Raw genomic sequence first — 55,195 nt, forward strand, 5'->3', positions numbered from 1 at the left:
TACAACCAACACACTCCCCGCCAGCCGGAACCAGATTCCCAGTCCAACTTCCGGGGCGCAGTTCAGACTCTGATTCCCCCAGGGTTCCCCTCACAGACGGTCGGACACGCTCGCATGGGCATCAACCGGGCAATTCGCCAGGGTTGGCGTCCTTTGTGTATGGTCCCGCATCTTAGGTCCCTGGCATTGATCCTGCCCCCGGCCGCCGGGGGGCGGCTGCGCTGCTCCGTCTATCTCGGCTAGCCCGTCGGATCTGCTCGCCGATTCCGCCCCCGGCGGCCGGATCAACTGCTCCGCCCCCGGTGCCCCGCACGCCATGCCCGATCTGCCCGCCGAACCTGCCCCCACCGGCCAGATCCAGCAGCTCTGTCCATCCTTCTCGCTCAGCTGCCCGATCTCCCGAAGTAAACCCCAAAACCTCAACTGGCCTGCGAAAACGCCGCCGAATCCCCGTCGCAGGCGACCCGCAGCCGGTCCAGCGGCATGCCCACCGCGTCGGCGATCGCCGCGACAGTGAAGAACGCGGGCGTCGGAATGCGGCCGGTCTCGATCTTGCGCAGGGTTTCGACCGAAATGCCCGCTTCGGCCGCGACATCGACCATGCTGCGGCTGGCCCGCGCGGCGCGCAGCACCAGGCCGAGCCGCTCGCCGCGGGAGCGTTCTTCGTCGGTGAGGGGCACGCGCACCATGCCGTCCAGTTTAGCCACAGAGTTGTCCACTGCCTGTGGATAACTCTGTGCACAAGCTGCCGAACCCCGTGGACAACCGCCGGTCGGCACAAGTTCTTGGGGCATTCGGGGCGGCTCGTCCCCGCCGATAGGGGTAGCGAACCGGTTGCCGAGGCCGTGCGCGGGCGGGTTGTCCCCGAGGTTGTCCACACCCTGGAACGCCTGTGGAGTGCTGATCGAATCGATATCGAAGTCGTATGACGCCGGGATGACCGCGGTCTAGGGTCAGGCGGTCGCGTGTCACGTAAGTGTTAGGTGAGGTTCGATGTCCACTGCCAAACCGGGCGGGCGGGTGCGCGGGTTCCAGTTCAGTGCCTGGAACCTGCTGTTGCTGATCCCGTTGCTGATCCTGGTCACGCCGCTGTTCAACTTCGACGAGCCGCGGCTGTTCGGCCTTCCGTTCTTCTATTGGTTCCAGCTGGCGTTCGTCGTGCTGGGCGTGCTGTGCACCGGCATCGTCTACCTGGCTACCAAGGACAAGCCGCGCAACCAGGGCCGGGACGAGTTGAGCGTCGACGACCTCGACGAGGGTGATGCCCGATGAGCAACATCCAGTGGGTTGAGCTGATCGTCTTCGCGTTCCTGTTCGTCGTCGTCACCGTGCTCGGCTTCGTCGCCTCGCGCTGGAAGGCCGGCGGCAGCCTCGACCACCTCGACGAGTGGGGCCTCGGCGGCCGCAAATTCGGTTCGTGGATCACCTGGTTCCTGCTCGGCGGGGACCTCTACACCGCCTACACCTTCGTCGCCGTGCCCGCGCTCGTGTTCAGCGCCGGCGCGCTCGGCCTGTACGCGCTGCCTTACACGATCGTCGTCTACCCGATCGTGCTGCTGCCGGCGCTGCGCATGTGGTCGGTCAGCCGTTCGCGCGGCTACGTGACCCCGGCCGACTTCGTCCGCGGCCGCTTCGGGTCGCCGACGCTGGCGTTGCTGATCGCGATCACCGGCATCGTCGCGACCATGCCGTACATCGCGTTGCAGCTGGTCGGCCTCGAAGCCGTGCTGCGCACGATGGGCATCAACGGTTCCGGCATCGTCGGGCACCTGCCGCTGCTGGTCGCGTTCGTGATCCTGGCGCTGTACACGTATCAGTCCGGCCTCCGCGCGCCGGCGCTGATCGCGTTCGTCAAGGACATCCTGATCTACATCGTGATCATCGTGGCGGTCATTTACCTGCCCTCGAAACTCGGCGGCTGGGACCACATTTTCAGCACCGCCAAGGAAACGCTCGCCAAGCCGAACCCGAACACCGGCAAGCCGGCCGGTTCGATCCTGCTGACCTCGAGCAACCAGCTGCAGTACGCGACGCTGGCCCTCGGTTCGGCGCTCGCGCTGTTCCTGTACCCGCACTCGCTCACGAGCGTGCTCGCCTCGCGCGGCCGTAACGTGATCAAGCGGAACATGGTGGCGCTGCCGGCTTACTCGTTCGTGCTTGGCCTGCTGGCCCTGCTCGGCTACGTCGCGATTTCGGCCGGTGTCAAGCCGCTGAAGAACGCCGCCACCGGAAAGCCGGACGGCAACACGATCGTCCCGCTGCTGTTCGACTCGCAGTTCACGAGCTGGTTCGCCGGCATCGCCTTCGCCGCGATCGGCATCGGCGCGCTGGTGCCCGCCGCGATCATGTCGATCGCCGCGGCGAACCTGTGGACGCGCAACATTTACAAGGAGTACATCCGCAAGGACGCGACTCCGAAGCAGGAGGCGAAGCAGGCCAAACTGGCGTCGTTGATCGTGAAGCTCGGCGCGGTGCTGGTGATCATCCTGATCGACCCGCAGTTCTCCATTGACCTGCAGCTCATCGGCGGCGTGCTGATCCTGCAAACGCTGCCCGCCGTGGCGATCGCCCTGTACACGCGCTGGTTCCACAAGGCGGGGCTGATCGCCGGCTGGATCGTCGGCATGGCGTGGGGCCTGATCATGCTCTACGGCATTCCCAACCCGGCCAGCGGAAAACTGCACTTCGGCGGCTCCGCGCTCGCGATGGGCAACCTGTCGATCTTCGGCTGGCACCCCTTCAGCGGCACCGGCCTCGCGGCAGTCCAGATCTACCCCGGTTTCGTGGCACTGATCGCGAACATCGTGGTGGCCGCAGTAGTTTCGGTGATTGCGCGGGCGCTGAAGTGGAGCCCGGGCAACGACGAAACCGCCCCCGAGGACTACCACGCCGACGAACACGACAAGGACCTGCGCCCGATCGGCGCACACTGAGTCCTTTTTAGACAGAGGCCCCCGTGTCGTTTTCCGGCGCGGGGGCCTCTCGCGTTTTGCCGATCATCGCCTTCGCGACGACGTACAGCACCACTGCGTTCAGCAAATGCCACAAGAAGTGCGTGCCGGTAGGGAAGTCTCCGCAGATCACTCCATCGATGCTCCGGAACGCCAGCGACAACGCGAACACCGCGGCAGCCATGGTGAAATGCAGCCAGTACGGATCGCGCTTTACTCCCAACGCGATGGCGAACCCGGCAAGCCCGACGAGCGCGGGCAGATACAGCCCACCACCGAGCGCCGCCGACGCGCCGGTGAGGATGAGGAACGCCGGTGCTCCCAGCCAGGCCCACTTCGCTTTCGCTCGAAAGAAAACCCGCGGGAAGACCGCGGCGTAGAAGAGAATGAAGATCAAGATGGCGGTGGAGTCGGCGACCGCACCCCAGCGCGTCGCGACCAGGTGGAACACACTGCTGGCAACGAAGATCAACCCGATCAGGGCAGCGAGGACCCGGCCGGTCCGCTGCCCGTCGGCGCGCCACCAGACCATCCCGGCGGCAGCGAGAAAGGCCAGGTTGGCCAGGTCGTTGAGCGGCTCTCCCCAGAGTCCGGGCGCGGTGCGCTCGCAGTAACCGTCCACGTACGCGGTCCAGTTCACGGGGTAAGCAAACTCCTTCCGGGTGAACGGGGTGCATCCGGGGTCAGTCGGTTCGAATCAGGGGCGCCCAGTCGTCCTCGGGGTCGCCGAGGGTCCATCCGTCCGGCCAGTTGCGCAGCACCGCCCCCTCCCGATCGGTCCGGACTCGGGCACCGGTCAGTCCGGGCGCGACGGTGAACTCCGAATCGCCGAAGTCGAAGTCGCCGCCGAACCGGGCCTCGCCGAAGCTCGCCATGGCCTCGAACCGGACCGAGCGCAGCCCCGCATAACGCTGGAAGGACACGCTGGAAAAGGAGGCGCTGTGGGCGAAACGCGCTTTGTGCAGGGAAACATCGTGCCGGAACCTCGCGTGGTCGAACGACGTGTGCCCGTCGAACTTGGCGCTCTGGAACGTGGCGCGTTCGGAGAACACTGAGCTGTCGAAGGAGGTTCTGCCGCGAAACTTCGCCTCAATGAAATGTGCGTCGGCGAAGCTCGCCATGTCGAACTGAGCGTCGGCGAAGCGGGCTCTTGAGAACTGCGCGGTGGCGGCGAACTCCGCACCGCGGAAGTCGGCCTCCACGGGGAACCTCGCGTTCTCGAAGTCCGCCACCCCGCTGAAACTTGTGCCGATAAAGCCAGCGCGGACGGTGAACACCGCGCCCGCGAAGTTGGCGATGCCGCTGAAGGTGGTGCTGGTGAAGAGGATGCTGTCGAACCGGCATTGCCCGAAGTCGGCCTGGTCGAGGTTTGCCCCGGAGAAGTCGAGGTGCAGCCCCGGCCAATGCCGCTCGTCGGCTGGCCGGGAGTGGTTCGCGATGATCTTCTGCGCGGTCCGCCGAACCTGTGCCTCCTCCGCCGTGTCATCCGACGGCATCCGCAGATACGCACACAACACATCAGCGATCATCTGCCGGAGCGGACCGTCCGCATAGTCCTGCCCTAGCCGTTCCAGCGCGTACAACCCACCCAACCGCACGGGCGCGCGCTCCGACCCAAGCTGGTCAACAGCCTTCCCGTACTGCTCAGTCACCCGCCGAGCCAGCGCGTCCTCCCGTGCATCCGCAGCCGTACGCAGCTGATGTTCCCGGGTATCCGCAGCCACCTGCTCCGCAAGCCGATGCGCCTCCCGCTTCTGCAGCAAGTCCAGCTCCGTAGACCGCTGCCGCCGCACCGCCAGCCACAACACGACCGCCCCGCCGAGCCCGACCCCGAGCGTCCCACCAGTCCGAATCGCATCCAGCTGCGCCGAGTCCGGCGCGAAAGCGAGCAACACCCACACCGCCACCCCGGCGAGCACCACCATCGCCGGGAGCCCAGCCCAGATCACCCACCGCGGTATCGGCCGCAACGCCAATCGCTCATCCACCCGCTCACCTTGGCGCATCCGACCCCCTGCCGTCCGCGAACTGCGCGGGTTAGCGTGGAAACCATGACCAACCCCGTGAGCCGGTTCCCCGTGACGGAACTCGAAGACCTTCCCGACGATCTGCGCGAGCGCATCGGTGCCATCGCGGAGAAATCCGGCTTCACGCCGAACATCTTCCGCGCGCTAGGCCACCGGCCCGCCGAACTCCGGGCCTTCCTCGACTACCACGACGCGCTCATGGAACGCGAAGGCGGACTCACCAAGGCCGAGCGCGAGCTCGTCGTCGTCGCCACGTCCGGCGCGAACCACTGCACCTACTGCATCGTCGCGCACGGGGCGATCCTGCGGATCCGCGCGAAGGATCCCGAGCTGTCCGACCAGGTCGCGACGAATCCGTGGCAGGTCGAACTCGACGAGCGCGGCCGGGCGATCGTCGATCTCGCGCTCGCGTTGTCCCGCGATTCCGCGTTGTTCGGCGAGGGCGACCTTGCGATGGCCCGCGAGGCGGGGCTGACCGAGGACGAGATCTGGGACGTCGGCGCGATCACCGCGTTGTTCGCGATGTCGAACCGGCTCGCGCATCTGACCGCGCTCAAGCCGAATCCGGAGTTTTACCTGATGGGGCGTCAAAAACGGTAGAACGGGCCCGGCAGATCGCGGCTCATCTCGAATCGATGACGCAGCCAGCCGCGCAGGCGGTGCATCGGTTTCGTCCACACCCGCGGCGCGGGCCCGAAATAACGCGGGTCCGCGTGCGGGGTGAACGCGTCGCCGGTGAGGACGACCGCGTCGTGGCCGAGCGGGCAGTGGCCGGATACCGAGATCACCCCGCGCGTCAGGTTCTCGACCCAGTCGATCTCGTCGACGCCCAGCAGCGTCCGGCGATCGCACACCGCGCAGTACAGAACGAACATCTATAACTCCCGCCGCCAGGTTTCGCCGGTCACTAGGGGGCCGAACCCGTCCGTCTCCTCCTTGTCGACCAGTTCGAATCCGGCGCCGCGGTAGATCCCGCGTGCGGCGGAGAGCTGCGACAGCGTCCACAGTTCCATCGCCCGATATCCCTGTGCGCTGGCGAAGTCGACGCATTCGCGCACCAGGCGTTTGCCGACGCCGTGCCCGCGCGCGGCTGGTTCCAGCAGGAGCAGCCGGAGCTTCGCGACGCCGTCTTCGTCGCCGGGGGTGCAGAAGATGCTGCCGACCCGTTCGCCGTCGAGTTCGGCGATCCAGCCGGCTTGGCGCGGGTCGTCGCGGTGTTCGGCGAAGTCGGCGATCACGCGGGCGACGAGGGCTTCGAAGCGTTCGTCGAGGCCGTACTCCTCGGCGTACAGCGCGCCGTGCCGGTGCACCACCCAGCCGAGGTCGCCCGGTCGTGGGGCGCGCACGGTGACCGCCGGTTCCGGTGCTGGTTCGCCGACGAGTGCGGTGATGGTCCCCATCGCGCCGAGCAGACGGCGCTGGTCGGCGTCGGCGAACTGGTCGAGGAGGCCGCCGATCTGGCTGGCCGACCGGTGGTCAAGGTCGGCGAAGGCGGCATGCCCCTCGGCGGTGAGCGTGACGAGCTGGCGGCGTGCGTCGTCCGCGCAGCGTTCCCGGGTGACGAGGCCGCGGCTTTCGAGCCTGCCGAGCAGCCTGCTCGCGTAACCGCCGTCGAGCGCCAGCCGTTTGCGCAGATCACTGACCTGCAGCTGGTCTTGTTGGGCGAGTTCGAACAGCACGCGTGCTTCGCTCAGCGAGTATTCGGCGTCGGCCGGTCCTTCGTCGAGGACGCCGATTACGCCGGTGTAGAGCCGGTTGAACGCGCGAACCGTGGCGACGCGTTCGGCGAGGACGGAATCCGGCACGAGGACCACCTTGACTCGATCGTTGACTGAGTCAAGCATCGCCTCCTCGCCCGTCCGGGGCAAGGGAATTCCCCCGGTGGTGAAGTGGTCCAGACATATGGAAACCCCGTGATGCTGCCAGGTCGGGGGTCCGCCAGCATCACGGGGTCGTAGTGGGTATCGACGCGGCTCTCCGCGGCGTTACACCCAGGAATCGCTGTGGTCTAGATCACTCACGTGAGTGACCCACCAACAGGTTGGTTGTGCAGGTCAGCGCATGAACGGCTGACGCGCCTGGGCGAGCGCGATCAGCTCCTGTCGGACCGTGGACGTGGCCGCGGTGTCGATCGCCCGGTTCAGCGCCCGGCGAGTGCGAGCCTCGGCGCGGCGGGCACGGAGCTTGGCGGCGATGTTGCTCATGGTCTTCTGCATCCCCTTCGGAGGTCTTCGGTGGCTGTGTCTCTAGTATGCACCTTTTTTCACAAGGAAGCCAACGAATCTACGGTGACATGGGGCACTTGCCGAAGAATCATCGGCAGCGACCTGAAGATCGCCGGACAGATCGCGTGTTGGCGGTCACAAGTCGCTAACGCGCTACCTTCATCTACCAAGATCTAGCAAAATCACTAGAGACAGCTAGGCAGCCGCATAGACCGGTATCGAGCGCGAGACTCCCGGTCAGTCGCGGCCGAGCAGGTAGTGCCCGAAGTGCGGCACGGTGAAGGCGATCTGCCCGCGTTCGGCGGAGTAGACCAGGCCTTTCTTCATCAGGCTGTCGCGCGCCGGCGACAGCGACGAGGGCTTGCGGCCCAGGTAGACGGCCACATCGGCGGTGCCGGCGGCCTCGTCGCGGCCTTGGGTCAGCTCGGCCATCGCGAGCAGGTACTCGCGTTCGGCGGGCGTCGCGCGTTCGTAGCGCGACCCGAAGAATCCGACCGCCAGCTCGGACTCCGCCTCGGGCGCGGCGACCTGCACGTCCTTGACCGTGATCGGGTCAGCGGGCGCGGCGTCCCAGGCGGCCTTGCCGTAGGCCTGGATGAAATACGGGTAGCCGCCGGACGCGTCGAAGAGCGCGTCGAGCGCTTCCGGTTCGATGCCGGCGTCCTCGCGTTCGATCGGAGCCATCACCGCGTAGTCGGCGTCCTCGCGGCTGAGCCGGTCGATGCGCGAGTAGCGGAAGAGCCGCTCGGAATACGACTTCGACGCCGACAGCACCGCCGGCACATGCGGCAGCCCGGCCCCGACCACGACCAGCGGCGCGCCGGACTGTGACAGCTCATGGCACGCCGCACACAGCGCCGAAACGTCGTCCGGCTGAAGGTCTTGGATCTCGTCGATCAGCAGCGCGACGCCGGTGCCGACGTCCGCGGCCAGCTCGGCGACATCGGTGAACAGCTCGACCAGATCGATTTCGATGTCGCCGGAATCCGCGCGGCCTTGTGCGGCGGGTACGTCGATGCCGGGTTGCCAGCGGTCACGCAGCTTCGCGTCCGGTTTGTTCGCCTTGAGCGCGAACGCTTTCAGTACCCCGAGCACTTCCTCGACCCGGTCCGGCGCGCGATGCCGCACAGCGAGGTCGCGGATCGCCCGATGCAGTGCCGCCGACAGCGGACGCCGCAGTTCCGCCTCCGGGCGCGCCTCGATCTTGCCCGCTCCCCAGCGGTGCCGGACGGCCATCGACCGCAACTCCCCCAGCAGCACCGTCTTGCCGACGCCGCGCAGGCCGGTCAGCACGAGGCTGCGCTCCGGCCGTCCGCGGGCGACCCGTTCGAGCACGACCTCGAACGCCTTCAGCTCCCGTTCCCGGCCTGCCAGCTCCGGCGGCCGCTGCCCGGCGCCGGGCGCGAAGGGGTTGCGGATGGGGTCCACTCTGTCACCGTATCGAGGTATCTAGAGCTGGCCCGATATTCAGCCATATACAGCTAGTGCGTGTCGTAGAAAGATGGCCGGGTCTGCAGCCCCGTCCATCCTTACCCCCAGCGCAGCCTCTGACGGAGCGTTAGTCCGTCAGGTTCCGCTCCGCGTAGATCTTCATCGCGTCGCGGATGTACTCGGCCGTGCCGGGGCCGTGCTTCTCGTCGTACGCGCCGTACCGCGGGTCGGCGACATACATCTCCCCGAGACCGGCGAAGTAGCCCTTCGAGATCTCCATCCCGGTGGGCTTCAGCCACTCGTGCAGCCGCGCGGTGACCGCCTGGGTCTCGGCAGAACCGGCATCGTGGCCAGCGTCACGAGCCGCGCCGAACGCGAAGCCGATGTCGACCTGTTCCTGCTGGTGGGCCTTCTTCTCGGCCGCAGACAGCGAACTCCACCACTGGTCGCCCTTGCGGTAGGCCTCGGCTCCCCAGCGCTGGGTGACCTCTTCCTCGTACTGGGTGTGGTCGAAGCCGTCGAACATTTCCTCTGCCATCAGTTGTTCACCTCCCTTCAGTTTCCGCAGCGTGGTCCGCACGGAAGCGATCTGCCGCCCGACCCGTCGTTGCTCTTGCTTCAGCAGCTCCAGGTGCGTTTCGAGGGCCGCGATGCCGTCGGATTGGCCGTCGAGCACCTCGGCGATCGCGGGCAGACCCAGTCCGAGTTCGCGCAGCAGCAGGATCCGCTGTAGCCGGACGAGTGAGTTCTCGTCGTAGTAGCGGTAACCGTTGCCGCCGATCCGCGTCGGCGGCAGGAGCCCGACGGCGTCGTAATGCCGCAGGGTCCGGCTCGTCGTGCCCGCGGACCGGGCGATGTCCTGGATCGACCATTCCTTCCTGACCACGGCTTCGACGGTAGAGGTTGACGTAGCGTCAAGGTCAAGCCTGAGGTCCGCTAGAACTGTCTAGCGGTATCTAGCACCTGAGCAATATTCTGCTAGGTATCGCTAGCCCGGTTCGGCGGGGAGCGTGCCGGGCAATTCCGGTTGTAGGTTCTTTCTCAGGGATTCCAGACCAGAGAGGCGAGACCGTGATACTGCGCCGGGTGGCACGTCCACTGCTCGCGTCGATCTTCGTGTTCGGCGGCATCGGTGCCCTGCGTGACACCCAGGGCCACGCGAAGGCGGCCGAACCGTTCCTCACCGAGACCTTCGACAAGGTCGAGGGCCTGGTTCCGGACCAGGTCCCGCGCGATCCGGCCACGCTGGTGCGGATCGACGCGGCGGTCAAGATCGGGGCCGGGCTCGCGCTGGCGAGCGGCAAGGCGCCGCGGCTGGCGGCGGTGGCGCTGCTCGGGTCGCTGGTGCCGACGACGCTGGCCACGCACCGGTTCTGGGAGCTGACCGATCCGGGCGAGAAGCAGGCCCAGCAGATCCAGTTCATCAAGAACGCGTCGCTGGCCGGCGGTCTGCTGCTGGCCGCGGGCGACACGGCGGGCAAGCCGTCGCTGGGCTGGCGGGCCCGGCGCGCGGGCAAGAAGGCGGGCAAGCGCGCCGACAAACTGGCCAAGCGCGCGGAGAAGTCGCTTACCGACTGAGCGCACGAAAAAGGCCGCCGCCCGAGTGTTCGGGCGGCGGCCTTTCGCGCTTACTTCTCCAGAATCGCGGTGACGCCCTGGCCGCCCGCCGCGCAGATGGAGATCAGGCCCCGGCCGGAACCCTTCTCGTGCAACAGTTTCGCGAGCGTCGCGACGATCCGGCCGCCGGTCGCGGCGAACGGGTGCCCGGCCGCGAGCGAGGAGCCGTTCACGTTCAGCTTGGCGCGGTCGATCGAGCCGAGCGGCGCGTCGAGGCCGAGCTTCTCCTTGGCGAACGCCGGGTCCTCCCACGCCTTGAGCGTGGCGAGCACCTGCGACGCGAAGGCCTCGTGGATCTCGTAGAAGTCGAAGTCCTGCAACGTCAATCCGGCGCGCTCCAGCATCCGCGGGACCGCGTATGCCGGTGCCATCAGCAAGCCCTCGTCGCCGTGCACGTAGTCGACGGCGGCGGTCTGGCTGAACGTCAGGTACGCCAGCACCGGCAGCTTGTGCGCCTTCGCCCACTGCTCGGTCGCGAGCAAGACCGTCGACGCGCCGTCGGTGAGCGGCGTCGAGTTGCCCGCCGTCATGGTGCCGTCCGGGCCGCCGTAGACCGGCTTGAGCTTGGCCAGCTTCTCGACCGACGAGTCCGGGCGGAGGTTCTGGTCGCGGGCGAGCTTGAGATACGGCGTGACCAGGTCGTCGAAGAAGCCGCGGTCGTAGGCGGCGGCGAGGTTGCGGTGGCTGGTCGCGGCCAGTTCGTCCTGCGCCTCGCGGGTGACGTCCCAGACCTGCGCGGTGAGCGCGGCGTGCTCCCCCATCGACAGCCCGGTGCGCGGTTCGGCGTTGCGCGGGATCTCCGGCACGATGTGGCCCGGCCGGAGCTTCGCGACCAGCTTGAGCCGGTCGGCGAGCGTCTTCGCCGCGTTGAGCTGCACGAGGATCTGGCGCAGATTGGCGTTCACCGCCAGCGGCGCGTCACTCGTCGTGTCGACCCCGCCCGCGATCGCCGAATCGATTTCGCCGAGTGCGATCTTGTGGGCGACGTTGATGACCGCCTGCAATCCGGTGCCGCACGCCATCTGGACGTCCGAAGCCGCCGTCGCGGGCGAGAGCTTGCTGCCGAGCACGCTTTCGCGGGCGAGGTTGAAGTCCTTGGAGTGCTTGAGCACCGCACCGGCGGCGACCTCGCCGATCACCTCGCCCTGCAGCGAAAACCGGCTGACCAGACCGTCCAGCGCGGCGGTGAACATGTCCTGGTTCGAGGCCCGTGAGTAGGGGCCGTTCGACCGCGCGAAGGGGATCCGGTTCCCGCCGACGATCGCGACCTTGCGTACCGCCGGCGCTTTCCTGGTCGCCATGCCGTCCACCTCTCTGGAGTCATCCCTTTCACACTGTAACCTACTAGCGAGTAGGTTAGACTGCGACGTGACGCAGACTGCACGGGAGGCACGTGATGGCGGACAGGTACCAGCAGTTCACGAAGACCCCGCTGGGGAAGTTCGTGGTGCCGAAGCTCGGCCTGCCCAACCCCGCGACGTTGCGCCGGTACCGTCCCGGCCAGCCCGCACTCGAGGGTCCCGCACTTCTCGGCACCGCGCCTGGCGGACGGCTGGAGAAGACGGTCCGGGCGCAGCTCACCGAGGCGGGCATCGAGGTGATCAGCGCGCCCGCCGACCGGCACGCGGCGCTGGTTTTCGACGCCACCGGCGTGAAGGACCCGGGACAGCTGCGTGAGGTCTACCGGTTCTTCCACCCGGTGATCCGCAAGGTGGGTTCATCCGGCCGGGTGGTCGTGCTCGGCACGCCGCCGGAGCTGGCCGAGGGTCGCGAGCGGATCGCGCAGCGCGCGCTGGAGGGTTTCGTCCGCTCGGTCGGCAAGGAACTGAAGCGCGGCGCGACGGCGCAGCTGGTTTACGTGGCCGAAGGGGCCGAGGACGCGGCCGAATCGACGCTGCGGTTCCTGCTGTCGGCGAAGTCGGCGTTCGTGGATGGCCAGGTCATCCGTGTCGGCACGCACGCGAAGACCGCGTCCGCGCCCGAGAACTGGGACAAGCCGCTGGACGGGAAGGTCGCGCTGGTCACCGGTGCGTCGCGAGGCATCGGCGAGGCGATCGCCGAAACGCTCGCCCGCGATGGTGCGCACGTGGTCGCGCTGGACATCCCGGCGCAGGGCGGCGATCTGTCCACTGTGGCCAATCGGATCGGCGGATCGGCGCTGCAGCTGGACATCACCGCCGCGGACGCCCCGGCCAAGCTCGCCGAGTACCTGACCTCGCGGCACGGCGGCGTGGATGTCGTCGTGCACAACGCCGGCATCACCCGCGACAAGACGCTCGGCAACCTGACCGAGGGTGGCTGGGACTCGGTGATCGCGGTGAACCTCGCCGCGCAGCTCGCGGTGAACGACAAGCTCCTCGGCGACAAGATCCTGCGCGAAAACGGCCGCGTCATCGGGGTTTCGTCCATCGCCGGCATCGCGGGCAACGTCGGCCAGACGAACTACGCGACGTCGAAGGCGGGCGTGATCGGGATGGTGAACGTCGGCGCGCCGCAGCTCGCGGAGTACGGCGGCACGATCAACGCGGTCGCACCCGGGTTTATCGAGACCAAGATGACCGCCGCGGTCCCGCTGTTCATCCGCGAGGCCGGACGGCGGCTGTCCAGCCTAGGCCAGGGCGGGCTGCCGGTGGACGTCGCGGAAACCATTGCCTGGTATGCCAATCCGGCGTCGGCGGCGGTCAACGGGAACCTGGTTCGCGTGTGCGGCCAGGCGCTGCTGGGGGCGTGAGGCATGGCCGTCCGTGAACTGACGAGCGCGCCAAGCCTGGCGACGCTGTACCCGAAAGCCCTGCTGCGCCGCGGCGGCGGCTCCACCCTCCCGTCGACGGAGTTGGTGCGCCCGGAGGTCGTCGTAGACCCGGCACATGTGGCGGCCTACAACGAAGTCTGCGGATTCCGCTTCTCGGACGAGCTACCGGCGACGTATCCGCACATGCTGGTGTTCGGGCTGCAGATGGCGTTGATGACCGAGCCCGGGTTTCCGTTCCCGCTGCTGGGCTTGGTGCACGTCGAGAACCAGATCACGCAGCACCGTCCGCTGCTGCTCGGCGAGACGTTCCGGGTGAGCGTCCGCGCGGAAAACCTGCGGCCGCACGAAAAAGGCAGCCAGTTCGACATGATCAGCGAAGCCCACTCCGGCGGGGACCTCGTGTGGAGCGAGGTGTCGACTTATCTCCGCCGCACCGGGGCTGGTTCGGGTTCTGGTCCGCGGACTCAGCTGACGCCCCCGAAGCCGTCCGCGTTGTGGCACGTCCCCGGCGACATCGGCCGCCGTTATGCCGAGGTTTCCGGCGACCGCAACCCGATCCACCTGCACCCGCTGACCGCGCGTCTGTTCGGCTTCCCGAAGGCGATCGCACACGGAATGTGGACGAAGGCGCACGCGCTGGCGTCCTTCGAGGGCCGGCTGCCGGACGCGTTCAGCGTGGCGGTGCGGTTCAAGCAGCCGGTGCTGCTGCCCGGCCGCGCGGCGTTCACGACCTGGCAGACCGACGACGGGTGGGCCTTCGAGTTGTGGCACGCGCGGAAGCCGAAACCGCATCTGGACGGGGTGGTCTCAGCCCTCTGAGGGCTTCCAGACCTGCCCCTCCACGAGGTCGTTGAACCCAAGCCACACCAGGTTCATCAGCCACGACGCGAGCACGCCGTCGGAGATCTCCGGGTGGTCCAGTGCCCAGTCGGCCAGCGATTCCGCCGCGCCGACCAGCGCCGCGGCCAGGCCGGGCCCGGAGAACTCCGTCTGCTCGCCGAGGCCTTTGCGGGTGCCCGCGGCCACCACGAGCGCCGCGACCAGTTCGATCGCGCGCGTGCGCATCGCGGTGATTTCCGCCGCGAACCCGCCGCCGACCGTCAATGCCTGGCGGTGCAGCACCGTCCAGGACTCGCGGTACTCGGCGACGAAGCGGTAGAACGAGCGCAGGCCGTGCCACAGCTGCATGTCCGGCGGGAGGTCGGGCTGTACGCCGGCCTGGATGGCTTCCAGCAGACGGGTCGCCTCGCGCTGGATGCTCTTGCCGAAGAGGTCTTCCTTCGAGCCGAGATAGGTGTAGATCATCGGCTTGGAGACGCCCGCGACCTCGGAGATCTCGTCCATCGACGCCGAGTGGTAGCCGTGCTTCGAGAACACCTGCACCGCGGCGTCCAGGATCTGCCGTTCACGGACCGCCCTCGGGAGCCGTCTCGCTCGCTCTGGTGGGCGCTGCTCTTCGTCGGGCACAGTCCTCTTTCCTCCCTCTCGCTGGCACGGACGGTACCCGTCCCCAGGTCGGCGGCGTTGCTTGCCGCGCTACCTACTCGCCGGTAGCCTTACGGCGGAAAGTTCCGGAAGGGGTGGAAGATGGCCGACAACCCGGAGGCGACCAGCACTGACCTGGCCGGCCTGCGCGGGGTCGCGCTGCTGGACGCGCTGGACCGCACCGACGCCGTCGACGCGAGCGCACTCGACGTCAACGCGGTCGCCGACGCGATCGACCCCCGCGAGCTGGGCCGCAGCGACATGAACCGCCTGCTGGCGGCGCTGGTCCGGCTGTCGGAGCAGGTGCCGGCGTTCTCGCTGGACAAGGTCGACCCGACGAAGTTCGCCACGCTGGTCGCGCGCGCGTCGCGGGCGCAGCTGGAAGCGGTGGTCGCCGAACGCGCGCTGCGCGAGCGGGTGCTGGACGAGATCTTCGCGCGCATGGGAGCGCACATCCGGGCGAAGTCGCTGCACGCGGTGGTGCACTGGCGGCTGTCCGGAGGTACCGGCGAGGGCGGCTACGACCGCTACGAGACGGTGCTTTCCGACGGAACCTGCACTGTGTCCCGCGAAATGCGCGAGAAAGCCCGCGTGACGATTACGCTTTCGCCCGTGGACTTCTTCCGCATCATCACCCACCAGGCAACGCCCGCGGTCCTGTTCGTCACCGGAAAACTGAAGGTCAAGGGCGACCTGGCCTTCGCAGCCGGGTTGGTCGGCCACTTCGACCTCCCCCGACCGGCCTGAGCCGCTCCGGTGTCCCGCTGGCGCTCGCGCATGCGTGCCGCGCACTCACCCGGTGAGCACGCGGTGAACGGTTTCGCCCGCACTCTCGAGGTGGGCAAACTGACGCCGGAGCAGTTCGTGCAGGTCCTGGAGACGCTGCACATGCTCGGCACGGCCGGAGCCGGCATCGACATCGGCTCGCTGACCACCCAGGCCTTGGTGGATGTCGTCGCGGCGGCTTCGAGGGAGCAGCTGAAAGGCATCGCCGACCACGACGAGCTGCGCGCGGTGTTCCTGGACGAGATCTTCCGCCGGATGTCGGAGCACTTCCGCCCCGAGCGGGCCCGGCACGTGGACATCGTGGTCTCTTGGCGCTTCCCGGCGGGGGAAGATTTCGACCGCTACCAGACGGTGATCGAGGACGGGTTGTGCGTGTCGAGCACGGATCTGGCCCGTACACCGGACACGACGATCACGGTGGCGGTGGAGGACTTCATCCGCATGGCGACCGGGAACGCGGCGGTGGCGGCGATGTTCGTGACCGGGAAGGTGAAGGTCAAGGGCGAGTACGCGCCGGCGGTGCGGTTGTCGGGGTATTTCGACATTCCTAAGCCGACTGGGGCGGACTAGCCAGCCGCTTCGAGGATCATCTCCCCACGCGCCAACGGCATCAGGTAATTCTCCGACAGCCACCGCACCACCGGCACGCACACCGCGTCCCCGAAGCCGAACAGGGCCTGGTTGTTCCGCAGCCCCGCCAGCTCGTACTTCCCCGCCCCCATCAGCCGGGCGTACTCGCGTGGCGTCATCCACCGGACCCGCACGCTTCCCCGCCCGGCTTGTACGACGGCCTGTTTGGACGACCCGCCTCGAGCGGTGCGCAGGCAGCCGGAGATGTCGTCCGGGCGGACCTCCCACACCGGCTTTCCGTTGCGGGTGCGGCGGTAGGCCGTGCGGTACACCAGCTTCTTGCCTGTCTTGAGCTGCGTCAGGCGTTCCAGCTGGAGCGGCGACAGCGACTCGATAAACGCCTCCGAGCGCAGGGGATTCCACCAGCGCTCGTCGTCGGCGGAGAGGCGTTCGACGGCGGCGGACAGGCCGGTGACCAGCAGTGGCGGCGGCGCGGGCAGGGCGGCGCGATGTGTCCGCAACAGCGGGTCGAGCGTGAGCCAGGAGGGGCGGAGCGGCGACGGGGTCGGCGAGTCCGGCGGCGGGTTTTGCGCGCCGACGATGAACAGCCTCGGACGCGACTGTGGGACGAACCGGCGGGCGTCCAGGGTCAGGACATCCGCGGAGTAGCCGAGGCGGTTGAGTTCCCGGATCGCGGCTCGGAGGTCGTCGCCGCCGTGGCTGGTCGCTAGGCCTACTACGTTTTCCAGCGCTACGACGGGTGGGCGGTCGGGGCCCAGTTCGTCGAGGATGCGGGTGAATTCCCAGAACGTCGACGAGTGCGAGCCGGCCAGGCCGCGGCGCCAGCCGGCTAGCGAGAGGTCCGTGCAGGGGAACGAAGCCCAGGCCAGGCTGAGGCCGGGGGGCAGGTCAGCGCCGCGCAGGGCGGCGACGTCGCCTAGGACGTACTCGTGCGCGCCCTGGTCGTTGAAATGTGCCTCGTACATGGCTTGCTTCGCCGGTTCGATGTCGTTGGACCACGCGACGTCGAAGCCGGCCGGTTCGAGGCCTAGACGCACGAGACCGATGCCCGCGAAAAACTCCGCGGCGGTGGGCTGACCCGGTTGAGGCATGGCGCCAACATTAATGGGGCCGGCGTTCCTTCACGGTCTCGATCACCCGCGACGCGGCGACATCGGTCGCTTCGTGTTCCCAGATTCGCACCGACAGCCAGCCTGCTTCGCGCAGCAACTGATCAGTATTCGCGTCTCGGCGGCGGTTGGTTTCGATCTTGGTGCGCCAGTAATCCGCGTTGTTCTTCGGCCAGGTGCCGTGTTCCGGGCAGCCGTGCCAGAAGCAGCCGTCCACGAAAACCGCGACTCGGGCGGGGCCGAACACCAGGTCAGCCTCGCGGCGGACGCCCTTGACCGGACGGCGGTGCACTCGGTAGCGGTAGCCGGCGGCGTGCAGGATTTTGCGCAGCGCCATTTCGATCCCGGTGTTGCGGGACTTCTGTTTGCTCATCCGGGCGCTCACCGCGGAGGTCGTTTCCAGCCGCTCCACGGGAGTCATTGTGGCAAAGGCTCAGCCTTCGACGATCCGGCCTTCGATCACCGGGTGGTTCGACGGCCGCGGCTCCTCGGCGACGACCTCGCTGTCCACCACCATCACCGGACCCCGGCGCTGGTTGGCGTACCGGACGGCGCGCTTCTCCGCGCGGCGCAGCCAGAACCGCCGGGCGACCGAGCGGGTCGGCGGCAGCAGGAACAGCAGGCCGAGCACGTCGCTGACGAAACCGGGGACCATGATCAGCACGCCGCCGAGCGCGACGAGCATGCCGTCGGTCAGCTCTTTCTCCGGATTGCGGCCCGACTGCGCGGTGGCCATGAACGCGCGCATCGCCTTGCCACCCTCGCGGCGGGCCAGCCACGAGCCCACGAACGCGCCGGCGATCAGCAGACCGATCGTGCCGAGCACACCGACGACCGAGCCGACCGCCCAGATGGCGGCGACTTCAGCGATGACGTAGAGCAGGAACACGACAGCCATGTCTAGTGAACGAACGAGTGCCGGGTTTTGCTCCCGGACCCGGATCAGTGCAGGTCAGCTGGGTTCCGTGCGGCGGTCAGGAGAGGCTGGGACGGCCGCAGCATTTCTTGTACTTCGCGCCCGAACCGCACCAGCAGGGCTCGTTGCGCGCGGGTGGCCAGCTCAGCGCGCCGCCTTCCTCGAAAATCTCGTTCAGGCAGGCCAGCCGGGTGTCTTCCTCGGCTGGGTCAAGACCGGTGCGGGTCGCGAACTCCTGGAGTTTCGCGGTGGTCAACGGGACCATCAGGATCCGGGCGACGCCCGTCTCGGACAGTTCCCGGTTGGCCTTCTCGCGGTCGGCCATGATGGCGTCCGCCTCGGTGTGTTCGACCAGGTGCGGCCAGGCCTCGTGCGCGCGGGGAATCTCGGCACGGGGCCAGAACAACACGCGCACTTCCCCCGGCGGCTGGGCGGAGGCACCGACCAGATCCTCGGCCCACTGGGGCGCGCTTTGGACCGACTCGTCCAGCTCGTCCGGAGTCAGCCCCAGCGCTTGGCGCACCCGTCGGCGGCCAGTCACGATGTTGCTCGCATGGGTGAGGAACCCGAACTCCGCGTTCCGGTCGGCCAGTTCCTGCTTGGTCAGCCGGGCCGCGGCCAGGTCGAACCAGGCCGCTGCCTCCGGAAGCTCTCCACGGTATTCCATCAGCTCAGCGGCCAGGTGATACGGCACTGGTGTGGACAGCGGCTGGCTTCGCAACTCTTCCAGCTGAGCCTGGGCTTGCTCGGTCCGGCCGAGGTCGAAGAGCACCTCGGCGAGTTCTACCCGGGCGTTGCCGCCTTCCTCGCCGTCCAAGGCGACAGCCTGGGTCAGCAGTGCGACGGCGCGGTCATCGTCACCGGCCTGACGCCATGCCTGGGCTGCCTCGACCAGGATCTCCCCGCGCTCCTCGGGGTACTGCTCCAGCTCGGCTTCCAGTTGTGCGGCGGTCTCCGCGGCCGTTCCCGTCCTCATAGGCAGCACTGTATTACCGCAGGCGCTGGAGGAACGCGGACACCTCGCGCGGCGAACGCAGCAGCACCTGCCGCGCGGACGGGGCCCCGGCGGCGATCCGCTGCAGCATCAGCGGGCGGCGGCCCGGCCATTGCCAGATCCACTTGACCAGCTCCGCGTCGATCTTCGACACGCACCCGGCGGCCTGCGTTTCCTGGCCCCATTCGCGCAGCTGCCGACGGACGGCGCGGAACAGGCAGACGTAGCGCGAGGCGTCGAGGAGCACGACGGTGTCGGCGAAGGGCAAGCGCAGGTCGAAGGTCTTGCTGTAGTTGCCGTCGATCACCCAGCTGTCCGTGCTCGCGGCCTCGGCGACCGCGGCGCGGAATTCCTCCGGTGGGGCGGGGACCCAGCCGGGGCGCCAGTACAGCCGGTCCAGATGGGTGACCGGGATGTTCAGGGCTGCGCCGATCTGCCTGGCCAGGGTGGATTTTCCGGCCCCGGAGCATCCGGTGACCATGATGCGTCGGCCCATGGCACGGGAGCCTAGGGCTAGACCGGGATGAAACTCGCGGCAATTAAGCCGAGCACCAGCAGATCCGGGCCTCGTACGAGCTGCCGTACCAGTCCGGCCGGGATCAGGACGCCTTCGTACAGCACCATCCCCATCGAGCTGAAATCCAGCGGGCCGCGGGTCACCGAGCGCACGGCGGCCAACGCGGCGATCAGCACCGCCACTACCGCGCTCACCGAAGCCGGGATGCCCAGCAGCAGGACCACGCCCGCCCAGACCAGGGCGAGCAGGCACAGAAAAGCGCAGGTCACCGCGTGCAGGCGCAGGTTTGACGCGGCTAGCCAGCGGCGCAGCCCGGGTACTCGATGCAGTTGCGCGACGGGAGCGGTGAAGGGCAGGAGACCGAGGTAACCGCCGATGCCGAGCAGCCAGACCGATGTCACGGCGGGGAACGTCGCGTGGGTGGCGAGTACGGCGAGGGCCAGGAAAACCGGCAGGCCGAGCGTGTGCCGGCGCGCGAGAGTCCCCGTGACGACATATCGGGTGACGATGAAACGCCCGGCCAGCGCGGTGCGCCACGGAACGGGACGTCCGGCCGGGAGCAGCGCCCAGACGTCGAGGAAGGCGGCGGACGTCCGGCGCACCATGCGTTCGGTGTAGTGCCGGATCAAGGTGTCACGGGAAGCGTTGTGCGGTAAGGAAGAGGACCGGGACAAGGCGAGCGCGGCGAGTCCGGCGGCGACCGCGTATGTCCACAGTGGAACGACTAAAGCCACGGCGAGGGTAAGGGGCAGAAGGGATTCGCCGGGGAACGTCCGGCGGCGGCCCATTGCCAGCGCCAGCCCGGCGACGGTGATGAAGAGTGCGATCGGACCGGCCAATGAAGCGGGGAAGCCGATGAGCATGCCGGACACCGCGAAGAAGTAAGCCGCTACGCCGAACCGGGCGGCCCAGTCCAGTACGAGCCGCTGGGTGAGCACGGCAGGGCGGCGACCGTCGAAATCGTCCCAGGTCAGGGTGGCTGGATGGGTCCATGCATAGCCGCGCCGCAGCGTCGCGCGCCAGGCCAGTGCGAGGCCGATGCACAGCACGAGCACGCTGCCGAGCGCGCCCACCGGGGCGCTGCCGATGAGCTGGCTCCGCACCAGGTCGGTGTTGTAGAACGGCGATCCTAAAAGCCCGGCGGCGATGACCAGCGCCAAGACCAGGTCTGGGCGTTTCACAGGTCCACCACGTAGTCCGCGACCTCGTCCGCGAGCGGCGGATGGTGGCTCGCCACGACGACCGCCGCGCCGCGGCCGGTGCTGGTGGTGACCAGGGTGGACAGCCAGGCCCGGCCGTCGGCGTCCAGTGCGCGTTCCGGTTCGTCCAGTAGCAGCACCTCGTGCGGACGCGCGACCGCGGCGTGCAGCAGGAGCCGGCGGCGTTGCCCTGCGGAGAGTTCCGCCGCGGGCACATCGGGGGCGGGGACCGGGCCGTCGGCCAGTTCGCCGCCGAAGGAATTGCGGAGCAGGTCGAGATGCTGGCGCGGCGTGAGTTCGTCGAAGAGCGCCGAATCGTCGAAAAGCACCGAAACCCGGCGGCGGAATGCGGCGGACCGCTCGTCCGGCGGTCCGCCGCAGACGGACACGGAACCCGACGTCGGCGTCTGGTTCCCGTACAGGCACCGCAGCAACGTCGACTTGCCCGCTCCGTTGGCACCGCGGACGACCAGGCATTCGCCGGCGTCGACGGCCAGGTCGAGACCGCTGAACAGCACAGTCTCGCCCGCGGTGACCCCCAGGTCTTGAGTGGTGATGAGCACGAAACCCCCTCGGCTGATCACCCCAAGATAATCACTTCAAGTACGCCTCCGCTTGCAGCGTGAACAATTCCGCGTATCCGGCGTCCGCCGCCATCAGCGCTTCGTGCGTTCCGTACTCCGCGACCTTCCCGTGGTCCAGCAGCAGAATGCGCTCGGCCTGGCGGACCGTGGAGAACCGGTGCGAGATGTACAGCGTCGTCCGTCCGCGCGACAGCGTGTGCAGCCGGTCGAACAGGTCGTGCTCGGCCTGCGCGTCCAGTGCCGAGGTCGGCTCGTCCAGGATCAGGATCGGGGCCTCGCGCTGGAATGCCCTGGCCAGCGCGATTTTCTGCCATTCGCCACCGGACAGCGACACGCCCTGGTCGAACCAGCGGCCGAGCGGGCTGTCGTAGCCGGTCGGCAGCCGGGCGATGCGCTCGTCGGCTCCGGCGCGGCGGGCGGAGTCCTCGATGTGCTCGCGATCGGTGAGCCGGTTCAGGTCGCCGAGGCCGATGTTCTCCGCCGCGGTGCCCTGATAGGTCACGTAATCCTGGAACATCGCGCTGATTTTGGTGCGCAGCTGGACCGGGTCGTACTCGCGGAGGTCCACGCCGTCCAGCAGGATCCGGCCCGCCGTCGGGTCGTACAGCCGGCACAGCAGCTTGAACAGCGTCGATTTGCCCGCGCCGTTGCGGCCGACCACGGCGACAGTCTCGCCGGGACGGATTTCGAAACTCACCCCGTGCAGGGCCGGTTCGTCCGCGCCGGGGTAACTGAAGCTCACCGACTCGAACTGGATGTGTCCATCCACAGTGGACGGAAGTGGCCGCGGCTTGGCGGGAGCGGTGATTTCCGGCTTGGTGTCGAGGAATTTGTAGAGCGTGTCCAGGTAGAGATTGTTCTCGTACATCCCGGAAAACGCGGTGAACAACCCGGTCACCGAGCTTTGCACGGACGTCGCGGCAGCGGTGTACAGCGCGAGGTCGCCCAGTGTGAGCCGTCCGCCCACCGCTTCCAGTGCGATGTACAGCGCGATCGCCGAGCCGACCAGCGTGCTCAGCAATCCCCACGACGTCGAGCTGACATTCCGTTTCACGGTCAGCTTTCGCTGCCGTTCGTAGGCCACCACGCCCAGCTTCCGGAACCGTTCCACGAAGTACGGGCCGAGGCCGAACAGCTTGGTCTCCTTGGCATACGTGTCCGTAGTGACCAAAGAGGACAGATAGTCCATCCGCCGTTTGATCGGCGACATCATGAAGGTGAGCCAGAACGCCCGCGAACCGTACTTCGACTGCGAGATGAACGCCGGAATCGGTGCCAGCAAAGCGACCAGCGCGAGCAGCGGACTGATCGACACCAGCAACGCGATCATGCTGGCGAAGGTGATCAGCGTCCGGATCAGGCCGAGCGCGGAGGTCATCATCGACAACGGCCGTGTCGGCGCTTCCTGCGCGGCCTGGCGCAGCATGTCGTACGACGCCGAACCCTCGAAGTACGCCAGGTGCAGGTCGCTCGCGTGCCGCATGACCTGGTGCCGGATGGTGAGCGTCATCCGTTCCTGCAGCAGGGATTGCGCGATCGTGGTGATCGAGCTGCTGAGCGCGGTCGCCGCCAGCACGCCGAACTGGAACAGCGTGATGCGCACGATGTCCGCGGTCGACCCACGATGCTGGATCGCCGCGACCACCGAGTCCAGCAGGATTTTCGCGACATACGCGGTGACCGTCGGCAGCAGCCCGGACGCCAGCGTGACCACCGCGAGCAGGATCGTCAGCGTCGGACTCGCCTGCCAGGTCAGCTTCGCGACCTTCGGCAGGCCGCGGACGGTGCCGGCCACCGAAGTGCGCATCCGCGACAGCCGCGCCCGCACGCCTTTTGGCTGTTCCGGCTGCTCTGGTTCCGGGATGTCGACCGGGCCGGTGAGACCACTGTCCGGCACGGATTGCGCCATTTTGCGGCGACCGCGGCGGCCGAGGGCCATCTCGATCCCGCCCCCGCCACCCGGGATCACGCCAGCACCGAACCGTGCAGGAAGACGTCGATGACCTCGTCAGTAGTCGGGGCGCCTGGCATTGGGCGGGACTGCGTGAACAGCAGCGCCAGGAACAACGAAGCGGCCTTGTCGACCGGCAGCCGCAGCCGTGCGGCATCCGGAACGAACAGCTCCCGCACCGCGCGCTGCATCGCTTCGAGCGACTCGCGCCGGCTGTCCCCGGTCACCGACTTGCGGTTGCGCGCCTCCTCCGCCGCCGCGCGCGGCCGCCCCTTCATGGTCGCGGCCATCACCGCGCCCATCCGCTGGAGGTGCGCGTTCATCGCCTCGGCGGCCTCCGCCAGCCGCTTCTCCAACGGCAGCTCAGCCGGGATTTCCCCGATCATCTCCAGCGCCTCCGCCGGATCGAGCGCGGCTTCCACGCACGCGTCGAACAGTTCGTCCTTGTCCTTGAAAACCCGGAAGATGGTGCCCTCGCCGATCCCGGCGGCACGGGCGATCTGCGCGGTGGTGACCCCTCGGCCGTGTTCGACGACCAGCGGCAGCACGGCGCGGACGATCATCCGCCGCCGGTCGTCCGGCGCCATCCCGGGCGCTCTTTTTCTCGTTTCCATGCTGCCCACGCTACGGAGTGAGTGCTCACTCCGTCAACTCGATAAAACGAAGGGCCGTGCCTCGCGGACACGGCCCTCCGGCTCAGTACGTGATCGCGACCGCCGGATCGGCGAGCAGCGCGCCGACGTCGGCGAGGAACTCCGACCCCTGCTGCCCGTCGACCACCCGGTGGTCGAAGCTCAGCGACAGCTGCATCACCTTGCGCACCTTGATCTCGCCGTCGACCACCCACGGGGTGTCACGGATCGCCCCGACCGCCAGGATCGCCGACTCGCCCGGGTTGATGATCGGCGTGCCGGTGTCGACGCCGAACACGCCGACGTTGGTGATCGTGAACGTGCCGCCCAGCATCGCCGCCGGCGTGGTCTTGCCCTCGCGCGCGACGTCGGTCAGCTCGGTGAGCGCGACCGCGAGTTCCTTGAGCGACAAGGAATCCGCGTCCCGGATCTTCGGCACCACGAGACCGCGCGGGGTCGCCGCCGCGATGCCGAGGTGCACGTAGTCCTTGTAGACGATCTCCTGCGCGGCCTCGTCCCACACCGCGTTGACGTCCGGCGTGCGCTTCGCCGCCAGGCACACGGCCTTCGCCGCGAACGCCAGCGGAGTGAGCTTGACGCCGTTGAACTCACGCGACTTCTTGAGCTTCTCGCGCAGCTCCATCATCGGCGTGACGTCGATGGTGAGGAACTCCGTGACGTGCGGAGCGGTGTACGCGCTCTGCACCATCGCGGCCGCGGTCGCCTTGCGGACGCCCTTGATCGGCACGCGCCGTTCGCGGGTGGCCGGGTCGTAGCCGGACTCCACAGTGGACACTGGGGACACTGCGGGCGCGGCGGAACCGTTGGCGGCGGCGTGGACGTCGTCGCGGGTGATCACGCCGCCGTCCGCGCTGCCGGTGAGCGAATGCAGGTCGACGCCGAGGTCCTTGGCCAGCTTGCGGACCGGCGGCTTGGCCAGCGGGACGTAACCGCCACGCGGTGCCGCCGGTGCCGCCGGTGCCGCTAGGGCCGGGGGCTGCCCCAATGTGGCATTGGGTGCATGTGACGCACCCAATGTGGCGTTCGGTGCATCTGACGCACCCAATGCCACATTGGGGCGCTTTCGAGCCCGGCGGGTAGTACCGGCCGCCTTGGAGCCGTAGCCGACCAGCGGCTTCATCTCCTCCTCGGCCGGAGCGGCCTCGGCAGCAGCGGGAGCAGAGGCGGCGGGCGCGGCTTTCCCGTCCGGATCCACGTCCATGGTCAGGATCGTCGTCCCGACCTCCACCGTCTGCCCCGGTTCCACGTGCAGTTCGGTGACGACCCCGGCCCACGGGATCGGCAGTTCGACGGCGGCCTTCGCGGTCTCGACCTCGACCACGATCTGGTTGACCGTGACCGTGTCGCCCGGCTTGACGCGCCAGGCGAGGATGTCCGCCTCGGTGAGTCCCTCCGCCGTGTCCGACAAGGGGAACTGTTTGTACTCAGGCATTTCGGAAGGAACCCCCTTACCAGGCGAGCGAACGGTCGACAGCGTGCAGTACCCGGTCGAGGTCGGGGAGGTAGTGCTCCTCGAGCTTCGCCGGCGGGTACGGCGTGTCGAATCCGGTCACGCGCAGGACAGGGGACTCCAGGGAGTAGAAGCATTCCTGCTGGACCCGGGCGGCGATCTCCGAGGTCAGCGAGGATTCCGACGGCGCTTCGCTGACCGCGATGAGCCGTCCGGTCTTGCGCACCGACTCGAACACCGGCCCGAGGTCGAGCGGCGAGAGCGTGCGCAGGTCGATGACTTCCAGCGACTTGCCTTCGGCCTCGGCCGCCGTCGCGGCGTCGAGCGCCACCTTCACCGACGGGCCGTACGCGACCACCGTGGCCGACGTGCCCTCGCGCACCACCTGCGACGAGAACACCCGCGACGGTGCCGTCGTGGTGTCGACCTCCATCCGCAGCGCGCCCGAGTGGTACAGCTTCTTGGGCTCGAAGAAGAGGATCGGGTCGTCCGAGCGGATCGCCTCCTGGATGCCCCAGTACGCGTCCACCGCGTTCGAAATCGACACCACCTTCAGGCCGGCGATGTGCGAGAACAGCGATTCCGGCGACTCCGAGTGGTGCTCCACCGCGCCGATCCCGCCGCCGAACGGCACCCGGATCACGACCGGCATCTTGACCTTGCCCTGCGTGCGGTAGTGCAGTTTCGCCAGCTGCGAGGAGATCTGGTCGAAGCCGGGGAAGATGAAGCCCTCGAACTGGATCTCGCACACCGGGCGGAATCCGCGTACGGCGAGCCCGACCGCGGTGCCGATGATGCCCGATTCGGCCAGCGGCGTGTCCAGCACGCGCTGCTCGCCGAAGTCCTTCTGCAGTCCGTCGGTGATCCGGAAGACGCCGCCGAGCTTGCCGACGTCCTCCCCCATGATCAGGACCTTCGGGTCCTCCTCCATCGCACGACGGAGGCCGAGGTTGATCGCCTTGCCAATGGTGAGCTTCTGCAAGTCAGTCATCAGTGCTCACCTGCCGCGGCGAAACCGTCGAGATAGGACAGATACTCCTCGCGCTGCGCTTCCAGCACCGGCGAGGGTTCGGCGTATACCTGGGAAAACACCCGGTCCGGCGGCGGCTCCGGCATGTTGAACGTGTAGTCGCGCAGTTCGGCGGCGAACTGGTCCGCCTCGGCCTGGACGCTGTCGAAGAACGCCTGGTCGGCGTGCCCGCCGCGAGCGAGGAACGCGCGCACGCGCTCGATCGGGTCCTTGAGCTTCCACTCCTCCAGCTCGTCGGAGAGCCGGTAGCGGGTGGGGTCGTCGGTGGTGGTGTGCGCGTCCATCCGGTAGGTGAACGCCTCGATCAGCACCGGGCCGTTGCCGTGCCGGCATTCCTCCAGCGCCCACCGGGTCACGGCGAGACAGGCGAGGACGTCGTTGCCGTCCACGCGGATGCCGGGGAAGCCGTAGCCGCGGGCGCGCTGGTAGAGCGGCAGCCGCGACTGGCGTTCGGTCGGCTCGGAAATCGCCCACTGGTTGTTCTGGCAGAAGAAGACCAGCGGCGCGTCGTACACCGCGGCCCACACGAATCCTTCGTGGACGTCGCCCTGCGAAGTCGCGCCGTCACCGAAGTAACAAATGGTGGCCTCGTCAGTGCTTGCCGGAGAACCGTCGCCAGCTGTGTTTCCAACCCTGCCCTCGAACTTCTGGCCCATCGCGTAACCAGCGGCGTTGAGCACCTGGTTGCCGATGACGATGGTGTACGGGTGGAACCGGTGTGCCTGGTAGTCCCAGCCACTGTGGTCGGTGCACCGGAAAATCCCGATCAGGTCGCGCATGTCGATGCCGCGGGTGTACGCGACGCCGTGTTCGCGGTAGCTCGGGAACGCCATGTCCTGCGGCTGCAGCGCGCGGCCGGAGCCGACCTGGGCGGCTTCCTGGCCGAGCAGCGGCACCCAGATGCCCAGCTGCCCTTGGCGCTGCATCGCGTTGGCTTCGCGGTCCGCGCGGCGCACCAGCACCATGTCGCGGTAGAGGTTCTTCAGCGTTTCGTCGTCGACGTCCGCGACGTAGCGGTCGAATCGCTCGGACGGGACCCGCTGGCCCTCGGGGGTGAGCAGCTGAGTCAGCTCAGCGCCACCTTCGCTTGTCGCTCGCAAACCGGCGATCACCTGTTCAGGGGAAGGCTGCGCCGCTACGGCGGCTGGCCCGTCTCCAGGTTCCGGGTGCGTCCACTGTTCGGACGGCATGAGCTGTTCTCCTCGGTGTCGGCGCCTCTGACGGCCGCTTGTGGCGGCCACAGCGACTGCACCGGCGGGGACCGGCGCCTCGGGTCCGAGGCACCCCGGTCACCGTCGGCGTTGACGGTTCGTGGCCACATCCTGGCACGAGAATTGCCCCGATGGAGAGCGGCAGTTGCTGATTTGTTGCTGAGAAAAGCTCGCTGAACAGGGGAAACGTTTGGACGCCCGAGTATGGGAGAGGCGATGGTCGGGCGGCCATCCCGCGTCCTACCTGCCCTCGTGAGCGGCGTTGCCGGTTCTCACCGGACTGAGCACTCACGACGTTCACTCGTGCCGGTGACGTCGGTCACCGTGGCAAGATGGCGCTGTGGAACAAAAATCCGTACGCGAATCCGTGGTCTCGACGTGGATCAACGACGTCACGCCGAGCCTGTCCGGTCTGGTCGCGATCCCCGCGCTGTCCCCGGCGTTCGACGCGGACTGGGCGTCGACCGGGCATCTCGCCGCCGCCGTCCAGCACGTCAAGGCCTACCTCGAAGGGCGTGACCTGCCGGGCGCGCGGATCGAGGTCGTCGAGCTGGAAGGCCGTTCCCCGCTGCTGTTCGTCGACGTGCCGGCCACCCCGGGCGCGACCGACAAGGGAACCGTTCTGATGTATGGCCACCTGGACAAGCAGCCCCCGGTCGGCGGCTGGTCCGAGGGCCTCGACCCGTGGACGCCGGTCATCCGCGACGGCCGCCTTTACGGCCGCGGTTCGGTGGACGATGGCTACTCCGGGTACGCGGCCAGTGCCGCACTGGAAGCGGTGCACGCGGCCGGCGGCGAGCACGCGCGAATCGCGCTGCTGCTGGAAACCGGCGAGGAATCCGGCAGCCCGGACCTCCCCGCTTACCTGGAGCACCTGAGCGCGCGGCTCGGCGAAGTCAGCCTCGTCGTCTGCCTCGACGCGGGCGGCATGGACTACGAGCGGCTCTGGCTCACCACCAGCCTGCGCGGCATGGTGCACCTGACGGTCAACGTGCAGCTGCTCGCCACCGCGCAGCACTCCGGCCTGGCCAGCGGGGTCGTCGCCAGCTCGTTCCGCGTGCTGCGGCAGCTGCTGGAGCGGATCGAGAACGCGGAGACCGGCGAGATCAAGCTGTCCGAGCTGAACGTCGAGGTGCCGGCCAGCCGCCGCGCCGAGATCGAGGCGGTCGCGGAGGTGGCTCCGGAGGCGCTGCACACCGCGTTCCCGTTGGTGAGCGGCGGCAAGACGGTGTCCGAGGACGCGCTTGAGCTGCTGCTGAACAACTACTGGCGGCCGACGCTGTCGATCATCGGCGGTGAAGGGCTCCCGCTGCCCGCCGAAGCAGGCAACGTGCTGCGGCAGAGCACCACGCTCACGCTGAGCTTCCGCCTGCCGCCCACGGCGGTCGCGGACGACGCGCTGGCGGCGATCAAGCGGGCGCTGACCACGGACGTTCCGTATGGCGCGAAGGTCACCATCGCCGAGGACCAGCAGGCCGAGAACGGCTGGAACGCGCCGGAGGAAGCCGCGTGGCTCACCGACGCGCTGCGCCGGGTCGACGACGAGGTGTTCGGCCGCCCGCACCGCGCCGCGGGCATGGGCGGGTCGATCCCGTTCATGGGCCTGCTCGGCGAGAAGTACCCGGAGGCGCAGTTCCTGGTCACCGGCGCGTGCGGAGCGGATTCGAACATCCACGTGCCCGACGAGTGGCTGAACCTGGACTACGCCCAGCAGGTCACCGAAGCGGTGGCGCACCTGCTGGACGCGCACGCCCGCAGCTGACCCGGCGAACGCCCCAATGTGGCGTTGGGTGCATCTGACGCACCGAACGCCACATTGGGTGCGTTGAGTGAGCCAGCGGCGCGCAGCGCCTCCGTTGAGGGCGGCGGCGGGGGCATGGATGGAGCACCCAATGCCACATTGGGGTGCTTTAGGCGAGTTTGGCCAGCGCGTCGGCTACGCGGGTCTGCTCCGCAGCGAACCGCTGGTACGAGAACGGCGTCTCGTTGTTCCACGGGATCAGCTTGCCCGCCTTCACCGCGGGCAGCTGCTGCCAGGTCGGGACGCCGCCGAGCCCGTCCGGGCCGAGCGAAAGCGACCCGCCGCGCGAGTCGTACATGATCACGTCGGCCGCGTACTTGCCGACGTTCTCCCAGCTCACCTGCTCGTAGTAGCCGCCCTGGCTCTCGTCGGGCTTCTCCGGCAGGACGAACTGCATCCCCTTCTCCTGGTAGTGCTTCGAAGTCGCGAACTTCGAGGGGTTGGCCACGTACGTCGTGTCCTTCTGCGCCGACAGCAGCAGCACCTTGAGGCCGGACGTCTTCTTGACCGCCTCGGCGAACTTGGCGTCCGCGGCCTCGTACTTTTCCTTCGCCTGCTGGATCTCCGGCGTCGCGACGTCCGCGCCGAGTGCCTTCGCCAGCGCCTCGAACTTCGCGATCCCCTGCGGCATCGCGATGTCCTGCAGTCCAATGCCGACACTCGGCGCGGCCTTGTCGACCTTCTCCGCCATCGTGTCCGGCACGTACCACATCTGCTGCTTCAGGTAGATCACGCTGACCAGCAACTGCGGGTTCAGCGACACGAACTTGTCGAAGTTGAACTCGTTCCACACGTTGCCAAGCGAGGTCACCGACTTCAGGTCGACGCCGCCCGCCTGCGGATCGGGCTTGCCGTCCGGGAGCTTCGACGGGCCGAAGATGCCCACCGATTTCACGCCGAAGTCCCACAGTGCGGCCGCGGCGGTCACCTGTGCGACGATGCGTTGTGGACGCTCGCCGCTGAGCTTGCGGCCGCGGTCGTCGGTGAAGGACCACGTCGTGCCGCCGCCCGCCGCCGGCTGGTCGTCTTTGTACCCGCAGGCGCTCAGCAGGCCGAGGGTGCCCGCGGCCGCGGTGCCCGCGAGGAAGCCGCGGCGGGACAGCCGCGCCGGTGAGATGGTCATCGGAACTCCGGAGGATCGGGTGAGGTACCGCCTGAGGTTAGCCTTGCCTTAGGGTAAACGCCATGGTCCTGCTTGGGGAGCGCGTCACATCCCGGCGCTGGGGCGTCCGCGCGACAGTGCTGGTCGCGGCGCTCGTCGCACTCGTCGCGGTGGTGGTGCTGTCCATCGCCTTCGGCTCCAACCGGTTGCCGCTCGGCAGCGTCTGGCACGCGTTGTTCTCCTACAGCGGCACGTTCGAGGACGTCGTGATCCGCGACGACCGGCTGCCGCGAACGCTGCTCGGGCTGGCCGTCGGCGTCGGGCTCGGCCTTGCTGGCGCGCTGTTGCAGGCGATCACCCGCAACCCGGTCGCCGACCCTGGCCTGCTCGGCATCAACCACGGCGCGGCCGTCGCGATCGTCCTTGGCGGCGCGGTGTTCTCGGTGTCCTCGCCGCAGCAGCTGGTGTGGTTCGCGTTCTTCGGCGCGCTGGCCGGAACGGTCCTGGTCACGGTGATCGGCGGCTCGGTGAGCCCGCTGCGGCTGGTGCTCGCGGGCGTCGCGATCCAGGCCGTGTTCGTCGGGATCAACCAGGGCATGCAGATGATCAACACGCACAGCCTCGACCAGATGCGGTACTGGCTCGTCGGCTCGCTGGTGAACCGGAATCTCGACAGCCTCGCCGGGCTGCTGCCGTTCTTCCTGGCCGCACTGGTGATCGCGGGAGTGCTCGCCCGGCCGCTCAACGCGGTCGCGCTCGGCGACGACAGCGCGCGCGGTCTCGGCGCGAACCCGGTGCTGACCCGCGCGGTCGGCATGATCGCGGTCGGCTTGCTGTCGGCGACGGCGACCGCGGCGTGCGGGCCGATCGCCTTCGTCGGGCTGATGATCCCGCACGTCGTACGCGCTTTGGTTGGCCAGGACGAACGGTGGGTGCTGCCGTTGTCCGCGCTGCTCGGGCCGGTGCTGCTGCTCGGCTGCGACGTGCTCGGCCGGCTGCTGGGCGGTAACGGCGAAATCCAGGTGGGCGTGATGACGGACGTGATCGGCGGCATCGCCTTCGTGGTCGTGGCGCGGCGGTTGAAGGCGGTTCGGCGATGAGGACGTGGGTGGTCGTCGGCCTGCTGGCCCTGGTGGCGGCGGTGCTTCTGGTGCTGGCCGTCGGGACTGGCGACTACGAGATGACGCCGGTCGAAGTCCTGCAGACGCTCGCCGGGTCTGGCACGAAGGCGCAGTATCTGGTGGTCACCGGCCGCCTGCCGCGCGCGTTAGTGGCGATCTTCGTCGGCATCGCGCTCGCGCTGGCGGGCACGGTTTTCCAGACGGTGACCCGGAATCCACTCGGCAGCCCGGACATCATCGGCTTCACCACCGGCTCGGCGACCGGCGGGATCATCATGATCCTGCTGTTCGGTGCGGGTCCCGGCCTGGTCTCCGTCGGCGCGGTCGTCGGCGGGCTGCTGACTGCGCTGCTGGTCACCGCACTGTGCGCGCCACACGGGTTGCTCAGTTCACGGCTAGTGCTGCTCGGCATCGCGGTGAGCGCCGTGCTGGCCGGGGTGAACGGTTACCTGCTGGTGCAAGCGAAACTCGAAGCCGCGGCGCAGGCGGTCGGCTGGTTGACCGGTGACCTCGCGGGCCGCGACTGGAACTACTTCATCCCGTTGTGCCTGGCCGTCGTGGTGCTCGCGCCGTTCATCTTCGTGCACCAGCCAGCGCTGCGAATGCTGGAGATGGGCGATGACGTCGCGATCGCGGTCGGCGTCGCGGTGCCGCGAGTGCGTGCGGTGGTGCTGCTGGCGGCGGTCGCGCTGGCCGCCGCCGCGACCGCCGCGACCGGGCCGATTCCCTTTGTCGCCCTTGCCGCACCGCAGCTCGCTCGCCGGCTGACCCGCCGCCCGGGGCCGAACCTGCTCGCCTCCGCGGCGATGGGCGCGGTGCTGGTACTGGCGGCGGACTACGTGGGCCAGCGCGTGCTGGACTCTTCGCTGCTGCCGGTGGGCGTGGTCGCGGCCGCGCTGGGCGGCGGGTACCTGTTGTGGCTGTTGGTGGTTTCCCGCCGCCGCCAGGCCGTGTGACTAAGCCATCCTGGTCAGTTCCACCGAAACATCCAAAGTGGACTGACTGGCCCCGGTGAAGATCCCCTTCAACGGGGCCACATCCGCGTAGTCCCGCCCGGTCGCGACCCAGACGTGCCGCGGTCCGACCGGGATCGCGTTCGTCGGGTCGTGCGCCCACCAGCCGCCGGTCCACACGTCGACCCAGGCGTGGCTTTCGCCCTCCACCTTCTCGCCGAGTTTGGCCTCCGGCTTCGTGTGCAGGTAGCCCGAGCAGTAGCGCGCCGGGATGCCGATCGCGCGCAGCATCACCAGCGTGACGTGCGCGAAGTCCTGGCACACGCCCTCGCGCGCCCGCCACGAGTCGGTCGCCGTGCTGTGTACACCGGTGGTCCCGGGCTGGTACTTGAGCTGATCGTTCACCCAGCCGCAGATCGCGAGCACCGCGTCCGCCGGGTCAAGGCCTTTGCGCAGCGCACGGGCCTGTTTGGACAGTTCCTGATCATTCGGCGTGTACGGCGTCGGCGTCAGATACTCCGTGCGCTGATCGCGGACGGTCACGCTCTGCAGGTCCTTCCACGTCGCCGTGTGCACCGGCTCCGCTTCGTCCGCCGTCTCTACCACGGACGTCGCGAGCACGGTGAACTCGGTGTGCGGTGCGTGCAAGTCGAACGACGTGACCTCGGTGCCCCAGTAATCGGTGTAGCGATACGCGCGGGTGGCCGGGGAGGTTTCGATGCGAGTGGCCAAAGTGGTCTGCCGCCGGTCCGAGCGCGGGGTGAGCCGGGCTTCGTTGTACGACTGGGTGGCCGGCGTCGCGTACCGGTAGCCGGTCCGGTGCGTCACCCGCAATTGCCAGGTCACAGGGACACCTCCGCACCGCTCCACGCGACCCACGGCGACGTGTGGAAGTACTGCATCGACACCGCTTCCCCGATTTCCTTGATCGACTCCTGCAGTCCGCGCAGCCGTCGCGGCAAGTCGTCCAGCAGTGCCGAGGGGTGCAGGAATTCCAGCTCGCTCCGGGCACGGCCAAGCAGCCGGACGGCTTCGGTCTTCTCGTTGCCTCGCGCGTTGATCCCGGGATCCAGCTGGCGCAGGCAATCCTCCGCCTGGCGCAACGCGTGGAACACCGAACGCGGGAACAGCGTGTCCCGCAACAGGAATTGCACCACGCGGGCTGCGTCAAGCGCGCCACGGTTGGTGCGCAGGTAAGTGTCCTGCGCACCCGCCGAACGCAACACGGTCATCCAGCCCGGCGACGAAGCCCGGTCCGAAACTCGCGAAAGCAGCAGCCGTACCACCATGTCCGCGCGTTCGACCGACCGGCCGAGCACCAGGAACAGCCAGCCGTCGTCGCGGCTCATCGTGGAATCGGCGAGCCCGGCGAACATCGCCGCCCGTTCCTCCACAAAGGACAGAAAGGCGTGCGGTCCGGCGCGGCGGGCGTAACGCTGCCGATCCGGGACCGCGTTCCACGTCGCGTTCAGGCATTCCCACAGCTCGGTCGACACCACTTCGCGCGCACCGCGGGTGTTTTCCCGCGCGGAGTTGATCGAGCCGACGATGGACGACGGATTGTCCTTCGCGTAGGCGACCAGTTCGGTCAGCTTCCACACGTCGAGCGCGTCGCCGGCGTCGAACGGGATGCCGAGCACGGCGAGCAGCTGGCGGCTGACGTGGTCCGGGTCGACGCTCGCGTCTTCCAGCAGCTGATGCACCGAGACGTTCAGGATGCGGGAGGTGTCGTCGGCGCGTTCGACGTAACGGCCGATCCAGTACAGCGACTCCGCGTTGCGGGCCAGCATCATGTTTCCCTCCCTCAGCTCTGCTGTTGCTGTTGCTGCTGCTGCGAAGTGGACAGTTCCGGACCCTGCTCCGCGGCGACACCGTCCACAACGGACACATCGCCGAGCGCGGGCCGGTCGAGTTCCTGCTCTGAGGTCGAGGACCGCGACGCGAGCACCCAGGTGTCCTTCGATCCGCCGCCCTGCGACGAGTTCACCACCAGGCTGCCCTCGGGCAGCGCAACCCGGGTGAGCCCGCCGGGCAGTACGAAAATCTCCTTGCCGTCGTTGACCGCGAACGGCCGCAGGTCCACGTGCCGCGGCGCGAGCCGATCGTCCACCTTGGACGGAACGGTGGACAGCTGCACCACCGGCTGCGCGATCCAGCCGCGCCGGTTCGCGCGCACCTTGCGGCGCAACGCGTCCAGCTCCTTTTTGGACGCGTCCGGTCCGAAGACGATGCCGTATCCGCCGGAACCCTCGACCGGTTTGATCACCAGTTCGTCCGCGTGCTGCATGACGTGGTCGAACTCGTCGGGCAGCCAGCAGCGGAAAGTGTCCACATTGGGCAGAATCGGTTTTTCGTTCAGGTAGTAGCGCACCATTTCCGGCACGTAGGTGTAGACGAGCTTGTCGTCGCCGACGCCGTTGCCGACCGCGTTCGCCACCACCACGTTGCCCGCGCGGGCGGCGTTGAGGATGCCGGCGACGCCGAGCACCGAGTCCGGCCGGTGGTGCACCGGGTCGAGGAACTCGTCGTCGATCCGCCGGTAGATCACGTCGACCTGGCGTTCGCCCTCGGTGGTGCGCAGGTAGACGACGTTGTCGCGGCAGAACATGTCGCGGCCCTCGACCAGCTCCACGCCCATCAGCCGGGCCAGCAGCGAATGCTCGAAGTAGGCCGAGTTGTAGACGCCGGGGGTGAGCACGACGACCATCGGGTCTGCGACGTTCGGCGCGGCAGCCGCTCGCAGTGCGCGAAGCAGATGTGACGCGTAGTCACCGACCGGCCGGACCCGGTGCCGCGCGAACAGGTCCGGGAACACGCGCGCCATCGTGCGCCGGTTCTCCATCACGTACGACACGCCGGACGGGTTGCGGAGATTGTCCTCCAGCACGCGAAACGTGCCCTCCTCGTCGCGGACGAGGTCCACTCCGGACACGTGGATGCGCACGCCGTTGGGCGGTTTGATGCCGTAGGCCTCGCGGTGGAAGTGCTCGCACGAGGTGATCAGCCTGCGCGGCAGCACGCCGTCGCGCAGGATCTGCCGGTCGCCGTAGACGTCGGCGAGGAAGGCCTCCAGTGCCCGGACACGCTGTGTCACGCCGCGTTCGAGCCGGGACCATTCGGTCGCCTGGATGACGCGGGGCACGAGGTCGAGCGGAAACGGCCGTTCCTGGCCGGAGAGCGAGAACGTGATCCCCTGGTCCACCATCGCCCGGTCGAGGGCCTGCGAGCGGTTGGTGAGGTCGCTGGCGTCGAGCGCGGCGATCGAGCCGTACAGCGCGCGGTACGGCCCGCGGACCACGCCGTCGGGCGCGAACATCTCGTCGTAGGCGCCGGCGTGCGGCCGCTCCGGGGCGAGGTAGCCGTCGAACTGCGCGCCGGGCCGGGCCGCGCGGCGGCCTTTCACCGTTCGCGCACGTCGTCCGGCTGGCGGCAGCCGGGGACCGGGGTTGCTGTTCATGGGGGACATCCTGACTTACCGCGCGCGACGGCCGCGACACCCGTCTTCCGGCCTGTCCTGTGCGAAACTTCCCCGTGACGCATCAGTGCTGTGCATACCCGCTTCCGAGTGGCAATATGCCAGCTCTCGACCCTTGAGAACTACGAGGAGTGACGAAGTGGCCCGAGGACAGCAAATGAAGGCACTCGCCCTTCTCCCCGCCTTCGCGCTCGTCGGCATGACGATGGCGTGCGGCGCGGGCGGCAACGGCATGGGCGACTCCGGGGCCAGCCAGGCCCCCGGTGGCTCGGGCGCCGCCGCGCCCACCGCGAAGAAGGACGACGCGCTGGCCGCGCTCGTGCCCGCGGGCGTGAAGGCGGACGGCAAGATCGTCGTCGGACAGGACCAGACCTACCCGCCGAACGAGTTCAAGGACCCCAGCGGCAAGGTCACCGGGTTCGACGTGGACATCGCCACCGCCGTCGGGCAGGTGCTCGGCGTGCAGATGGAGTTCCAGAACTCGACCTTCGACGGGATCATCCCCGGTATCGAGGCGAAGAAGTACGAGATGGGCATTTCGTCCTTCACCATCAACGCCGACCGGATGAAGTCCATCGACATGATCTCTTACTACAAGGCGGGCACGTCGCTCGCGGTACTCAAGGGCAACCCGGAGAAACTGACCCCCGATACTCTCTGCGGCAAGAACGTGGCGGTGCAGCAGGGCACGACGCAGGTCGAGGATCTGCAGAAGCGCACGAAGGCCTGCACCACCGCGGGGAAGCCGGCGATCAACGTGACGACGTTCGAGGCGCAGACCGACGTCAACCTCGCGCTGACCGCCAAGCGCGTGGACGCGGAACTGGCCGATTCGCCGGTGATCGACTACGCGGTGAAGGTGACCAACGAGCAGCTCGAGGTGGTCGGCGAGCCGTACGACACCGCGCCGTACGGGATCGTGCTTCCGAAGAACAGCGGCGATTACGGCAAGGCCGTGGAAGGGGCAGTCCAGAAGCTCATCGACGACGGAACGTACAAAAAGATCCTCGAAAAGTGGGGTCTGTCCGCTTCCGGCGCGGTCGCGAAGTCGGAGATCAACCCGGCCCCCTGAGCCTAAGGATTTAGTTTCTCGTGTCTGAATCCACCGAAGCACCCCACTCGGGGGTGCCGAGCGATGCTGCCCCGATCAAGGCGGTCCCGGTCCGGCATTACGGACGTTGGGTCGCCGGGGTGATCATCCTCTTCCTGGCGTTCATCGTGATCAGGAGCGTGATCACGAACGATGCCCTGCAGTGGCCGGTGGTCGGCAGTTACCTGTTCGACTCCCGGATCCTGCACGGTTTGCAGAACACCCTGCTGCTGACCGTGCTGTCGATGGTGATCGGCATTGTCGGCGGGGTAATCCTCGCGGTGATGCGCCTTTCGCCGAACCCGCTGACATCCGGCGCGGCCGCGGTGTACATCTGGCTGTTCCGGGGCACTCCGCTGATCACCCAGCTGATCATCTGGAACTTCCTCGGACTGGCCTATTCGAAGATCGGCCTCGGTATTCCGTTCGGGCCGACCTTCATCAGCTGGGACACGAACACGCTGATCACCCAGCTGACCGCGTCCCTGCTCGGCCTCGGGCTGAACGAGGCCGCGTACATGGCCGAAATCGTCCGCGGCGGCATCCAGTCGGTCGACGGCGGGCAGTTGGAGGCGGCGTCCGCGCTGGGCATGAGCCGGGGCAAAACGCTGCGCCGGATCATCCTGCCGCAGGCGATGCGCGTCATCATCCCGCCCACCGGGAACGAAACCATCTCGATGCTGAAGACGACGTCCCTGGTCGTCGTGATCGGGTACTTCGAGCTGATGCAAGTGGTCCGGACGATCTATTCGCAGAACTACCAGACGGTGCCACTGCTGATCACGGCGGCGGCCTGGTATCTGTTCATGACCACGGTGCTCACGATCATTCAGTACTACATCGAGAAACATTTCGCCCGAGGCAGTGCGCAGACTGCCGCGTCGCCGACGAAGTGGGGATCACGAATGCTGGGCTTCCGCGTCGGCCGCGGTGGTGCTGAGAGCGGGGGTGCTTCGCAGTGACTCCCGTAGTGTCCGCGCAAAAGGTGTGCAAAAGCTTCGGCTCGCTGGACGTGCTGAAGGGCATCGACCTGGAAGTGCACGACCGTGAGGTGCTTTGCCTGATCGGCCCTTCCGGTTCCGGCAAGTCCACCTTGCTGCGCTGCATCAACCACCTGGAGAAGATCGACGCCGGCCGGCTGTATGTCGATGGCGTGCTGGTCGGCTACCGCGAACGCGGCGGCCGTCTGCATGAGCTGCGGGACAAGGAAATCGCGGCACAGCGCAAGAACATCGGCATGGTTTTCCAGCGGTTCAACCTGTTCCCGCACATGACGGCGCTGGAAAACGTCATGGAGGCTCCGGTGCAGGTCCGCCGCGAGCCGAAAGCGCAGGTGCGAGAGCGAGCGCTGGAGCTGCTGGACCGAGTCGGCCTAGCCGACAAAGCGGCGTCCTATCCAGGCCAGCTCTCCGGCGGCCAGCAACAGCGGGTCGCCATCGCCCGAGCGCTGGCCATGCAACCGAAGCTGATGCTCTTCGACGAGCCAACGTCCGCTTTGGACCCCGAGCTGGTTGGCGATGTCCTTGGTGTCATGCGCCAGCTGGCCAAGGACGGCATGACGATGGTCGTGGTGACCCACGAAATGCAGTTCGCCCGCGAAGTAGCCGACAAGGTCTTCTTCATGGACGGCGGGGTCGTGGTGGAGTCCGGTTCTCCGGAGCAGGTCATCGGTGATCCGCAGCATGAACGGACCAAGGCGTTCTTGTCCCGGGTCTTGAACCCGAACGCTTGAGAAAAGGGCCGCCCGGAACTTCTCCGGGCGGCCCTTTTCTCACTGTCGCAGCTCGTTCTCCAGCTGCTGCAACTTCTTCGCCAGCTCCTGCGGCCCCGCCCCCGCCAGGCTGACCCAGCCGGATTTGTCCACCCCGAACAGAATCCGGCCTTCCTCCATGTCGGCCCACCCCGGCGGATTCTCGTTACGCCGCCGCTTCCCGCGACTGTCCCGGACCGCGACGTATAACCGCCCGAAAAACCTGTGCGGCTTATCCAGCCACTGCAGCACCTGCTTGGCGTCCCGAATACTCGGACTGGTCCGCCCGGTGTTCTGCCCGCTCTTGACCAGCTCCAGATCCGCGTCAGAGCAATTGAGCGAAAGAACCCGCGCCGCTGGTGCCTCCGGCAGCAACGCGATGAACTCGCGCACCAACGTATCCGCCGAACATGGTGAGATGTACAGCTTCTCGTTCACCGCAACAACAGTCGCCGCATCCCGCCCGCTCGCCGCGGCACGCACCGTCCGCTCGCCACGCTCCGATTTGACCCACGAGTAGTACTCGATGCCCGGCCGCTGCAACAGATGCATCGTCTCGACGAACTCGTCGGTGAGACGTCCGCGCTGCATCAGCCCGGCATTGTGCAACTCACGGTCGGTGTCGGAAGCCAACTGCCGCCGCTCCTCCGGCGAGTACCACAGTGCGCCGCGGACCAGCGTCGGGTGGATGTCGCCGAGATTCAGCCGCTCCAGCAGCACTTCGAAGGTCTGCAGGCTCACCTCAACGGGCTTGCGCAGCACCGCTTTCCCTCCCCCTAGCCATCCCGCTAAGCCCCGATAACCGGCGGCGTCGGGCGGCCGCCGTCGTAACCGCCGAAAATCGAGTCCGGGTCGTCCTCGGCCAGCAAGATCTTGCGCTGGTGCTCCTCGTCCTCCGGGCCCTTGCCACCCTTGCCGCCGCCACCCATGCCGCCCATCCCAGGCTGGCCTTTCGCTCCCGCCGCGCCAGCACCGCCAGCCCCCGGCCGAGCCGCGCCCGCGCTCTCGCCGAGCGCGCCTGCTCCGGTGCCGGCTCCGCCACCTCGCGGTCCGGCCCCGCCGCTGCCCGAACCGCCAGGACCACCGGACGCGGACCCGCCCGGCCCGAACCCGCTGCCACCGCTCGTGGGCCCGAATCCGCCGCCGAACCCGCTGACCGGCCCGAACGTGCTGTTCGTTCCCCCAGGATTCCCACCCCCAGGCGGGACGGACGGCGGCTGCCATGTCTGCATCGGTGGATGCGGCGTGGGATCAGCCCAAGAAGACACCCGGGTGCCGTCACCCGGCGGCAGCACGGGAGGAGCTACTGGCCCACCATGCCCAGGCGGCGGGGGTGCCTGCATGCCCGCGGCCCCGGGAGGAGCGGAGTAGCTGCTGGGCCCGCTGCTGTAGTTGTGCGAGGAGCCCCCACCGGACGAGTGATGCCCGATCCCGGAACCAATCCGCCCGGAGGAAGTACCCGGAGACTGCTGATCCGGGGTGATACCGGTCGCCGACACGTTCGGGTCGTGCGCAGCCGGATAGTCCACGGGCATGGTCTGGGTTCGAGGATCGGTGCTCAGCTGGTACTGGCCGTACGCTTCGACGTTCTTTTTGGTCTTGTCGTCGAACTCCGCGGCGGCGATCTCGTCGTCGCTTGCCCCGAGCGAAACGTAGTCCGAGAGCTTCTGATCATCAGGCCTGCTCGCCGCGACTGGAACAACAGCATTCTTCACATAGTTGAACGCTGCCGACTGTTCCGCGATGGACTTCTGCATCGAGTCCATTTTTTCCGCGGCGATGTGGGAAGTAGCGATCAGCGGCGCAAGTCCGGCCTTGCCAGTCTCCGCGGCCTGCCCTTTCCAGAAAGAATTGAGCGCCGTCTGGCTTTCGGTGAGCTTGTTGGCTACCTCGCTATGGATGGATTTGAGATCGCCGCAGCCGCCGCCCATCGCGTCCAGGCCGGTCGTGTCGCCCGGGCTGTGGATCTGGTTGTAGATGTCATGACCGTTGAGCGCCATGTCAACCTGCCTTCAGCCGGGTGATCTCGGCGGCGGCCAGCTTCTCCGCCAGCCCGCACGGGTCGGCTACCGCGGGGCTTCCCGACCGCAGCTGGGTGTTGACGGTGTAGGTGAGGTCGTCACGGACCCCCACCGCCAGCGCGCACGACCCGGTGCCCTCGTCGCCCTTGCTGTAGACGACTGACGGATAACCCAGTACCGGCGTGTGCGGCTTGAAAGTGGTCAGCCTGCCTGCTTTGTTCTCCAGATAGAGGCTGTTGAGACCGCGCTTGTTGCCCGAGAAGAAGCCAGCGCTTACGTTGCCGCCGCCCCCGTCGAATGTCCACTGACAGGATTTGCCGACGATCGACTGGGCGACGGAGGTGCTTTTGACCTTGCCGCCTGCCTTTTCCACCTCGGACGTCGGGAGGGCGGAGCACGGGTCAGCCTCGTACGGGGCGGTGTTGGTCAGCGGCACGGCGACCTTCGGGGCGAGCATGGCCTCCGCTGGCTGCGAATTGGCTGGCGCTGGTGTCGGCTGCCCCCCGGTCGAGCCTCCTCCGCAGGCCGTCAGAAGTGCCGCGCCCGCGCCGGCGAGTACGAGTTGGCAGACGCTACGAATGCGCATTCAGTCGACCTTTCGGGTTCCACGCAGCGCGTCGATCGCAGCATGGTCCTGCTTCACGTACGCGGTTCGGATATCTTTGAGGGTTTGGACATAAGAATCCAGGTAATCGACCGTTCCACGGAGAAATTCGTTGTACGCGGTGGTGGCGCGGTCCGCCGCTTTCGAGTACTCCGTCGTGACGGTGTCCGAACCCGGCTGGCCGAGCTGAGCGAACTGAGTCGCGATGGTCCGGGCCCGCGAATACTCGTTGTCCAAGCTGTCTTCGAGCTGCTGGATTACCTTGTCCATCGCCTCGGGGTTGAACTCCCAGCCGCCGTTGGACGAGGCCGCCGCGAAGTCCGCTTTGGCCTGGCCTGATCCAAGGGCTCCGAAGTCCGGCGCCGCCTCGACGCTCATCCCCGGCGACGCGGCCGCGTTGGCTCCCGGGACAAACCCGGAGCCGGGCGGAGGAGCGGTCGGGGCCGTCGAGAGGAGCTCGTTCTGGACGCGCTGCAGTCCGCTGTTCGTTCCGTCTGGCATGTCGTGCCTCCCCGCACGGGCCGCGGTTCCTGGGTGCGGCCTACCCTCTGTTCTTGATCAGCTTCGACTAGTGACCATAGCAGGCACCCGCCGCTCAGGATGGGTGTTCGGGCAAGATCGCTCGGGTAGCGGAGCACCTGAGTAGCCGTCCGCAAGCGCTCAGTAGCCAATCCGCGGGACGAGCCCGCGCTACTCCACCCGGCCCCTTGCTCATCCGCCGTTGATCCGATTGCCTGAGGGCCGACGATCGTGGGGAGAAGGGGCTCGTGCCGACCGATACGACCTTGCCGCCGCTTGATCCGTTTGCCGGGGTTCCCGACAAGCGGTATGAGGTGAAGGCCGCTGACCTGCTCAAACCTGGTACCGGCGGCATCCTTCGCTGGCGGCGCCAGGCCACCAACGCGCCGATCGTGCTGGTCGAGGACGCCTACATCACCGGGACGCTCGATCTGCGCGCCGCCGACCTCAATTTCCTTTTCCAATTCGAGCGGTGCCGGTTCGAGCATCCGCCGGACGTGCGTGAGGCGACTCTTCTCGGGCTCGTTTTCCGGAAATGCTGGCTTCCCGGACTGCGGGCGCGGAATTTGCGCAGCCGGAATGACGTGCGGCTGATTCGCAGTGTTGTCGAAATCGCCGCGGATGAATTCGAGGTCGAGACCACCACCGTGCAGCGGGGTGACGATCGTGAGCGCGGGATGCCCAATGCCGCGGTCAATCTCACCGACGCGGTGGTCGACGGGTCGGTGGTGCTTACGCGGACCACGATCAGTCATCCGCACGGGAAGGCGATTCAGGGCGACCGGCTGGTGATCACCGGTGCGCTGCTCGCGTATCGGATGGTCGCCAAGGGCGAGGTGCGGCTGCCGGGCATGCGGACCGGCGGTAACGTGAACTTTTCCGGGGCTACCTTCGACAATCCGGATGGCTTCGCGTTCAACGGGAACGGCTTGCACATCGGCGGCAGCCTGCTGTGCGAGGTGGACAACTACGGGCCGGCCAGTGAGCGGAAACGGTTCTCCGCCAAGGGAGTTCTTTACCTCCCCAGTGCCACTGTGGACAGTGACATCGTCCTGCGCGAGGCGCGGCTTCAGGTCGACCAGCGTGGGCCGATCGTCGTGGACGCCTGGAAATCCGGGGATCCGTACCTCGATCCGCGGCCGGCGTTGGTCGCGGATCGGCTGAACGTCGACGGTAATCTCGAATTGTCCGACGGGCTAAGGGCATTCGGCACGCTGCGCATGGTCAACGCGCGCATCGGCGGGTCGCTCCGGCTCGCCGGCGCGGAGATCACCATGGTGCGCGGGCGCGCGACGCCGTATTACGACCGGGCGCTGCATCTCGACGGGTCCACGATCGGCGGCGACATCGAGGCGACCAACCTCCGGGTGCCGATCGGGCAGCTCCGGCTCGCGGACGTCACGGTGGGTGGCAACTTCCTCGCCTGGAACTCGATGTTCCTGCATCCCGGACGCGACGTGTTTTCCGCGCGCCGAGCCAAGATTTCCGGGAATTTCCAGCTGACCGACGCGACCCTGCAGGGCACGCTCCGGCTTCAGGGCGCGGAAATCGGCGGCAGCGTGAACATGTTCGGCACGTTGCTGACCGAGCCGGGGCAACGGAAATCGAGCAGTTTCTCCCTCGACATCCGCACCGCGCGGATCGGCCGTGACCTGGTCCTGACCGAGGACAAGGACCGGCCGTTCCTGGCCGAGGGCGGCGTGAACCTCGACGGCGCGCAGATCGCCCGGCGGCTCGACCTCAACGGCGCGAAGCTGGGATCCCTTGCCCCGCACGGGATCGCGCTCGACGCCAGTGACGTCACCGCGGACGAGTTCGTCCTGTCTCCCGCCGAGCCGCCGAGCGGGTCGGTGCGGCTGCGCCGGGCGCATTGCGGTTCGCTGGCCGACAACGAGGAGATCTGGAACGCCGCCGACGGACTCCAGCTGGAGGACTTCCGTTACGACGCCCTGAAACACGGCATCGCACTCGACGACGACAAAGCGCTGGACCACCGGATCGAGCTGCTGCGCAAGGCAATGCGCGGCTACCGGCCAGGTCCGTACGACCAGCTCGCCGCGACCCTGCGCGCAGCCGGAAACGAAGAACACGCCTCGACGGTCGCCCTGCGGAAGCAGCAGTTCCGCTACGAAGCGCTCGCCAAGGGCTTCAAGTTCTTCGGCCCCGGCGTACGAGTCTGGAGCTGGCTGCAGCGGTCGATGGTCGGCTACGGCTTCCGCCCGGTGCGCGCGCTCGGCTGGCTGTTGACCCTGCTGGTGCTCGGCAGCCTGTGGTTCGGCCTCGGCACGGACGACTGCGTCAACGACCGCACCGGCCGCTACATGACCAGCGGCCCGCGCTGCCTGGTCAACCAGCAGGACTCCGGCCTGCAGTGGAACCCGGTCATCTACACCGCCGACCTGCTGGTGCCGATCGTCGACTTCGGCAACAAGACGCGCTGGTACATGCACGGGGCGGACAACTGGGTGGCGGCCGGGTTCACCGCGTCCGGCTGGATCCTCGCGACGACCGTCGCGGCGGGCGTGAGCCGCATGCTGCGCCGAGAGTCTTGAGTTGTTGGCTGTGTCTTTGGCGCCGGCTCCGCCGGCGCGTGCGGGATCGCCTTTAGTCGGCGGGTCGGGGAGCACCGCACCCGGCCCGGGGGGCCGTGCACGCTGCTCCCCGACCCGCCGACGCGATCCCGCCGTTCGGGTCAAGTCGGCGTCGGACCTGGTCTGACCAAAACCGGCCAAAGACCGACTCGACCCAAACGCGGGATCGCGTCGGCGTCTGGAGGGAGCGACGTGCACGGCCCCCCCGGGCCGGGTGCGTCGTTCCCGCCAGACGCCGACTTAAGGGCGATCCCGCACGCGACGGCGGAGCCGGCGCCAACGACACAGCCAACGACACAGCTCACTCCGCGAAGCGCGACCAGAACTCCACGACCCGGACGTCCGCGGGCTCGTCCCCCAACGGCTCGCCGCCGAACTCGTGCCGCAGGTAGCTGCGCAGGTCCCAGCCGTAATAGACCACATCGGTCTGATACACCGACAGCACCGGATACCCGGATTCCCCCGCGGTCGCGGGCAGATACCGGTGTCCGCACACCGGCACCAGCTGCGGCACCGTCGCCAGCTGCCGTCGCGCGACCGCCAGCGCGTTGCACATCGACCGCGGCCGGGGGCCCCATTCGGGCAGCCACAGGTCGTTGTTCTCCACGTCGTACAGGACGCCGTCGACCGGCCAGTCGAGGCGTTTGCGCAGCTGGTCCGGGTCGCCGTGGCGCCAATCCGGCCAGCGGTCGCCGACCGGGACGCCCGCGGTGAGGAAAACCCGGTGGTCGTCGGAAAAGGTGAACCCGAACTGGTCCTCGACGTCGCTCAGTTCGGCGGGCGTGAGGCCAGGCCGCAAGGGCTCGCCAAGATTCTGCTGCAGGATGCGGGCCTCCTCCACGGTGAAGGCTTCGGCCGGCTGAACGTGTGCCATGCCCGAAGCGTACGTAGCGCCCTGCCCCCTCCGCGCGCCCTTTTTTGCCCGGAATGGGCTCCCTCGCCGGGGTGAGGTTCTTCTCTCCAGCCGTGGTTGACGGAACACCGCGTGACCGAATGTAGTTCACTCCTCCCGTGACTTCCTCACCGCAAGCCCGGCAAGCCCGCGTGTGCGCGCCCGAGCTGACCGGCGACGTCTGGCTCAACACCGGCGGCCACCAGCTCACTCTGGCGCAGCTGCGCGGACGCGTGGTGCTGCTGGACTTCTGGACCAGCGGCTGCATCAACTGCCTCCATGTACTGGACGAACTGCGTCCGCTGGAACAGGAATTCGCGGACGTGCTGGTCACGGTGGGGGTGCACTCGCCGAAGTTCAGCCGCGAGGGCGAGCGCACCTCGATCGAGGCCGCGGTCCGCCGGTACGAGGTGCACCATCCGGTGGTCAACGATCCGAAGATGGAGCTGTGGTCGCAGTACGCCGTGCGGGCTTGGCCGACGCTGGTCGTCGTCGACCCCGAGGGTTACGTCGTGCACGTCGCGGCCGGGGAAGGCCACGGCGAAGCGCTACGCCGCGTGATCGCCGACCTCGTCGCCAAGCATGACGCGAAGGGCACGCTCCGTAAGGGCGGCAGCCCGTACGTGCCGGTCGAGGAACAGCGCACCGAACTGCGTTTCCCCAGCAAGGCCGTCGTCACCGCGGGCGGGCGGATTCTGGTGGCGGACACCGGACATCACTCCATCGTCGAGTTCGCTTCGGACGGCGAGACGGTCATCCGCCGCTTCGGCAGCGGTACCCGGGGCACGCAGGACGGGCCGTTCGACGTGGCCGAGTTCGCCGAACCGTCCGGAATCGCCTTGCTGCCCAACGAGGTCGCCGAGCGCGCCGGGTACCACGCGATCGTCGCGGACACCGCCGGACACCGGCTGCGCGGCCTCGACCTCAACACCGGCGAGGTGAAAACCGTTGCCGGAACCGGGAAACAGTGGCGCGACGGCACCGACACCGGCAAGGCGCTGGACATCGACCTCACCAGCCCGTGGGACGTCACGTGGTGGGGGCCCGCGGGCGGCGTGGTCGTCGCGATGGCGGGCAACCACACGCTGAGCGTGTTCGACCCGGCCTCGGGCACCATCCGCCGGTTCGCGGGCACCACCGTCGAGGGCCTGCGCGACGGCGACGTGCACGAGGCGTTCTTCGCCCAGCCGTCCGGATTCGCCGTGGACGGGCAGAAACTGTGGTTCGTCGACGCGGAAACCTCGGCTCTGCGCTGGATCGAGCCGGAGGGCGAGTCGTTCGCCGTGCACACCGCGGTCGGCACGGACCTGTTCACCTTCGGCCACGCGGACGGCCCCTCCGACCAGGCACTCCTGCAGCATCCGCTCGGCCTCGCCGTGCTGTCCGACGGCCGGGTCGCGATCGCCGACACCTACAACGGCGCGATCCGCCGCTACGACCCGTTCACCCGCGACGTCACGACGCTCGCGACCGGGTTCGCCGAGCCGCAAGGCCTGGTGCGTCACGACGGCGAGCTGTACGTCGTGGAGTCGGCGGGCAACCGGGTTACCCCGCTCGGGGGCAATGGCCAGCCGACCGCCGTCGCGGGAACCCGCCAGGCCGTCCAGCGTCCGCCGACGGTGCTCGCTCCGGGCGAGATCGAGTTTTCCGTCGTCTTCACCCCGCCGCCGGGCGAGAAGCTCGACGAGCGCTACGGGCCTTCGACGCGGCTGGAGATCACCGCGTCGCCGCCGGAACTGCTCGCCGACGGATCCGGCGTCGGCACCGATCTGGTGCGGAAGATCCGGTTCACCGAAGGCGTCACCGAAGGCGTTCTGCAGGTGGTGGCACAGGCCGCGAGCTGCGACGACGGCGGCGAGCACCCGGCGTGCCGGATCACCCGGCAGGACTGGGGCGTGCCGGTGCGCTTCGAAGCCGGCGGCGGGAAGGCGCTGAGTCTGATGATGGCGGGCGAGCCCAAGGCACCGGCGTCCGGTCAGTAGCATGGACGGCGTGCCGGACACGCCGAAGCTCGAGATCCAGATGCTGCACGACCGCGTGCTCGTGCGGTTGTCGCAGGAGGAAGGCGAGCGCCGCAGCAGCGGCGGCATCGTGATTCCCGCCACCGCGCAAGTCGCGCGCAGGCTGGTTTGGGGTGATGTACTGGGTGTCGGCAACAGCGTGCGGAACGTCAAGCCGGGAGACCGGGTGCTCTTCAACCCGGAGGACCAGCTCGAGGTCGAGATCCAGGGGGAAGGCCACCTGGTGATGCGCGAACGCGACATCCACGCGGTGGCCACGGAACGGACCGAACACGGGACGGGGCTCTACCTGTAGCTCCCGTACCAGGGGAGGCAGGCGTTGCGTGAGGAAGACCGTTCGTCGGCGTCGTTCGCCGACGACCTGCTGAGCGACGAGCTGCTGAACGACCCCGCCCTGGTCAGTGAACCCGATCTGGCCACCGAGATCTTCGCGGTGGCCGACGCGCCCCCGCCGCCGAACACCGCTTTCCGCCGTTTGCGCAAACGCGTCGGCCGCAGCTTCATGATCGTCGGCGGCCTGCTCGGGCTGTTCGTGCTGCTGTACACGATCGACCTGATGACCAGCGCCGGCGACGTCCCGCGCGGCGTGCAGGTGGCCGGGATCGACGTCGGCGACCTGTCCTACGCCGAGGCCGAAGCCAAGCTGCACACCGAACTCGCGCCCCGGCTCATCCGCCCGGTTCCGGTGCACGCCGGCGACGTCACCACCACGCTCGTGCCCGCGGATTCCGGGCTCGGCCTCGACTGGCCGGGCACGCTCGCCCAGGCCGGGCACCAGCCGTGGAGCCCGATCACGCGGCTGATGTCGTTCTTCACCACCCGCGAGGTCGGCGTCGTGACGCGCAGCGACCAGCTCGAAGTCACCGACGCGGTGCAGCAGCTCGCCGGGAAACAGCTCAACCATCCGCTGGTCGAGGGCAGTATCGGGTTCACGCCGAAGGCCCCGGACGGCGTCACCGCGTATGCGGTCGAGCCGCGCCAAGGCCAGGAGCTGACCGACGTTCCGGCCGCCGTGCAAACCGTGGTGGCGGACTGGATTTCGCCGCGCGGGGTCACGTTGAAGATGGCCGTGACCCCGCCCAAGACCACCTCCGCCGACGTGCACCGCCTGCTGGACACCGTGGTCGCGCCCGCCGTCTCCGCGCCGGTTGTGTTGCACGGACAGGGCAAGGACACCACGTTGCCACCCACGGCGATCGCGTCGTCGTTCCAGTTTCAGCCGAATGGCGGTGGCGGTCTCGAACTGCGGATCGATCAGGAGAAGCTGCGCGCGGCCGTCCAGCCGGACCTGGCGTCCACCGAGACGGACAGCAAGGACGCGCAGATCAGCCTCGCCTCCGGCGTACCGGCCGTCACCCCGTCCGAGGACGGGCGAAAGATCAACTGGGCCAACACTTTCAAGACCCTCACCGCGGTGCTCGCGAAACCGTCCGGCCGCGATCTGCCGGTCGACTACGACCAGAAGCAGCCGACCCTGACCACCGACGGCGCGAACGCGCTCGGCGTCAAGGAGGTCATCGGCGAGTACACCGCCGGCGGGCTCAGCGGCCCGGCCGCGGCGAACGTCGCGACGCTCGCCGGACGCATCAACGGTGTCATCGTGAAGCCAGGAGAATCCTTCAGCCTCAACGCCTATCGCGGCGGCGGTTACGCGTCCGCGCCGGTCGACGAGGACGGCACCGGCCCCGCGGTGACCGGCGGCGGGCTGTCCCAGCTTTCGTCCACTTTGTACAACGCGGCTTACCTGGCTGGCCTCGGCGACGGCGGCCACGCGGCGCACGAGCACTTCGTCAACCGCTACCCGGCGGGCCGCGACGCGGTGGCCGTGGACAGCTCTGGCAACGCCGTAGACCTCAAGCTGGCCAATAACGATCCGACCGGATTCGCGGTACAGGCGAGCGTCAGCGGCGGCTCGGTGACGGTGAAGATCTGGGGTACCAAGCACTTCCGCGTCGAAGGACGCAGCGGTGCGCCGTCGAACCAGGTACCGCCGCCGGTGCAGTTCGGGCCAGGACCGGACGGTCAGTGCCACGCTTCGCCGGGCGCGTCCGGGTTCACCGTCAGCGACACCCGGGTGTTCTACGACCTGGCCAGCGGCGGCGAGGTCCGCGAGGAAAGCCGCAGCACGACGTACTCGCCGCGGCCGATCGTCATTTGCTGAGCCGCGCCGGGGCTTTCGCCCGCCAGGACTCGGTGAGCAGTTCCCGCAGCTGCTGCGGATCGACGCGGTCGAGGTGCACGAGGATTGAGCCGTGCCCGTCGTAGTGCGGCGTGGTGAAGAAGGCCGGATCGCCCGACGCGAGCAGCGCGGCCTTCTCGTCGAGGCCGACGAACAGCACCAGCCCGCCTTCGGCCTCGGTGCGCAGCCGCGCGTAACCCTTGCCCACCACCTTCAGCGCGGGCGTGCGGTACCAGGTCGACACCTCGGTTTCCGGCAGCTCCTTCTGTGCCCACGCGGTCACGTCGTCCCAGGTCATCGTCATGCCGACCATCGTGCCCCGGCTTCGCCGCGCTGTCTTGGAGAAACGAGAGGAGCCCCCGCCCGGGTGGGCGAGGGCTCCGCTGACTTACTGAACTACTGACTTACGGAGTAGCGGTGATCCGGTCCGCGGGCGGCGGAGCGATACCCGGGTGCGCGCCGAGGTAGGCGATGAACGCGTCCAGGTCGACCGGCCCACCAGCCAGGTCGGTGCCCTTCTTGAACTCGGTGAACCCGTCCCCGCCCGCCGCGAGGAAGTTGTTCACCGACACCCGGTACTTGGCAGCCGGGTCGACCGCCTTGCCGTCGACCGTGATGTTCGAAACCCGCGAACCGACCGGAGCGGCCGCCGAGTACGTGTAGTGCAGCGACTTCGAGATCTGCAGGATCTTCGTGCCACCGGACTGGCCCCACTGCTGTTCCAGCACGTTCTTCAGGTTCTCGCCGGTGAGCGTGATCGTCTGCATGATGTTGGAGAACGGCTGCACGGTGAACGCCTCGCCGTAGGTGACGACACCGTCGCCCTCACCCGCCGAAGACGACTTGTACGTAAGGTCGGCGCGGATGCCGCCCGGGTTCGTCATGGCGATTACGGCGTTGTTGGACTTGGTCGCTTCGAGCTGGGCGTCGGCGAGCACGTCGCCGAGCGGCGACTCGCCGGACGGCCCTCCCGCCGCGGGCAGGTCCGCGGTGATGGTGCCGACCTGCTTGTTCGCGATCGGCGCGGCCTTCGTCTTGGCCTCGTCGACGAGCTTCGTCACGGCCGGGTCCGGGGTGACGTCGCGGGTGACGATCTCGTTGTGCGCCTTGGTCTGCGACCGGACCACGTCGCGCGTGCGGCGGTCGATCTTCAGGTCCACGACCGACAGCAGCCGCCCGAACGACGCGCCCTGGATCACCGGTCGCGGCTGGCCGGCGGGGTCGTTGATGACGCAGTTGTACTGCTGGTGGCTGTGCGCGGTGAAGATCGCGTCGACCTTCGGCGTCACGTTCTTCGCGATCGTCGCGGCGGCGCCATTCGGCTGCACCTTGCAGTCGTTCGGGCCCGCGCCGGGCAGCGCCTCGTCGCCCTGGTGCAGCACTACGACCTGGGACTTCACCCCGAGCCGGTCGAGGATGTTCGCGGTGCGGTTGATCGCCTCGACCTCGTCGCCGAACTTGAGGCCCTTGATGGCCTCCGGCGTCACGACCGAGGGGAGGTCCTTGAGCGTCGCGCCAATGACGCCGACCGGAACACCGCCGGAGAACTGGATGCTGAACGGCAGCAACGCGGGCAGCCCGTTGTCGAAGTACACATTGGACCCGAGCAGCGGGAAGCGCGCGCCGTCGTAGCTCTTGCGGAACTGGCAGCCGTCGGTCTTGTTGCAGCCGCCGAGCTGCATGCGCAGCAGTTCCTGGTAGCCCTCGTCGAACTCGTGGTTGCCCACCACGGACGCCTTCACGCCGAGGTCGTTGAGGAAGTCCATGGTCGGTTCGTCGTGGAACAGCGCCGAGATCACCGGCGACGCACCGACGTTGTCACCCGAGGACAGCACCATCGAATTGCGCACCTGCGCTTCGAGCTGCTTGACGTGCGTCGCGAGGTAGGCCGCGCCGCCCGCGTCCACTTTGGTGCCGTCCGGCAGCGTGATCCGGCCGCTCGACCCGGACGGCGGTTCGAGGTTCCCGTGCAGGTCGTTGAAGGTGATGATCCGGACGTCGGTGGTCTGTGCGGCCTCGGCGGGCGCGCTGGTGACGGCCACGGTGGCCAGTGCGGCCGCGGCGGTGGCCGCGAGCCGGGTGAAGAGCTTCATGTTTCCTCCGGGGTTCGCGCCCGCTTGACCCCTGATGCGGACGCCCGGCGAAGCAGTCTGCCCAAACTGGACGCCTCTGACCAGGGCAGAACGGCCGGTGCCGGATGAAAGTTTCGGTAACGTTCGGCCGCCCCTTCCCGATCTGAGCGGTGGGTACCGAGGGGGACAAATGGAAACGCAGCTCGTCGTGCTTGCGCTCGGCGTGGTCTTTTTGCTGATCGCCGGCACCGTCTTCGCGGCCTGGCGTTCCGAGCGCGCGGACCGGGACGACGAACCGCCTTCGCACGAGCGCTGACCGATCGGTCAGCACGCACTCGGCCATCTGGCCGACCCGTGGTCCAGACCCTCCGGCTCTTCGACCGAAGTGCCCGCGCGGCAAGATCCATAGCGTTCTCGGTATGACGAACGCACAGGTCACCGCCCTGCAGTACGGGTTCATCGGGTTCCTCGCCATCTGGGCGACGATCCTGGTGCCGCAGTTCGTGCTCCAGGTCGCGCGCCACGGCCGCCCGCGGCTGCGCAGCCTGGTGACCTCGGCGGCGGTCGTGTTCTACGCGTGCATGGCGCTGGCGGTCGTCTTCCTGCCGCTGCCCGGCCCGAACAGCAGGCGGCTGGAGCAGACCGTGCAGCTGGAGCCGTTCCAGTGGATCGCCGACATCCACACCGAGCTGGTGAAGCACGGGCTTTCGGCGGCGGACTGGTTCACCACGCAGACCTTCCAGCAGGCGGCGATGAACGTGCTCCTGTTCGTCCCGCTGGGTTTCTTCGCCAGGACGCTGTGGCGGCGCGGCCTGGTGGGCGCGCTGGCGATCGGTTTCGCGGCCTCACTGGCCATCGAGATCACCCAGCTCACGGCGAACTTCGGAACCGCGCCGTTCGTCTACCGGATTTTCGACGTCGACGACCTCATGACCAACACCTTCGGCGCCGGACTCGGCTGGCTGGCCGGGGCGCTGCTGCTCGCTCTCCGGCCGATCTCTTCAACCCTCCGCGTGGAGCCTGCCCGGAGCGAGCGGATCGACCTCGCCAAGGCGCGCTAACCGGGCTCGCCTCGCGATCGCCGCCTGACGCGCGGCACGGCGGTCTTCCAGGATCACGATCAGGGACGCTATGGCGATGATCAGTGCTACTAGGCCGAGCACTAGCCACAGCTGCATGTGCCCTCCTCGTCGACGCCGTTGTGCGAGAGATCACACAGGCTACCGATCGGGGCGCCGCGTTGGCTACCCCGCGGGCCGAGATCGCGCGGAGAACCAGCGCTCGAACCTCGGCTCGGGTTGGCCGAGGGTGGGTTCGAGGGGAAGTTTTCGCAGGTGAAGTGCTGTTTCCAGGTTCGGTCGCCGAGCGCGTAGCGGACGGTGGCGGAGGGCCGGTCGCTTCGGCCAGCAGCTGCCCGCCAGGAGCCAGCTGCCGCCGCTGGCAGGGCGTGCCGATCCGGCCCGTCAACCAGATGGCTGCTGAGCACGACGACCGGGCACCGCTGCCAGCGGAGGGTAGTTCCAGATAGAGATCGACCGGGCGCCATCAGGCCCCTCAATCTGCCGGGAAACTGAACCCCATGCCCGCCAAACCCACCAAGGCCGAACAAGCCGCCGCACACGGAACCACCATCCCCGACGTCCTCGCCCCCGGCCTGAACGTCCTCTTCTGCGGCATCAACCCCGGCCTCTACTCCGGCGCGCTCGGCCTGCACTTCGCCCGCCCCGGCAACCGCTTCTGGCCCGCCCTGCACGCCAGCGGCTTCACCCCGCGCCAGCTGGACCCGAGCGAACAGGCCAAGCTCCTCGACCTCGGCCTCGGCATCACCAACGTCGTGGCCAGGACCACCGCCCGCGCCGACGAGCTGACCGACGACGAACTCCGCGAAGGCGGCCAGATCCTCACCGCGAAGGTCAAGAAGTACCGCCCACGCTGGCTGGCAGTGGTCGGGATCACCGCCTACCGCGTCGCGTTCGGCGATCGCAAAGCCGCCGTCGGGCCGCAAGAACGGACAATCGGGACAACTCGGGTCTGGCTTCTGCCCAATCCGAGCGGTCTCAACGCCCACTGGACCCCGAAAACCCTCGCCGGGGAGTTCGGCCGCTTGCGCGCACGGGCGGTCACCGGAGATTCACCCGAGCAGTTAAACCCTCAGTAGAGCTAACCCACGTGGGCGGACCCTCGCTGCGCCGTTCACGCGCACTTGGCGACCATTTTTCTACTCAGAGTTTGCTGCGACCAGCCGTTACGGCCATGAGGGGGAAACCGCGTCACAAGCCGCTCTCGGCGGAGTCGAACCAGGGACAAGGTGTCGTTCCCGGCCGGTTCCGGCAGGGGGGACCGGCGGGCACGCCGAGGGGGCGTGCCGGTCACCGGGAGCGACCATTGAGGACGGAGGCCCGAGATGCGTGGCATCGAGCCCCACCGAACGCCCATGTCGGCCGGTCAACCGGCCGGCGGTCGCAGCCTGGGAGTCGCGGTCGTCGACCCCATCCCGATTTTCCGCGAGGGCATCGCGGCGATGGTGCACCGCACGCTGGGCCTGCACTGGTCCGGCCAGGCGGCGAGCCACCACGCGGCGATGCAGTTGTGCGAGCAGGTCCGCCCGGACGTCGTGATCCTCGATTCCGCGCTCGACCCCAACTGCCACCTCGCGAAGCTGCTCAACGCGGGCGACCCGGCCCTGGTGCTGGTCACCCTGGTGCGCGACACGAACCGCACCCAGCAGTACCTCGCGGCCGCCATCGGGGCGGGTGCGCACGCCATCGTTCCGCGCGCGGTCGACTCCCGGCGGCTCGCCGAGGCGGTCCGGCGCGCGCATCACGACCGGCGCTACATCGACCCGGCGCTGTCCGCGCTCACCGCGCGGCCCAAGCGGGAGCCGTCGCCAAGAGCCGCTCCGGCCGATGGGCACCTCGTGCAGCCCAAGGGCGCCATGCCGCTTTCCCGGCGCGAGTACCAGGTTTTGCAGCTGGTCGCCGAGGGGCTGGAGAACTCCGGGATCGCGAAGCTGCTCTTCCTGTCCGTCGAAACCGTGCGGACTCACGTGAAGAGCATTCTGCGGAAGCTTTCCGCCCGCGACCGGACACACGCGGTAACCATCGCGTTCCGCAGCGGCATCCTGGTCCCCCAGCTTGACGACAGTGCCGGTCCCCCGGCCGTGCAGGAGGCCGTGGCGCGCGGCACGCGGTGAGGCGGTCCGCTGGTCGACCCGTTATTCCGAGCGAATTGGCACCCCTGGAAGGGCGGATTCGCTTGCTCTGGTTACTGGTAGGTAATATCCTGATGTTACCGGCGAGTAAGGGAACCAGTGCCCGGCCGGAAAGCCGAACACGACACGGAGTGACGACATGGGCCACTACAAGAGCAACGTCCGAGACCTGGAGTTCAACCTCTTCGAGGTACTCGGCGTGCAGGAACGCCTCGGCAAGGGCGTGCTCGCCGAGTCGGACGAGGAGACCGCTCGCGGCGTGCTGTCGGAGCTGAACAACCTCGCCACCGGCCCGCTCGCCGAGTCCTACGCCG

Annotated in this window: 56 protein-coding genes (1 of these 56 cut by a window edge); 23 read left to right on the forward strand and 33 right to left on the reverse strand. The window is 68.1% G+C overall.

Translation table 11 applies throughout. From position 1 onward, the window contains the following. Nucleotides 1-419 precede the first annotated feature (419 nt). Nucleotides 420-689, reverse strand: a complete 270-nt coding sequence (locus ACFSVL_RS11925; RefSeq protein ID WP_378303412.1) for a helix-turn-helix domain-containing protein — start codon at nt 687-689, stop codon at nt 420-422. 304 nt (nt 690-993) lie between these two features. Between ACFSVL_RS11925 and ACFSVL_RS11930 the strand changes: the two genes are divergently transcribed. Then, the gene (locus ACFSVL_RS11930) at nt 994-1,272 is read left to right on the forward strand and encodes a DUF3311 domain-containing protein (RefSeq protein WP_378303414.1); all 279 of its coding nucleotides are present in this window, start codon (nt 994-996) and stop codon (nt 1,270-1,272) included. Beyond that, the gene (gene mctP, locus ACFSVL_RS11935; RefSeq protein WP_378303416.1) at nt 1,269-2,933 is read left to right on the forward strand and encodes a monocarboxylate uptake permease MctP; all 1,665 of its coding nucleotides are present in this window, start codon (nt 1,269-1,271) and stop codon (nt 2,931-2,933) included. The genes ACFSVL_RS11930 and mctP overlap by 4 nt, the downstream gene beginning before the upstream one ends. 7 nt (nt 2,934-2,940) lie before the next feature. On the opposite strand, the gene ACFSVL_RS11940 is transcribed toward mctP, so the two are convergent. Both ACFSVL_RS11940 and ACFSVL_RS11945 read right to left on the reverse strand, forming a co-directional pair. After that, nucleotides 2,941-3,591: a hypothetical protein gene (locus tag ACFSVL_RS11940; protein ID WP_378303418.1), complete on the reverse strand. Its 651-nt coding sequence runs from the start codon at nt 3,589-3,591 to the stop codon at nt 2,941-2,943. Between the two features lie 43 nt (nt 3,592-3,634). Continuing rightward, nucleotides 3,635-4,939: a pentapeptide repeat-containing protein gene (locus ACFSVL_RS11945; RefSeq protein ID WP_378303420.1), complete on the reverse strand. Its 1,305-nt coding sequence runs from the start codon at nt 4,937-4,939 to the stop codon at nt 3,635-3,637. A 63-nt stretch (nt 4,940-5,002) separates the two neighbouring features. On the opposite strand from ACFSVL_RS11945, the gene ACFSVL_RS11950 reads away from it, so the two are divergent. Beyond that, nucleotides 5,003-5,578 (forward strand): peroxidase-related enzyme, encoded by a 576-nt coding sequence (locus ACFSVL_RS11950; RefSeq protein ID WP_344282747.1) that lies wholly within the window; start codon nt 5,003-5,005, stop codon nt 5,576-5,578. On the opposite strand, the gene ACFSVL_RS11955 is transcribed toward ACFSVL_RS11950, so the two are convergent. The 5 genes from ACFSVL_RS11955 to ACFSVL_RS11975 form a co-directional block, all read right to left on the reverse strand. Beyond that, on the reverse strand, nt 5,566-5,853 hold the full coding sequence (locus tag ACFSVL_RS11955; protein WP_378303422.1) for a hypothetical protein: 288 nt from the start codon (nt 5,851-5,853) through the stop codon (nt 5,566-5,568). The genes ACFSVL_RS11950 and ACFSVL_RS11955 overlap by 13 nt on opposite strands. Beyond that, nucleotides 5,854-6,822, reverse strand: coding sequence for a bifunctional helix-turn-helix transcriptional regulator/GNAT family N-acetyltransferase (locus tag ACFSVL_RS11960; protein ID WP_378303424.1), 969 nt, complete (start codon nt 6,820-6,822; stop codon nt 5,854-5,856). A gap of 210 nt (nt 6,823-7,032) precedes the next feature. Further along, nucleotides 7,033-7,182, reverse strand: a complete 150-nt coding sequence (locus ACFSVL_RS11965) for a hypothetical protein (RefSeq protein ID WP_162836041.1) — start codon at nt 7,180-7,182, stop codon at nt 7,033-7,035. A 258-nt stretch (nt 7,183-7,440) separates the two neighbouring features. Continuing rightward, the gene (locus ACFSVL_RS11970) at nt 7,441-8,631 is read right to left on the reverse strand and encodes an AAA family ATPase (RefSeq protein ID WP_378303426.1); all 1,191 of its coding nucleotides are present in this window, start codon (nt 8,629-8,631) and stop codon (nt 7,441-7,443) included. Between the two features lie 130 nt (nt 8,632-8,761). Further along, on the reverse strand, nt 8,762-9,520 hold the full coding sequence (locus ACFSVL_RS11975) for a MerR family transcriptional regulator (protein ID WP_378303428.1): 759 nt from the start codon (nt 9,518-9,520) through the stop codon (nt 8,762-8,764). Between the two features lie 185 nt (nt 9,521-9,705). Here ACFSVL_RS11975 and ACFSVL_RS11980 point away from each other — a divergent pair, with 185 nt between their 5' ends. Continuing rightward, entirely contained in the window at nt 9,706-10,212 is a 507-nt protein-coding gene (locus ACFSVL_RS11980) for a DoxX family protein (protein WP_378303430.1), read from the forward strand. A gap of 50 nt (nt 10,213-10,262) precedes the next feature. Here ACFSVL_RS11980 and ACFSVL_RS11985 read toward each other — a convergent pair whose 3' ends face one another. Next, nucleotides 10,263-11,552 carry an acetyl-CoA C-acetyltransferase gene (locus ACFSVL_RS11985; RefSeq protein ID WP_378303432.1) on the reverse strand — a complete coding sequence of 430 codons (1,290 nt, stop codon included), beginning with the start codon at nt 11,550-11,552 and terminating at the stop codon, nt 10,263-10,265. A gap of 95 nt (nt 11,553-11,647) precedes the next feature. Between ACFSVL_RS11985 and ACFSVL_RS11990 the strand changes: the two genes are divergently transcribed. Beyond that, on the forward strand, nt 11,648-12,982 hold the full coding sequence (locus tag ACFSVL_RS11990) for a 3-oxoacyl-ACP reductase (RefSeq protein WP_378303434.1): 1,335 nt from the start codon (nt 11,648-11,650) through the stop codon (nt 12,980-12,982). Between the two features lie 3 nt (nt 12,983-12,985). After that, a complete protein-coding gene (locus ACFSVL_RS11995; protein WP_378303436.1) occupies nt 12,986-13,822 on the forward strand; it encodes a MaoC/PaaZ C-terminal domain-containing protein in 837 nt (278 codons plus the stop codon). On the opposite strand, the gene ACFSVL_RS12000 is transcribed toward ACFSVL_RS11995, so the two are convergent. Beyond that, a complete protein-coding gene (locus tag ACFSVL_RS12000; RefSeq protein ID WP_378303438.1) occupies nt 13,811-14,470 on the reverse strand; it encodes a TetR/AcrR family transcriptional regulator in 660 nt (219 codons plus the stop codon). The genes ACFSVL_RS11995 and ACFSVL_RS12000 overlap by 12 nt on opposite strands. A 120-nt stretch (nt 14,471-14,590) precedes the next feature. Between ACFSVL_RS12000 and ACFSVL_RS12005 the strand changes: the two genes are divergently transcribed. Together ACFSVL_RS12005 and ACFSVL_RS12010 are read left to right on the forward strand one after the other, a co-directional pair. After that, nucleotides 14,591-15,235 (forward strand): SCP2 sterol-binding domain-containing protein, encoded by a 645-nt coding sequence (locus ACFSVL_RS12005; protein ID WP_378303440.1) that lies wholly within the window; start codon nt 14,591-14,593, stop codon nt 15,233-15,235. Between the two features lie 30 nt (nt 15,236-15,265). Next, a complete protein-coding gene (locus ACFSVL_RS12010) occupies nt 15,266-15,844 on the forward strand; it encodes an SCP2 sterol-binding domain-containing protein (protein ID WP_378303442.1) in 579 nt (192 codons plus the stop codon). Here ACFSVL_RS12010 and ACFSVL_RS12015 read toward each other — a convergent pair. The 12 genes from ACFSVL_RS12015 to pdhA form a co-directional block, all read right to left on the reverse strand. Then, nucleotides 15,841-16,956 carry a DNA cytosine methyltransferase gene (locus ACFSVL_RS12015; RefSeq protein WP_378303444.1) on the reverse strand — a complete coding sequence of 372 codons (1,116 nt, stop codon included), beginning with the start codon at nt 16,954-16,956 and terminating at the stop codon, nt 15,841-15,843. The two genes, ACFSVL_RS12010 and ACFSVL_RS12015, sit on opposite strands and share 4 nt — an antisense overlap. A 10-nt stretch (nt 16,957-16,966) precedes the next feature. Further along, nucleotides 16,967-17,395 (reverse strand): very short patch repair endonuclease, encoded by a 429-nt coding sequence (locus ACFSVL_RS12020; protein ID WP_378303446.1) that lies wholly within the window; start codon nt 17,393-17,395, stop codon nt 16,967-16,969. Between the two features lie 12 nt (nt 17,396-17,407). Then, nucleotides 17,408-17,872, reverse strand: a complete 465-nt coding sequence (locus ACFSVL_RS12025; protein WP_378303448.1) for an FxsA family protein — start codon at nt 17,870-17,872, stop codon at nt 17,408-17,410. 76 nt (nt 17,873-17,948) lie between these two features. Further along, on the reverse strand, nt 17,949-18,866 hold the full coding sequence (locus tag ACFSVL_RS12030; protein WP_378303450.1) for an SEC-C metal-binding domain-containing protein: 918 nt from the start codon (nt 18,864-18,866) through the stop codon (nt 17,949-17,951). A 13-nt stretch (nt 18,867-18,879) separates the two neighbouring features. Continuing rightward, nucleotides 18,880-19,380 carry a DNA topology modulation protein FlaR gene (locus ACFSVL_RS12035; RefSeq protein ID WP_378303452.1) on the reverse strand — a complete coding sequence of 167 codons (501 nt, stop codon included), beginning with the start codon at nt 19,378-19,380 and terminating at the stop codon, nt 18,880-18,882. Between the two features lie 17 nt (nt 19,381-19,397). After that, nucleotides 19,398-20,582: a hypothetical protein gene (locus tag ACFSVL_RS12040; RefSeq protein WP_378303454.1), complete on the reverse strand. Its 1,185-nt coding sequence runs from the start codon at nt 20,580-20,582 to the stop codon at nt 19,398-19,400. Beyond that, the gene (locus ACFSVL_RS12045; protein WP_378303456.1) at nt 20,579-21,184 is read right to left on the reverse strand and encodes an ABC transporter ATP-binding protein; all 606 of its coding nucleotides are present in this window, start codon (nt 21,182-21,184) and stop codon (nt 20,579-20,581) included. Before ACFSVL_RS12045 ends, ACFSVL_RS12040 begins: the two co-directional genes overlap by 4 nt. Before the next feature lie 10 nt (nt 21,185-21,194). After that, on the reverse strand, nt 21,195-23,129 hold the full coding sequence (locus tag ACFSVL_RS12050) for an ABC transporter ATP-binding protein (protein ID WP_378304245.1): 1,935 nt from the start codon (nt 23,127-23,129) through the stop codon (nt 21,195-21,197). Between the two features lie 20 nt (nt 23,130-23,149). Next, nucleotides 23,150-23,722: a TetR/AcrR family transcriptional regulator gene (locus tag ACFSVL_RS12055; protein WP_378304247.1), complete on the reverse strand. Its 573-nt coding sequence runs from the start codon at nt 23,720-23,722 to the stop codon at nt 23,150-23,152. 109 nt (nt 23,723-23,831) lie between these two features. Further along, nucleotides 23,832-25,220, reverse strand: coding sequence for a dihydrolipoamide acetyltransferase family protein (locus tag ACFSVL_RS12060; protein WP_378303458.1), 1,389 nt, complete (start codon nt 25,218-25,220; stop codon nt 23,832-23,834). A 16-nt stretch (nt 25,221-25,236) separates the two neighbouring features. Beyond that, entirely contained in the window at nt 25,237-26,229 is a 993-nt protein-coding gene (locus ACFSVL_RS12065; protein WP_378303460.1) for an alpha-ketoacid dehydrogenase subunit beta, read from the reverse strand. Continuing rightward, complete coding sequence (pdhA, locus tag ACFSVL_RS12070) at nt 26,229-27,458, reverse strand: pyruvate dehydrogenase (acetyl-transferring) E1 component subunit alpha (RefSeq protein WP_378303462.1); 1,230 nt, start codon at nt 27,456-27,458, stop codon at nt 26,229-26,231. Before pdhA ends, ACFSVL_RS12065 begins: the two co-directional genes overlap by 1 nt. 361 nt (nt 27,459-27,819) lie before the next feature. On the opposite strand from pdhA, the gene ACFSVL_RS12075 reads away from it, so the two are divergent. Then, on the forward strand, nt 27,820-29,241 hold the full coding sequence (locus tag ACFSVL_RS12075; protein WP_378303464.1) for a M20/M25/M40 family metallo-hydrolase: 1,422 nt from the start codon (nt 27,820-27,822) through the stop codon (nt 29,239-29,241). Nucleotides 29,242-29,389: 148 nt separating this feature from the next. On the opposite strand, the gene ACFSVL_RS12080 is transcribed toward ACFSVL_RS12075, so the two are convergent. Next, a complete protein-coding gene (locus ACFSVL_RS12080; RefSeq protein WP_378303466.1) occupies nt 29,390-30,403 on the reverse strand; it encodes an ABC transporter substrate-binding protein in 1,014 nt (337 codons plus the stop codon). Nucleotides 30,404-30,465: 62 nt separating this feature from the next. Here ACFSVL_RS12080 and ACFSVL_RS12085 point away from each other — a divergent pair, with 62 nt between their 5' ends. Next, complete coding sequence (locus ACFSVL_RS12085; RefSeq protein WP_378303468.1) at nt 30,466-31,482, forward strand: FecCD family ABC transporter permease; 1,017 nt, start codon at nt 30,466-30,468, stop codon at nt 31,480-31,482. Further along, nucleotides 31,479-32,459, forward strand: a complete 981-nt coding sequence (locus tag ACFSVL_RS12090; RefSeq protein WP_378303470.1) for a FecCD family ABC transporter permease — start codon at nt 31,479-31,481, stop codon at nt 32,457-32,459. The genes ACFSVL_RS12085 and ACFSVL_RS12090 overlap by 4 nt, the downstream gene beginning before the upstream one ends. On the opposite strand, the gene ACFSVL_RS12095 is transcribed toward ACFSVL_RS12090, so the two are convergent. From ACFSVL_RS12095 to ACFSVL_RS12105, 3 genes are read right to left on the reverse strand one after another with little or no spacing between them, the layout of a single operon-like run. Further along, a complete protein-coding gene (locus ACFSVL_RS12095) occupies nt 32,460-33,302 on the reverse strand; it encodes a transglutaminase family protein (RefSeq protein ID WP_378303472.1) in 843 nt (280 codons plus the stop codon). It abuts the gene before it with no gap. Beyond that, entirely contained in the window at nt 33,299-34,246 is a 948-nt protein-coding gene (locus ACFSVL_RS12100; RefSeq protein ID WP_378304249.1) for an alpha-E domain-containing protein, read from the reverse strand. The genes ACFSVL_RS12095 and ACFSVL_RS12100 overlap by 4 nt, the downstream gene beginning before the upstream one ends. Before the next feature lie 14 nt (nt 34,247-34,260). Beyond that, entirely contained in the window at nt 34,261-35,922 is a 1,662-nt protein-coding gene (locus tag ACFSVL_RS12105) for a circularly permuted type 2 ATP-grasp protein (protein ID WP_378303474.1), read from the reverse strand. A 166-nt stretch (nt 35,923-36,088) separates the two neighbouring features. Between ACFSVL_RS12105 and ACFSVL_RS12110 the strand changes: the two genes are divergently transcribed. Genes ACFSVL_RS12110 through ACFSVL_RS12120 form a run of 3 tightly spaced genes read left to right on the forward strand, consistent with a single transcriptional unit; the run spans nt 36,089 to nt 38,753 of the window. Then, entirely contained in the window at nt 36,089-37,003 is a 915-nt protein-coding gene (locus ACFSVL_RS12110; RefSeq protein ID WP_378303476.1) for an ABC transporter substrate-binding protein, read from the forward strand. 20 nt (nt 37,004-37,023) lie between these two features. Then, a complete protein-coding gene (locus ACFSVL_RS12115) occupies nt 37,024-37,983 on the forward strand; it encodes an amino acid ABC transporter permease (protein WP_378303478.1) in 960 nt (319 codons plus the stop codon). Continuing rightward, entirely contained in the window at nt 37,980-38,753 is a 774-nt protein-coding gene (locus ACFSVL_RS12120; RefSeq protein ID WP_378303480.1) for an amino acid ABC transporter ATP-binding protein, read from the forward strand. The genes ACFSVL_RS12115 and ACFSVL_RS12120 overlap by 4 nt, the downstream gene beginning before the upstream one ends. 39 nt (nt 38,754-38,792) lie before the next feature. On the opposite strand, the gene ACFSVL_RS12125 is transcribed toward ACFSVL_RS12120, so the two are convergent. From ACFSVL_RS12125 to ACFSVL_RS12140, 4 genes are read right to left on the reverse strand one after another with little or no spacing between them, the layout of a single operon-like run. Further along, entirely contained in the window at nt 38,793-39,533 is a 741-nt protein-coding gene (locus tag ACFSVL_RS12125) for an ESX secretion-associated protein EspG (protein ID WP_378303482.1), read from the reverse strand. Nucleotides 39,534-39,559: 26 nt separating this feature from the next. Next, on the reverse strand, nt 39,560-40,771 hold the full coding sequence (locus ACFSVL_RS12130) for a hypothetical protein (RefSeq protein WP_378303484.1): 1,212 nt from the start codon (nt 40,769-40,771) through the stop codon (nt 39,560-39,562). 1 nt (nt 40,772) lies between these two features. Next, on the reverse strand, nt 40,773-41,378 hold the full coding sequence (locus ACFSVL_RS12135; protein ID WP_378303486.1) for a DUF3558 domain-containing protein: 606 nt from the start codon (nt 41,376-41,378) through the stop codon (nt 40,773-40,775). Then, nucleotides 41,379-41,897 carry a hypothetical protein gene (locus ACFSVL_RS12140; protein ID WP_378303488.1) on the reverse strand — a complete coding sequence of 173 codons (519 nt, stop codon included), beginning with the start codon at nt 41,895-41,897 and terminating at the stop codon, nt 41,379-41,381. A gap of 266 nt (nt 41,898-42,163) precedes the next feature. Between ACFSVL_RS12140 and ACFSVL_RS12145 the strand changes: the two genes are divergently transcribed. After that, nucleotides 42,164-44,467, forward strand: coding sequence for an oxidoreductase (locus tag ACFSVL_RS12145; RefSeq protein ID WP_378303490.1), 2,304 nt, complete (start codon nt 42,164-42,166; stop codon nt 44,465-44,467). A gap of 340 nt (nt 44,468-44,807) precedes the next feature. Here ACFSVL_RS12145 and ACFSVL_RS12150 read toward each other — a convergent pair whose 3' ends face one another. Beyond that, nucleotides 44,808-45,380 carry a hypothetical protein gene (locus tag ACFSVL_RS12150; RefSeq protein WP_378303491.1) on the reverse strand — a complete coding sequence of 191 codons (573 nt, stop codon included), beginning with the start codon at nt 45,378-45,380 and terminating at the stop codon, nt 44,808-44,810. A 170-nt stretch (nt 45,381-45,550) separates the two neighbouring features. Here ACFSVL_RS12150 and ACFSVL_RS12155 point away from each other — a divergent pair, with 170 nt between their 5' ends. Genes ACFSVL_RS12155 through ACFSVL_RS12165 form a run of 3 tightly spaced genes read left to right on the forward strand, consistent with a single transcriptional unit; the run spans nt 45,551 to nt 49,580 of the window. Further along, a complete protein-coding gene (locus ACFSVL_RS12155) occupies nt 45,551-47,380 on the forward strand; it encodes an NHL domain-containing thioredoxin family protein (protein WP_378304251.1) in 1,830 nt (609 codons plus the stop codon). A gap of 1 nt (nt 47,381) precedes the next feature. After that, entirely contained in the window at nt 47,382-47,714 is a 333-nt protein-coding gene (locus ACFSVL_RS12160) for a GroES family chaperonin (protein WP_378303493.1), read from the forward strand. Between the two features lie 24 nt (nt 47,715-47,738). Further along, nucleotides 47,739-49,580: a VanW family protein gene (locus tag ACFSVL_RS12165; RefSeq protein ID WP_378303495.1), complete on the forward strand. Its 1,842-nt coding sequence runs from the start codon at nt 47,739-47,741 to the stop codon at nt 49,578-49,580. Here ACFSVL_RS12165 and ACFSVL_RS12170 read toward each other — a convergent pair. Together ACFSVL_RS12170 and ACFSVL_RS12175 are read right to left on the reverse strand one after the other, a co-directional pair. Continuing rightward, nucleotides 49,570-49,911 (reverse strand): MmcQ/YjbR family DNA-binding protein, encoded by a 342-nt coding sequence (locus ACFSVL_RS12170; protein ID WP_378303496.1) that lies wholly within the window; start codon nt 49,909-49,911, stop codon nt 49,570-49,572. The two genes, ACFSVL_RS12165 and ACFSVL_RS12170, sit on opposite strands and share 11 nt — an antisense overlap. 91 nt (nt 49,912-50,002) lie before the next feature. Continuing rightward, nucleotides 50,003-51,691, reverse strand: coding sequence for a bifunctional metallophosphatase/5'-nucleotidase (locus ACFSVL_RS12175; protein ID WP_378303498.1), 1,689 nt, complete (start codon nt 51,689-51,691; stop codon nt 50,003-50,005). Between the two features lie 169 nt (nt 51,692-51,860). Here ACFSVL_RS12175 and ACFSVL_RS12180 point away from each other — a divergent pair, with 169 nt between their 5' ends. The 5 genes from ACFSVL_RS12180 to ACFSVL_RS12200 all read left to right on the forward strand — a co-directional run. Then, complete coding sequence (locus tag ACFSVL_RS12180; RefSeq protein ID WP_378303500.1) at nt 51,861-51,986, forward strand: hypothetical protein; 126 nt, start codon at nt 51,861-51,863, stop codon at nt 51,984-51,986. A 103-nt stretch (nt 51,987-52,089) separates the two neighbouring features. Beyond that, complete coding sequence (locus tag ACFSVL_RS12185) at nt 52,090-52,731, forward strand: VanZ family protein (protein WP_378303501.1); 642 nt, start codon at nt 52,090-52,092, stop codon at nt 52,729-52,731. 518 nt (nt 52,732-53,249) lie between these two features. Next, a complete protein-coding gene (gene mug / locus ACFSVL_RS12190) occupies nt 53,250-53,828 on the forward strand; it encodes a G/U mismatch-specific DNA glycosylase (protein ID WP_378303503.1) in 579 nt (192 codons plus the stop codon). A 246-nt stretch (nt 53,829-54,074) separates the two neighbouring features. Then, entirely contained in the window at nt 54,075-54,863 is a 789-nt protein-coding gene (locus ACFSVL_RS12195; RefSeq protein WP_051172085.1) for a response regulator transcription factor, read from the forward strand. 157 nt (nt 54,864-55,020) lie between these two features. Next, a protein-coding gene (locus ACFSVL_RS12200) for an acyl-CoA dehydrogenase (RefSeq protein ID WP_378303505.1) crosses the window boundary here: on the forward strand, nt 55,021-55,195 show its 5' end (the start). The gene runs 1,670 nt beyond the window's last position; only the first 175 of its 1,845 coding nucleotides appear in the window; the start codon lies at nt 55,021-55,023; its stop codon lies off the right edge, out of view.

The sequence above is a fragment of the Amycolatopsis silviterrae genome, assembly GCF_042684085.1.
Taxonomy (GTDB): Bacteria; Actinomycetota; Actinomycetes; order Mycobacteriales; family Pseudonocardiaceae; genus Amycolatopsis; species Amycolatopsis silviterrae.

What these genes read in the sequence shown, in the direction of transcription:
- ACFSVL_RS12150 (WP_378303491.1), bottom strand. Translation starts at nt 45,380, where the DNA reads ATGGCACACGTTCAGCCGGCCGAAGCCTTCACCGTGGAGGAGGCCCGC.
- ACFSVL_RS12035 (WP_378303452.1), bottom strand. Translation starts at nt 19,380, where the DNA reads ATGGGCCGACGCATCATGGTCACCGGATGCTCCGGGGCCGGAAAATCC.
- ACFSVL_RS11955 (WP_378303422.1), bottom strand. Translation starts at nt 5,853, where the DNA reads ATGTTCGTTCTGTACTGCGCGGTGTGCGATCGCCGGACGCTGCTGGGC.
- ACFSVL_RS12135 (WP_378303486.1), bottom strand. Translation starts at nt 41,378, where the DNA reads ATGCGCATTCGTAGCGTCTGCCAACTCGTACTCGCCGGCGCGGGCGCG.
- ACFSVL_RS12030 (WP_378303450.1), bottom strand. Translation starts at nt 18,866, where the DNA reads ATGAGGACGGGAACGGCCGCGGAGACCGCCGCACAACTGGAAGCCGAG.
- ACFSVL_RS12090 (WP_378303470.1), top strand. Translation starts at nt 31,479, where the DNA reads ATGAGGACGTGGGTGGTCGTCGGCCTGCTGGCCCTGGTGGCGGCGGTG.
- ACFSVL_RS12005 (WP_378303440.1), top strand. Translation starts at nt 14,591, where the DNA reads ATGGCCGACAACCCGGAGGCGACCAGCACTGACCTGGCCGGCCTGCGC.
- ACFSVL_RS11960 (WP_378303424.1), bottom strand. Translation starts at nt 6,822, where the DNA reads ATGCTTGACTCAGTCAACGATCGAGTCAAGGTGGTCCTCGTGCCGGAT.
- ACFSVL_RS11995 (WP_378303436.1), top strand. Translation starts at nt 12,986, where the DNA reads ATGGCCGTCCGTGAACTGACGAGCGCGCCAAGCCTGGCGACGCTGTAC.
- ACFSVL_RS11950 (WP_344282747.1), top strand. Translation starts at nt 5,003, where the DNA reads ATGACCAACCCCGTGAGCCGGTTCCCCGTGACGGAACTCGAAGACCTT.
- ACFSVL_RS11985 (WP_378303432.1), bottom strand. Translation starts at nt 11,552, where the DNA reads ATGGCGACCAGGAAAGCGCCGGCGGTACGCAAGGTCGCGATCGTCGGC.
- pdhA (WP_378303462.1), bottom strand. Translation starts at nt 27,458, where the DNA reads ATGCCGTCCGAACAGTGGACGCACCCGGAACCTGGAGACGGGCCAGCC.
- ACFSVL_RS12105 (WP_378303474.1), bottom strand. Translation starts at nt 35,922, where the DNA reads ATGTCCCCCATGAACAGCAACCCCGGTCCCCGGCTGCCGCCAGCCGGA.
- ACFSVL_RS12140 (WP_378303488.1), bottom strand. Translation starts at nt 41,897, where the DNA reads ATGCCAGACGGAACGAACAGCGGACTGCAGCGCGTCCAGAACGAGCTC.
- ACFSVL_RS12060 (WP_378303458.1), bottom strand. Translation starts at nt 25,220, where the DNA reads ATGCCTGAGTACAAACAGTTCCCCTTGTCGGACACGGCGGAGGGACTC.
- ACFSVL_RS12180 (WP_378303500.1), top strand. Translation starts at nt 51,861, where the DNA reads ATGGAAACGCAGCTCGTCGTGCTTGCGCTCGGCGTGGTCTTTTTGCTG.
- ACFSVL_RS12130 (WP_378303484.1), bottom strand. Translation starts at nt 40,771, where the DNA reads ATGGCGCTCAACGGTCATGACATCTACAACCAGATCCACAGCCCGGGC.
- ACFSVL_RS12065 (WP_378303460.1), bottom strand. Translation starts at nt 26,229, where the DNA reads ATGACTGACTTGCAGAAGCTCACCATTGGCAAGGCGATCAACCTCGGC.
- mctP (WP_378303416.1), top strand. Translation starts at nt 1,269, where the DNA reads ATGAGCAACATCCAGTGGGTTGAGCTGATCGTCTTCGCGTTCCTGTTC.
- ACFSVL_RS12015 (WP_378303444.1), bottom strand. Translation starts at nt 16,956, where the DNA reads ATGCCTCAACCGGGTCAGCCCACCGCCGCGGAGTTTTTCGCGGGCATC.
- ACFSVL_RS12185 (WP_378303501.1), top strand. Translation starts at nt 52,090, where the DNA reads ATGACGAACGCACAGGTCACCGCCCTGCAGTACGGGTTCATCGGGTTC.
- ACFSVL_RS12160 (WP_378303493.1), top strand. Translation starts at nt 47,382, where the DNA reads ATGGACGGCGTGCCGGACACGCCGAAGCTCGAGATCCAGATGCTGCAC.
- ACFSVL_RS11930 (WP_378303414.1), top strand. Translation starts at nt 994, where the DNA reads ATGTCCACTGCCAAACCGGGCGGGCGGGTGCGCGGGTTCCAGTTCAGT.
- ACFSVL_RS12170 (WP_378303496.1), bottom strand. Translation starts at nt 49,911, where the DNA reads ATGGTCGGCATGACGATGACCTGGGACGACGTGACCGCGTGGGCACAG.
- ACFSVL_RS11925 (WP_378303412.1), bottom strand. Translation starts at nt 689, where the DNA reads ATGGTGCGCGTGCCCCTCACCGACGAAGAACGCTCCCGCGGCGAGCGG.
- ACFSVL_RS12195 (WP_051172085.1), top strand. Translation starts at nt 54,075, where the DNA reads ATGCGTGGCATCGAGCCCCACCGAACGCCCATGTCGGCCGGTCAACCG.
- ACFSVL_RS12100 (WP_378304249.1), bottom strand. Translation starts at nt 34,246, where the DNA reads ATGCTGGCCCGCAACGCGGAGTCGCTGTACTGGATCGGCCGTTACGTC.
- ACFSVL_RS12055 (WP_378304247.1), bottom strand. Translation starts at nt 23,722, where the DNA reads ATGGCGCCGGACGACCGGCGGCGGATGATCGTCCGCGCCGTGCTGCCG.
- ACFSVL_RS11990 (WP_378303434.1), top strand. Translation starts at nt 11,648, where the DNA reads ATGGCGGACAGGTACCAGCAGTTCACGAAGACCCCGCTGGGGAAGTTC.
- ACFSVL_RS12025 (WP_378303448.1), bottom strand. Translation starts at nt 17,872, where the DNA reads ATGGCTGTCGTGTTCCTGCTCTACGTCATCGCTGAAGTCGCCGCCATC.
- ACFSVL_RS12110 (WP_378303476.1), top strand. Translation starts at nt 36,089, where the DNA reads ATGAAGGCACTCGCCCTTCTCCCCGCCTTCGCGCTCGTCGGCATGACG.
- ACFSVL_RS11965 (WP_162836041.1), bottom strand. Translation starts at nt 7,182, where the DNA reads ATGAGCAACATCGCCGCCAAGCTCCGTGCCCGCCGCGCCGAGGCTCGC.
- mug (WP_378303503.1), top strand. Translation starts at nt 53,250, where the DNA reads ATGCCCGCCAAACCCACCAAGGCCGAACAAGCCGCCGCACACGGAACC.
- ACFSVL_RS12085 (WP_378303468.1), top strand. Translation starts at nt 30,466, where the DNA reads ATGGTCCTGCTTGGGGAGCGCGTCACATCCCGGCGCTGGGGCGTCCGC.
- ACFSVL_RS12010 (WP_378303442.1), top strand. Translation starts at nt 15,266, where the DNA reads ATGCGTGCCGCGCACTCACCCGGTGAGCACGCGGTGAACGGTTTCGCC.
- ACFSVL_RS12175 (WP_378303498.1), bottom strand. Translation starts at nt 51,691, where the DNA reads ATGAAGCTCTTCACCCGGCTCGCGGCCACCGCCGCGGCCGCACTGGCC.
- ACFSVL_RS12080 (WP_378303466.1), bottom strand. Translation starts at nt 30,403, where the DNA reads ATGACCATCTCACCGGCGCGGCTGTCCCGCCGCGGCTTCCTCGCGGGC.
- ACFSVL_RS12020 (WP_378303446.1), bottom strand. Translation starts at nt 17,395, where the DNA reads ATGACTCCCGTGGAGCGGCTGGAAACGACCTCCGCGGTGAGCGCCCGG.